The sequence below is a fragment of the Haloferax gibbonsii genome (assembly GCF_001190965.1).
GTDB classification, from domain to species: Archaea; Halobacteriota; Halobacteria; order Halobacteriales; family Haloferacaceae; genus Haloferax; species Haloferax gibbonsii.
In genome coordinates, this window is sequence record NZ_CP011948.1 from 342,435 (window position 1) to 400,105 (window position 57,671).

Sequence of the window (57,671 nt, forward strand, 5' to 3'; positions counted from 1 at the left end):
CGGGGAGTCGTGTGGGTCGCTCACTACCGACTGCTATTCGGGGAGTACACATATGCTTGACGCGCTGTGAGACGCGATACCGGGGAAGGTCAAAGAGGGTACAAAGGCGAAGTCGAGACGGGGCGTCAGTAGTTAGCGGCGTCGCCGCGGCCGGTCGACGCCCCCCGACCGGCCGGCGATTCGCGGTCCGAGTGCACGGCGGCGAAGTCGTCTCGGTCGTCCGCGTCGACGCCCGCTACCGGGTGCGACGCCGAGGGAGACGACTCGGTGTCACTGAGCCCCTCGGCGACTCGGTCGGCGGGGGAGGTCGCGGCGTGTCCGGCGAGCTTGAGCCTGACGGCGACGGTGACACCGCCATCGGGGTCGTTTTCGACCGCGACGGTTCCGTCGAACTGCTCGACGAGCGCGGCGACGAGCGAGAGACCGGACCGAGACTCGGGAGAGCCCGCGACGGTCTCGCCCGCGTCCGGGAAGGTGCCTTCCGGGAACGGCGGGCCGTCGTCGGAGATGCGGACGGTCACGGTCTCCGCGCCGCGCTCGGCGCGCAAGCGGATTCGCGGAGGTTCGACGTCCGCCCGCTCGACGGCCGTGACGAGGAGGTTTCGGAAGACCGCGGAGAGCATGCTGTGGGCGAGGACGTCCACCTCGGGAAGGTCTCCGGAGACGACCACGTCGGCGTCGTGCGCGGCGCGGACCTTCCGAAGCTCCGTCTCGATGGTCTCGGCCAGCGGCTTCGGTTCGAGGTCGGCGGTCCGCTCCGAGGTGAGCACGTCGGTGAACTGCGCCGTGCTCTCGGTGAGGTCGATGATGCCGTTGCTCGCGGCGACGATGTTCTCCAGTCGCTCGTCGGCCGCCGACCCCGCCTCCTTCCGCACGACCGACGCCCACCCGCGGATGACCAGCGCGTCGTTTCGGATGTCGTGGTGGAGGACGCGGTTGAGGACGGCGAGCTGCTCGCGCTGTTGGCGGAGTTCGGTCTCCCGTCGCTGTCGCGCGACGGTCCACCGGTAGAGGCCGAACACGAGGAGCGCCGCGCCGACCGCCTGCGCGCCGTCTTCGAACAGATAGCTGAACCAGACGGGCTGTTCGACGAACTCGTCGAGGAAGTCGGTCAGCGCGAACAGGTACGAGGCCGCGACGCCGCCCGCAAGCGGGTAGAAGACGGACGGGTCGCGTACTCGTCGGACCACGAACAGGCACGCGAAGAGGACGGCGACGACGACGCCCTCGCCGACGAGGTCGAGCGCCGTCGTCGTCGGGTCCGGCGGGAGCGCCACGACCTGCGCGCCGACCGGGATAACCGACCCGACGGCGACTACCCACGGGAGGAATCGCTGTGCTGCTCCGATGGGTTTCTCGCCCGTCGATTCCGGTTCGTCGGCGGATACGCTCTCCGCCCGAGCTTCGGAGTTCATCTCGGGACACCTCGCCCCGAGCGTCTCCCGCGGACGACCGCCGGCTTCTGTCTCGTTCGCATACTCTCGTTGACGGCGATGACCGACGAAGTGGTTGCTATGTGGATTGTCTGCCTCACTTTCCGTTCGGTAGCTGCACCCTGTGTCCGGTAGTCGTACGGAGCCGTACAGAGTCGAACATAGTCCGGGGTCGCCGGGCGTCGGTCAGGTAAACACCCAGACCGCGGCGACGAACAGCAGCGACCCGAAGACGAAGGTGACGTCTCGCGTCCGAACCATCATGCCCTCGGTCCGGAGGGCCTGACTCCGTTCGTCGCCCAGCGAGCGCGAGAACCCCTTCGTCTCCATCGCCTCCACGGTGACCCGCGCGCGCTTCGCCACGTTGAAAATCAGCGGGTAGAACGCCCTGACGGAGAGCGTCAGCAGGTAGTAGAAGTAGCGCCACCTGAACAGCCCCTGTTTTTCGGGTACCTTACTCCGGAGGCGGAAGGAGTTGATGAGCGCGTGATACTCCTCGACGAGAAGCGGCATCATCCGGTAGCCGTACGCGATTGCGAACGTGAGCTGTCGGGGGACGCCCAAGCGCAACATCCCCTTGCTGAGTTTCTGCGGGCTCATCGCCGAGAAGACGGCGAGGCTGATGACCGAGATAATCGTGAGCTTGAGGAAGAACGGGACGAGCGCCCCGACGGCGTCGATGCCGACTTCCTGGCTGGTCGTGGCGGTATGGATACCCCGGCCGACCGCGGCCGCGACGATGCTTCCGGTTTCGGCGAACACGCTCGCGTCGCCCGCCATGACGCCCGCGACGACCCGACCGGCGTTCTCGCCCAAGTGACCGACCGCCCGAATCGTCCCGCCGATGAGCGGGACCAACACCACGAAAAAGCCGACGTTGGTGACTTGGCCGAACAGGAGCAACGCGAGCAGGTACTTGCTGACCTGCGAGAGCGCGGCGAGCGCGAAGGCCGCCGCGAGCAGGATGGCCAGCGGAAGCGTGTCGTAGAACAGCCACGGGATAATCATGAACAGCACGGTCCACAGCAGGACGACTCGCGGGTCGAAGCTGTTCAACAGCGCGTCCTCGTTGTCGTAGGCCGTCCGCATCAAATCGACCTTGATGTCGGCGACCGAGATGTCGGTGAGCGCGTCGACGTACTTCATCGCGACCCTCCGTTCGACTCAACGTCGCCCCCGACGTCTCCGACATCGGCGACACCGCCGTCGGCGAACGCGTCATCCTCGAACGAACGAGCCAGCGTCTCGCACATCGCGTCGGTGCTGAGCGCGAGGGATTCCAGCCCGAGTCGCCGGCTCAGTTCGACCACCTGCGGCTGTCGCAAATCGGTCTCCGCGAGGAGGTCCGGGTCGGAGAACACGGCCGCCGGCGGCGCGTCCGCGAGCACCTCGCCCTCGCCCATGACGAGGACGCGGTTGGCCCACGCCGCGACCAGTTGCAGGTCGTGCGAGGCGACGACGACGGTCTCGACGCGGCTCTCGGCCTTTCGGAGCATTCCGGTCACTTCGCGACGGCTCTGGAGGTCGAGACTGCCCGTGGGCTCGTCCAAGAGGACGACCGTCGGGTCGGTCGCGAGTCCGATGCCCAGCGACGCGCGGCGCTGCTGGCCGAGGCTCATCAGTCGACCGTCGCGGTCGGCGAGGTGTTCGAGGTCCAGATACGCGAGAATCGCGTCGACGCGTTCGTCCGCGTTCGGGGCGTCGCGGTTCTCGAGGTAGTAGGCGACGTCCTTGCGGACGGTGTCCTCGACGAACATCTCCTCGGGGTTCTGGTGGATGTAGACGGTGTCGTCGGCCAACTGCTCGGGAAGCGTCTCGCTCGTGTCGCGGCCGAGGACCGTCACCGCCCCCTGGTCCGGGGACTCTAACCCCGTAATCAACCGCAACAGCGTCGACTTCCCGGACCCGTTGGCACCGACCAGTGCGACCCGGTCGCCCTCGTACAGTTCGAGGTCCAGCCCGTCGAGCACGCGATTGTACCCCTCGCGAAGCGTCGGGTAGCCGTGACCGACGTCCCGCATCGTCACTACCGCGTCCCCGTCCCGCTCGCCCCCGGTCAGCCCGGTGGCGGCGTCTGTACCTGTTGCCACCGCGCCGCCGTCGACGGCGGCCCGAGAGCCGCGCGTCGCCGCGGGCTGAAACGCCGTTGCCGCCTCGTCGACGGTCACGGGATACCGACCGCTGGGCAGGGTTCCCACCTCGGTCGGGAGCCCGTCGGCAATCTGCGTGACCTGCGGCGGGTGGATGTCGTGGGCGAGCAGGTCGTCGAGCCTGTTGAGCCCGACTTCGACCGGCTCTTTCCAGGCGACTCCGCCGTCGGAGACGAGCACCATCTCGTCGCAGTAGTCGGCGATGAACTCGGAGTGGTGTTCGATGACGATTATCGTCTTGTCCCGCTCCTCGTTGAGTCGTCGGAGCTGTTCGTACGTCTCGCGGGCGTTTCGCGGGTCGAGCTGCGCGGCGGGCTCGTCGACGAAGATGAACTCGGGGTCCATCGCGAGCACCCCCGCGAGCGCGACGAGGTGTTGTTGGCCGCCGCTCAACTCCCAGATGAATCGGTCCGCGAGGTGGTCGAGACCGAGGGTTTCGAGGGCGCGAGTCGCCCGTTCGGCGTAGTCGTCGAGGCCGTAGTTGAGCGGTGCGAACTCCACGTCGTCCCGGACGGTCTCCTGAACGAGCTGGTTCTCGAAGTCCTGGAAGACGTAGCCGACGGTCTTCGAGAGCTCGGCGACGTCCGACTCGCGGGTGTCGGTGCCGGCGACGGTGACGCGCCCGTCGAACGTCCCCTCGAAGAAGTGCGGGATGAGGCCGTTGAACGTCTTACACAGGGTCGTCTTGCCGCTGCCGTTGCCACCGACGACGGCCGTGAACTCGCCCGGCTCGATGGTCACGCTCGCGTCGCGCAATACCGCCTCGTCGCCGCCGGGGTACCGAAACGTCAGGTTCTCCACGACGATGTTGTTGCTGCTCATAAAAAACAAAGAATGGGTTCAGTCCTGCAGGCCGTCGACCTTGCGCTGGCGGTAGGCGACGAGCCCGAACGAGATGACCGCCGCGATGGCGATCGGCACGAACAGGAACGCTTGGCCGTACGTTTCGACGAACTCCGGCGTGAACGTGATGAGCCCGCCGCTGGTCTCGCTCAGCGTCTCGAACGCGAACGCGACGGGTATCAGCGCCACCCACGCTATCAGTCGCTTCAGGGACGTGCGCGTGAACATCGGGCCGTCGCGCCCCTCGACGGGACTCATGCCGAGTAACGGTTCGATCTTCCCGCGGAGCCGCGGGTAGAGGAACAGGGTCGGAATCGCCCCGAAGACGACGCCGGCGATGATAATCTGAAGCAGGGCACCGATTCCTTCGGTGGCCCACACGGTCTCGGGGAGCCACGAAATCGCTTCGAGCTCTTCGACGCCGATGTAGAACTTCCCGACGTCGATGAACCACGCCGCGGTCTCTTCCATCGCCTTCGCGAGGAAGCCCAGCGCCGCGATCTGCTTGACGTCTTTCGGGTCCGTGATGAGCGACATCACGAAGAACCACGACAGCGTGACGACGATTAGCCCCTCGACCGCTCCGAGCGCGCTGAAGTCACCGATGAGAATCTCTCCGAAGACGATGCCGCCGACCGGAATCGCGAGACAGGCCCAAAACGAGCGGAACAGAAGGACGACCGACATCGCAACGAACCAGAACGGTCCGATAGAGAGGCCTAACCCGCCTATCGAGAACTCCGGGAGAAGTTCCGTAATCATGCTCTGCAGACCGTGTAGCGACATGACGAGGATGAACGCCATCATGTCCCTATGGTCGAAACTGAACGCACTACTCGAGTTGTTGGACGTTGTCACCATCCGGGTGGTGGTGGTTAAGCAACCTGTTTAACGCTTGGTATGAGTACGACGTACGACTGTATATCCGACTGTACTCTGTAGAGTTATCGGTGGCAGTACATAGCAACCTCGTCAGTCTGTCGTTCGGCCGGACTCCCTTCGGTCCCTGCGCTCGCAGGCCGGTTCGGATGCTATCGAAGTGGCTGTGTCTGTTCGCGTCGAAAAAGAACCGAGTGGCGGCGACGCCGACCGTCAGGCGTCGGTCGCGCCCACGCAGCGCTCGACGTCCGCGCGGGACTTCATCTCCAAGACGTTGTACGGGGCGTCGATGTCCGCGGCCACCGACCGGAAGGACGGAAGCGGCTCGTGTGCGTCCTCGGTGCCGTCGTTGTCGTGGAGGTGCGCGACGTGGATGCGGTCGCCGAACCGGTCGACGAACCGCCGGTAATCGACGCCCGTCGCCTTCGCGTGCCCCACGTCGAGGGTCAGTTTCAGGAACTCGTCGTCGACGCCGACGTCATCGAGAAACGAGGCGAGGCGGTCCGGCGTCGCCGTGTGCCGACGCGTTCCCGGTTTGTCGCGCTGGTTTTCGAGACAGACCGGAACCCCCGCCTCGGCGGCGAATTCGGCACACTCGCGGAGCGTCTGGACCGCCTGCGCGCGGGTGTGCTCGCGGACGTGTTCGGGGTACCGAGTCCGAACCGAGCCCCCGTGGACGATGACGCCGCCGGCGTCGATTGCCGCGGCGAGTTCGATTGCCTCTTCGGTCGCCGCGACCGCGGCCTCTCGAAGGTGCTCGTTGACGTTACCGGGCGCGACGTCGAGGTGCGGGCCGTGGACCGTGTAGCTCACGTCGAGTTCGTCTGCGACCGCGCGCAGGCGCTCGGCGTCTCGCTCGTCCGCCCGAACGTCCAGATAGCCCGCGCGGAGTTCGACGTGGTTCAGGTCGAACCCGCGGAGGAACTCGGCGAACGACGCGACGTCGGCCGCGTAGCGGATGTCCATCGACGCGCCGAACCGCGGTCGCTGGACGGGCGTCGCCTCAGACATCGACTTGGCTCGCGGGGACGAGGCGGTCGCCGCGGAGGACGGGTACGACCGAGCGAGAGTCGATGGCCGTCTCGAACTCGTGGAGGTCGCGCCGCCGAATCTCGTGTTTCTGTTCGTATCGCGGCCCTTTCGCCGTCACGAGGAGGCGCGCGTACCGCTCGCGGTCGCGGTCGGTGAGGCCGTCGCCGTGGAGGTAGTCGTCGATGAGCGCCGCGCCGAGCGTGTCGTCGGGCGTCGGCTGACCGCTCGACCCGCTGGCGACGATCGTTATCGGTCGCCCGCGGTCTTCCAAGAGGTCCGCGACCGCCGCGGCGTTCGTGTAGCCGCCGACGAACACCTCGACACCGGGACCCCCGCGCTCGCGGAGCGTCGAGACCGCCCGCCCGCCGTTCGTGGAAGTCATCGCGGTCGGCCGCCCGGCGAGGTCCAGTCGCTGGACGTAGCTCGGCGAGTTGAAGAAGTCGTAGCCGGGGTTCGGCTCGTAGTCGTCGGTCTTGCCGCCGCCGATGAGACACTCGGGGTGGTCCTCCCGATACGCCGGTTCGTCGCCGCGCTCGTCGGTCACGTGGACGTACTCCGCACCGAGCGCGAGCAGTTCCGCCACGGTCGCCGAGAAGTGGGTCACGTCGACCACGACGTAGTCGCCCGGAGCCGGTTCTGCCGGGATGTTCTCACAGCCCTCTATCAATGTCTCTGCGAACACCGCTGTCTGTCGTCCATCTGCGGACATAGCCCACGTTCTCTACAACACCTACAAGTCAATTGCTAGTAGCGATATATATCGAACCGTACTGTCCGTAGTTATCTTCGCCCGCCGGCAGGTCCCCGGCGGTACGACTCGTCACTCGCGCGTACCGCGTCGTCCGGTCGTGTGAACCACCTCGGGATCAAGCCCCGAGACACTCGTCTCGATTCATCTGTAGAAACGTGTTCGGCTCAATGGCTATCGGGTGCTCGACTATCGCCTTCGACGAGAGAATAGTCAGGAAGTTATACTAAAACAAGTATGAAATATTATATATCTATCACCGAGTTCTCTCTCGAAATCAGGCACCGACCGCGCCGTCGCTCGTGGGATACCCGAGCCGCTTCGACTGCGTTCTCGCACCACGACTGCGAGTTCGGCTCGCTCGACAGTATCCGCGGAAAACGGCTTAACTACGGCTCAAGAATCCGTTTTCAAGTGCAAGCGTCGTCGGTAGGTTACTCGCACCCGGTAGCGCGGTTTTTCGGGGCGAGCGTCACACACATTCTCTCGGTTAAACGTGTGAAACTGCTGAAAAGATTGGATACGACGAATGGGACGAGTTCGATTGCGAACGTCTCGCGTCCGTCACGGCGGGTCGGAAAGAACGTTCGAGTGGGGTCGCAATCTCACAACGGCAGTCTTCAAGTTTAGTGGAAATATTTCATATTTCATATATTATTACTATACGACTATTGATTTTCGAAAGCTGCGGTCTCGGTCTCCGGTTCGGTATCGACGCCGGGTCGCCGACGCCGACAGCGTCTTTGACCGCCGGTCCAACGTCGATTCGAAATGGCTCTCGCCGCCGAACGACTCCGCCGATTCAAGACGCCGCTCCGCTACGTGATGGGCGCGCTCTACGTCCTCGCGGGAGTGATGCACTTCGTCGTGCCGAACGCGTACGCGCAGGTCGTCCCGCCGGTCTTCCCGGCGGCGCTCGCGCTCGTGTACGTCTCGGGCGTCGCCGAAATCGCCCTCGGCGTCGGCGTCGTCTTCCGCCGCACCCAACGCATCGCCGCGTGGGGACTCATCGCGCTACTGGTCGCGGTCTTCCCCGCGAACGTCTACATGGCGACGAGCGACATCGTCCTCGAAGGTGTTCCGGCGGCACTTCGGGAGCCCTCCGACGCCGCGCTGTGGCTCCGACTGCCGCTTCAGGGCGTGCTCGTCGCGTGGGCGTGGTGGTACACTCGCCCGGAGTCCGACGGCGGCGTCGACTCGTCGTCGAACCGGTGACCGTCGCCGAGCGGATTGGTGTCCACCCCCACGCAGTCCGGCTGTTTTCGGAACCGAACGGAACTGATTCAAGCGCGCCGGTGCGACCCGTAGCCGATGACCGAAGACGACACTCACGACCACGTCGTCCCCGGAAGCGACGAGGCCATCGATTCGGCCGACGTTCGGGGCTACGACTTCGACGGCGCGTTCGACTTCGACGAGTTCCTCGACGCGTACGCGACGACCGGCTTTCAGGCGACGCAGCTCGCCGAAGCCATCGACATCGCCGAGGAGATGCAGGAGGCGGACGCGACCGTCTACCTGACGTTCACCTCGAACATCATCTCGTCGGGGCTGCGCGAGGCCGTCGCCTACCTCGTCCGCGAGGGCTTCGTGGACGTGCTCATCACCACCTCCGGCTCGCTGACCGAGGACGTCATCAAGACCGCGAAACCGTTCAAGATGGGCTCGTGGGACGCCGACGAGGGCGAACTCCGCGAGCGCGGCATCAACCGCCTCGGCAACATCTACGTCCCCTCCGACCGGTACGTCTGGCTCGAACAGTACCTCTATGACTTCTTCGAGGACTTCTTCGCCGAAGAGAAGGTGCGGACGCCGACGGCGTTCGCCCGCGAGCTGGGCGAGACGCTCGACGACGAGTACTCGGTGTTGAAGCAGGCGGCCGACAACGACGTGCCGGTCTACTGCCCGGCGCTCACCGACGCCGAGGTGGGCAACTTCCTGTACTACTACCGACAGGGCTACGACAAGGACGTCGGCATCGAGATTCTCGACGACTACGACTCGCTCATCCAGAACGGGCTACTCGCCGACGAAACCGGTCTCATCGCCGTCGGCGGGGGCGTCCCCAAGCACCACGCCATCATGACGAACCTCTTCCGCGGCGGCGCGGACTACGTCGTCTACATCTCGACGGGGATGGAGGGCGACGGCTCGCTGTCGGGCGCGCCCCCGAACGAGGCCGTGTCGTGGGGGAAAATCAAGGACCACGACACGAACTACACGCAAATCGAAGCCGAGGCGACGCTCGTCTTCCCGCTTCTCATTGCGGGCGCGTTCAAGAACTAGCGGGACTCCGTATCCTATTGTTCCCTTTGTAGCGCTATGTTGGAGTCTCAGCCGTCGAAACGGCTACGTTAGACTCATAGCAATTTCCTTTAGCGGCCGGTCGTGTTGCCCGAGTGATGGTATCAACCAGGAGAAATTTCATCGGGGGTTCTGCCGCGGCGTTGGCGGGTCTCGCCGGCTGTCTGACGACGAGTAATTCCGAACGTGACGCCGCTTCGACTGGCTCCGGCGGCGGCGACGCGGAGACGTACGAGGTCGGGTATCAGGACTTCCAGACGAACATCGAGGCCACCGCGTTCCCCGATACGCTGTACTTCTACTGCGTGCAGTCCGGGTGGATGAACTGGCCGTCGCTGATGCAGTCGTTCGAGGATTCCTACGGCGTGGCGGTCCACGACGACGACCGCTCGTCGGGCGAGGCGCTCCAGCACATGCGCTCGCACTCGAACAACATGACTCACTCCGGGTACAACGGCGGCTACACCTACGGCATCGTCGCCCGGAACGAGGGCTTCACGCAGGCGTACAAGCCGCAGGGATGGGACAAAGTGCCGGACACGCTCAAGACCGACGACGGGCACGTCACGGCGACCCGCCGGGTGACGACGGCCGTGACCTACCGGAAGGACATCTACGAGGAACGCGGCCTCGACGAGCCGACCACGTGGGAGGACCTGCTCCAGCCCGAAATCATGCAGGACCTGGCGCTCCAGACCCCGCAGGCGGCGGTCGGGCTCGCGGCGGCGCTCTCCATCAACAACGCCCGCGGCGGCAGCATGGACGACCTTCAGCCCGTCATCGACTACTACGAGCGGATTCAGGAGGGCGGCGCGGAGTTCACCGACAACTTCCTCGCGCAGTTCTCCCGCGGGGAGTACGCGACGTTCGTCCGGTACGACTACTCCGGCCTCGACCTCAAGTACAACAACGACGAGGTCGCAGAGGAGAACGTCGGCGTCGCGCTCTTGGGCGGCGAAAACGGCAATAAGGGAGCGCTCAACATGCCGTACGGCTACGCGCTCTTGCAGGGCGCGCCGAATCCGGCGGCGGGCAAGCTGTTCATGGACTACGTCCTCTCGCTGGAGGGCCAACAGCAGTTCCTCGACGCCTACGTCAGGCCGATTCGCTCCTCGGAGCTGGAGCTTCCCGACGAGTTCATCGACCCTGCCGAGTACGACCGGACGGAGTTCCAAGTCGACTACGGTCAGTTGGTCGACCGGCAGGAGGACATCATCCGAGAGATAACGCGCGGCGCGAACATCTGAGGATGTCCGACCGACACGCCGAGAACAGTCCGCTCTCGACGCTCCGGGCGCTCACGGCGCGGGTGGTCGGCGCGTTCGAGACCGTCGCGAACCCCGTCACCGAGCGAGAGCGCGAGTACCGCCGCATCGTCGCGCTGTGCGCGCCGTTTTCGGTGCTGTTGCTCGTCGTGGGCCTGTATCCCCTCTCCGAGGTCGTTCGCATCAGCGTCTCGACGGCCCAGTACGAGTCGGTCGGGTTCTCGCTCGACGCCTACGCGACGCTGTTCGGGGACCCCTACTACCGCCGGGTAGCGTTCGACTCCCTGTGGCTGACCACCGGGACGACGCTCGTCTCGGTCGGGCTCGCCGTCCCCATCGCGCACGCCCTCGAGAAGTACGACCTCCCCAGCGAGGACCTCCTCGTCACGCTCGTCTCGTTCCCCATCAGCCTCCCCGGCATCGTCGCCGCGTTCATGATTCTGGTGCTGTTCGGGAACAACGGCGTCGTCACCGCGGTCGCGGCCGCCCTCACCGGGAGCCGCCCCACCGACCTCGCCTTTGCGGTCAGCGTCCCGGGGCTGTTCGTCGCCTTCGTGTACTCGATGGTGCCGCGCGCGACGCTCATCCTCCGCGGGACGTACGCCGAGGTCGACTCGGCCGCCGAGGAGGCCGCACAGGCGCTCGGCGCGACGCCGTTCGAGACGTTCCGGCACGTCACGCTCCCGCAGATTCGACCGGGCATCACCGGCGCGCTGATTCTCACGTTCCGGACGGGACTGGCGATTTTCGGGACGCTCGTCGTCATCCAGACGCTCGTCGTCTGGACGCTCCAGCTCTCGCGGGAACTCGGCGTCGGCTACGACGTGCAGGTCGCCGGCGCGATGGCGACCGTCTACTTCGCGTTCACCTTCCTGTTCACCGTTCTCGGACTTCGGTACACCAGCGCGGAGGTCGGCATATGACGCCGTCCCTCTCGCGTCGATTCGGGCGGTCTGTCGTGACGCTGACCTTGTTCGCGACGGTCGCGTTCCTCATCGCACCCATCGTCCTCACGGTCGTCGCCTCGTTCGCTACGAGTTGGACCGGCGTCCTCCCATCGGGGTTCGTCACCTTCGAGAACTGGCGGGCGGTGCTGGGGCTCGCGGACACGATCGGCTCACAGCGCAGCATGGGATGGAGCCCCCTGTTCAGCCTCCCGCTCGGTGGCGAGACGCTTTCGGTGTTGGTCCCGGCGGAGTTGGCGTTCAGCATCGGGCTGGCGCTCGGCGGCGTCCTCATCAACCTCGTCGTCGGCGTTCCCATCGCGTACGCGGTCTCCCGCTACGAGTTCCCGGGCAAAGAGTGGGTCAACGCCGTCTCCGTGCTCCCGCTCGTTCCGGGCGTCATCTTGGGCGTCGCGTTCCTTCGAGCGTACCCGGACCTCTCGGCGACGAGCTTCGGGCTCATCGTCGGCTACTCGCTGTTGAAAGCGCCGTTCATGGTGATGGCAGTCCAAAGCGAGTTCGAGTCGATGCCGCTGCGGCAACTGGAGGAATCGGCTCGCTCGCTGGGCGCGTCGTGGCCGCGGACGTTCCTGACGGTCATCGTGCCGAACGCCCGCTCGGGCATCGTCTCGGGGGCCATCATCTGTTGGGCGCTCGCGGCCGCGGAGTTCAACTTCTCGTACATCGTCTGGGCGAAAGGCACCCAGCCGTTGGCGCTCTTCTTGCAGCGACACATCTCGAACAGCTCGTTCACCAAGGCGGCGGCCGCCGTGTCGATGTTCTTTTTCATCATCGTCGCGGTCACCCTCCTCCTACAGCGGGTCGGTCGCCGCGGATTCGACACCAGAGGTAGCTAATGGCAGACGTGACACTAGACGCGGTTCGGAAAGACTACGACGACACGACGGCGCTGGACGGCGTTTCGCTCACCGTCTCGGACGGCGAGATTCTGGGCGTGCTCGGCCCCTCGGGGTGCGGGAAGACGACGACGCTCCGGACCGTCGCCGGCTTCGAGACGCCGACCGACGGGACGGTCAGGTTCGACGACGAGGACGTGACGAACGTTCCCCCGGAGAACCGCAACGTCGGGTTGGTCTTCCAGGAGTACGCCCTGTTCGACAACATGACCGTCGCCGAGAACGTCGCGTTCGGGCTGAAGATGCGGGGCGTCGGAAAGCGCGAGCGACGGACGCGGGCCCGAGAGTTGCTCGAAATGCTCGATATCGGCGAGATGGGCGACCGCGACCCGACGACCCTCTCGGGCGGCCAACAACAGCGCGTCGGGCTGGCGCGCGCGCTCGCCATCGAGCCGAACGTCCTCCTGTTGGACGAGCCGATGACGGGGCTCGACGCCCAACTGAAGGCGCGCCTGCGGACGGAAATCGGCGCGCTACTGGCGGAGTTGGACGTCACCGGCCTCTACGTCACCCACGACCAGGAGGAGGCGATGGTGATGTGCGACCGCGTCGCCGTGCTGAACGAGGGCCGCGTCGAGCAGGTCGGCACGCCCCGAGAGATATACGAGTCGCCGGCGAACGAGTTCGTCTCGGAGTTCGTCGCGCTCGACGCGCCCGACCTCCCGTTCGTTAGGTGGTGATTCGCGGGAGCAAGAGACGCGGTTGCGGACGGCGAAACGCCGAGGGCGCGGTCACCCCGGTCCGACCGCGGCACCGACCCGCTAGCTTCGAATCGCTTCCACCGGGCGCTTGTTGGCGGCTTTCCACGCCGGATAGATGCCGCTGAGAACGCTCGCGAACGCGCCGAACCCGAAGCCGATGAGCAGGTATCTCGCGCTCGCCCACCGGAACACGAGCATCGGCGAGCTGTAGAGCGCGTTGTACAGGACCGCGCCGACGAGCGCCGACAGCGCGGCACCGACCGCGCCGCCGATGAGTCCCAACAGCGTCGCCTCCGTGAGAATCATCCGGAGCACGTCCTGTCGGCGGACGCCGACCGCGCGGAGCACGCCGATTTCGCTCCGGCGTTCGATAGTGCTCATCAGCATGATGTTCAGGATGCTCACGCCGGCGACGACGAGCGATATCGAGCCGATGCCGAGAAGCACGAGGTTCAGGGTGCTGAACAGCGAGCCGACGCGCTGATTGAGGCCGCCGAACGACGACGTTCGGACGACTTCCTCGCCGGTGTTGAACCGAGCCTCCGTCGCGTTGGCGAGGTGCTGGGCCGCGTCGCCGTCCTCGGCGATAATCGTCACCGAGGAGTAGCCCTGTTTGTCGAGCGCCGGCGGCGAGACCACGACGCCGCTGGAGCGGAAGCCGATGCCGCCCTCCGCGAGAATCGCGCGGACCTTGTGCGACTGGTCTCCGACGATGACGAGGTCGCCGACCGTGACGTTCAGCTGCGCCGCCGTCTCGTTGTTCAACAGAACGCCCGTGCGGAACGGCTGCGGAATCGTCCCTCGGTGAGCGCTATACAGGTCGCTGGGATGGGTCACCTGCTCGACTCTCGTGTAGGTCTCGGCGGTGTGCGACGAGGCTTGGAGGCTCCCTTCCTTGATGGGAATCACCGTCGCGTTCGAGGCGACCTCCCTGATGGCGCTGACCTGCGCTTCCGTCAGGTGTCGCTGGTCGGCGTCCTCTCCCGGCATGACCGTCGCCTGATTCGTGATGTCGCTGAACTGCTGGGCCGTCCCGTATCTGAGCGCTGAGCCGGTGATACCGAGTCCGGCGATGGCGACCACACCGATGACGATTCCGAGCGCCGCTAAGACGGTCCGAAGCCTGTTGCGCCACAGGTTCCGCCAGGCCATGACGACGCTCGGGAATCTCTGTCTGGGGTCCATTCAGCTCACCGCCTGACTCCGTCGACCAGCTCGACCGTCCGGTCGGCGTAGTTCGTCAACTGTTCGTCGTGCGTGACCGCCGCGATGGCGACGTTCTCCTCGTTTTTCATTCGGGTCAGTTCGTCGAGGATGGTCGCGCCGGTGTCCTGGTCGAGGTTCCCCGTCGGCTCGTCCGCGAGGATGATGTGCGGTTCGTTCACGAGGGCGCGAGCGATGGCGACGCGCTGCTGTTGGCCGCCCGAGAGCTGATTCGGCTTGTGCGAGAGGCGCTCACCGAGCCCGACGCGGTCGAGCAGTTCTCTCGCTCGGTCCGTCCGGTCGACCGTCGAGTCCCACATCGAGGGGACAGTAACGTTCTCGACCGCGGTGAAAATCGGGAGCAGGTGGTACGCCTGAAACACGAAGCCGATGCTCTCCCGGCGGCGGTCGGTGAGTCCGTCGGTCCCGAGGTCCGTCACGTCTTGACCGTCGAGGGTGACTGTGCCCTCGGTCGGCGTGTCGAGCAGGCCGATGACGTTCAACAGCGTGCTCTTCCCGGACCCGGAGGGGCCGATAATCGCGACCATCTCACCGCGGTCGACCGCGAGGTCGACGCCTTTCAGCGCCGCTATCTCCTCGTCCCCGTTATTGTATCGTTTCACGACGTCGGCGAGTTCGATGACGCTCATCGTCGCTTCCAGAGGACGTACGCGCCGCCGCCGAGCGCGACAACGGCGACGAGAGGCAGGACGAGCCCGCCGAGACCGCCGAGCGCACCACCCGACCGGGGCTGTGGCCGTCCCTCAGAGGGCGCGGGACCGCCTTGATTCGGGCCGCCCATGTTCGGGGCCGGCCCGGCTGCGGCCTGCGCGCCGGCGCTCGTCGAGCTGAGGTTGACCGTCACGGTGTCGGTCCGGCGCTCGCCGTCGACGAGATACCGAACGCGAATCGGGACCTCCGTCGCGTCGCTCTTCGTTCGCGTTATCAGTTCGAACGTATCGAACTTACTGTCGTTGACCGCGCCGACGAAGTACTCGCCGGACGCGCCCATCGGGCTCACCGAGGCCGTGTCCTCGACGCGTAACAGGACGGACTTGACGTTCGTCCCGCCGACGTTGGCGGCGTCGCCCTGAATCGTGACGATGCCGTCACCCGACGTCTCGACGCCGACGAGTTGGATTCTCCCTTCGAGTTGGTCCTCGTCGGACTCGTTGACCACGCTGAACACGGTCTCGTCGGAGACCGTCTTCGGAGACCCGTCGTTCGTAATGTAGGTCGCCGTCGCGTTGAGCGTCTTCGGTCCGGCCTCTTCGAACGTCACGTTGTATCGGAACGTCCGGTCGACGCCGGGGTCGATAGAACCGGTCACGCGCTCGGGGTCCACGACGGACCCGTTGCCGGAGAGCTGCAGCCGAACGGTCGAAATCGCGTTGGAATCGCCGTTGGCAACCGTCACGTTGACCGGCGTGTCGGTGTTGGCCGTCGGCTCGGACGCCTGCACCGAGACCATGACCGAACTCCGCTTCGTGACGGTGACCAAAAGCGGGTACTTCAGATGCTGGGTGTCACCGCTGTCGGACCTGACGACGGCGTGAACCCGGAGATTGTGGGTACCGACGTCCGAAAGCGACAGCGAGAGGGGCACGGAGAGCGTGTTCCCGGGTGATATCGACCCAACATCCTCGACCCGAGCGTGTTCCTCCGTGCCGCTGACGGAGCGCACGTACATGTCGGTCAGCGTGATGCTATCGGAGCTCGTCGCGACGTTCGTGACGTTCGTCGTCACGGTGAACTGCTGTCCCGGCGAAGGGTTCTCCGTCGAGACGTAAGCGCCGGATATCGACGCCTTCGCCTGCTCGGCCGAGGTGAGGCCGACGGAGGCGACGCCGGCGTTCACGACGACGGCGAGCAGCAGCGCGAGCGAAACGACTCGCGTTCGTCTCATGCAATCCCTCTCGGTGGGAGATAGTCCGGGGACTCAGCGGTCGATGCGACTAACGCGGCACCCTGTTTCGTACGGTGCCATTTGGAGTTCTGGTGGAGGGCTACGTTCCGCATTCGTGTGACTAAAAAATGTCTACTATTAATTATTTTCTGGTTGACTAATCTATTTCACCCCCGTCCCTCGTTCCCCGCGTGCGGTTTCGAGGGCTCCGACACCAAGCGGAACCCCCGGGCGATACTCGGCCGCTGCCCGCTAATTCCCGCGGCGTCCAGCGGGAGGTGGGGTAGTCGGTATACCCTGCCATCGCATTCCACCCGGAGCGTCTCGGTTCCGAACAGTCGGTCGGTGACGGTCCGAGCGCGCTCCATCTCGGCGCGCGACTCGCGGGAGAGTCGCCATTGCGGCCCGAGCAGTCGGTCGTAGCCGACGAGTTTCCCATCCCCGGTTTCTTCGCTGGCGATGCGGTACTCCATCGCCAGATACCGGAACGACCGGTCGAAGACGCCCAGCGCGGTGAACACCCCGGCGACTACCATGGCTCCCCCGAACAGTTCGACCGCGACGCCGTCTGTCGTCGCGGTGCTGAGCAGGCCGACCAGCGTCAATCCGGCCACCAGCAGGACCGAAAGCGGGGAGCGAAGCCCGCGGACGACCCCACCAACGACGACCGCCGACGGCTTCGGTCGGACGATGTCTGAGCCGTCCCGCGAGCTCTCGATTCGCTCCCACTCGGGGACGTCGGGAGCGAGTCCGAGTTCGACCGACGTGCGCTCGTCGTACGCTTCCAGTCGGTCGCGGTAGACGTCGACGATATCGGCGAGCAGTTTCACCGCGAGGACGAACGCCAGCACGAACGGCGGCGGGGCACCCGCGATGACGAATCCCCCGCCGATGAGGAGCGCCGAGCCGGTTCCCGCCATCGACACGAGCGCCGACTGAAGCGGTTGCTGTGGCGGGACCGACGCGTGGGTCCCGCCGAGGAGGTAGCGGCCCACGTCCACGGCCCGGCCGACGACGACGGCGAGCACGCCCAACCCGACGGAGACCGACTCGGCGTTGGTGAGCGTCGCGCCCGTTGTCTCGCCGACGCCGCCGACCCCGATTGCACCGAAGAGGGCCCAACCCACGCTTCCGATGGCGAGGGCCATCAGGATGGCCGGGAGGTTCGCGACCTGAATCGACAGCGGCAGGACGGGCAGTCCGACGCGCCCGCGCTTTTCCGACAGGGCACCGAACACGAGCCACGAAAAGCCGTTCGCGTCGTAGGTCGGTTTGCCCTCCGCGAACAGCGCCTTCACCGCGGCACCGACGAGACACGCGCCGAGTTCGACCCAGTAGACCGCCAACAGCGCCACGAGCGACCAGTCGAGCGCGAGCACGCCGACGAGCGGGACGGCGTTGACCGCCATCAAGACCGCCACCTTCGCCCGCCGCTTCTCCCTGGGGGTGAACTGCATTGCAGACGGCGAGGCGTTCCGACTCGAGATAGTTAGGTGGTCTGGCTCACGTCGGGCGGTTGGAGCCGACTTCCCGCGACCGGTAAACAAGGTTGATGATGTCAACAAATTATATAGAACGTATACGTCCCACCATTCGATACCTCGCCTCCCTCGTCGTCGGTCTCGTCGTCGCCGGTGTGGCCGTCTCGGCCGCCGACGCGCCGGGATTGCTTCCCGTGGCAATCGCTCCGCTGTACGCGGCGACGACCGCGCTCGTCCTCCGCCACCGCGACGGGTGGGTGCGACTCTTCCGCTTCGGAGACAACCGCTGGAGCGACCGAAAGCGGGGTGCGCTCGGGGGCGGCATCGGCGCGCTCAGTTTCTCGCTGCTGCTCTCTCTCTCGGTCCCCGCCGGCATCACCGGAATCGGACTGATGTTCTTCGGACAGGCGCTCGCGGTCGCCGACTACGAGTCGCTCCCCGAGTAGTCGCGTGCCGCCGAGACGCTTCGAGAGCAGGCTTCATCAGATATATGACCGGATGAGCGAAACGACCACTCCGATGGCCCCTCCACGGTACGGCGACGTCCCGACTTCGTCTCTCCCCGCCGGCATCGGGTTCCTCCCGGTGCTCTCGGCGAACCTCCTCCCGCTCGCCGGCGTGCTGTGGTTCGGCTGGAACCCGGGGACGCTCCTCGCGGTCTACGTCCTCGAACTGCTGTTTTTGTTCCCGCTTTCGGGCGTGAAGGCGCTGTTCGCCGGCCGGCCGCCGACCTCGTCCCGCGAGGACGGCGTCTTCAGCCTGTCCGACAACGACCTCGTCGACAAGCGCGGAAGCGTCACCGTTCACGACCGACTCCCACCGGTGTACCCGCGAAACGTCCCGTTTGCGACCGCCGTCGTCGGCGGCGGCGCGTGGGTCGGCGTCTTCCTCCTCGCGCCGCTCTCGGAGGTCGTCTCGGTTCTCGACGTGCTCGCCCGGCCGGAGGCGGTCGTCAGCGTCGCCGCGCTCGTCGTCGGGCAGGTCGGCGAGACCGCCGCCGAGTTCCTCCGGCGCGACCGATACGCCGAGCGCTCGCCGTACGCCCTCGTCGAGATTCCCGCCCGGCAAGCGATGTTTCTCGCGTGTTTCCTGTTCGTCGTCATCCTCGGCGGCGCGACGGTCGCGCTCGCGGGGTTCGTGTTCGTGAAACTGCTCTTCGAGTGGTCCGGCTTCCGCGCAGAGCAGGGCGGCGGCGGCCGGCTTACGAGTTGGCTCTCCGGCCCCGACAGCGACGCGACCCGCGGCGAAATCGACGTTCCCGACGGCCGACCCTCGGTCGCAATCGACGCGGACCGTCGCGCGGTGGTCGCGGCCGCGGTCTGGCGCGCGGCCACCACGACGGGACCGTTCTACGTCACCATGGCCGCGATGGTCTGGATCGGCGGGACCGCGTTCGTCGTCGAGGGGACCCCCTCGCTCGCGGTCTGGGTCGGGTTCGGTCTCTTCGGGCTCTGCCTCCTCGCGTTCATGCTCGCCGGCGATATCGTCGAGAGCGTGCTCGCGAGCGGGTGGCTGACCTACCGGCGTTTCGGCGACCGCCTCGTCGTTCACGACCGCCTGACGAACGAGTCGCAGTGGGCGGCGGCGGTCGGCGACCTGCGCGACGCCGAAGTCGTGGCGACTCGGCCCACCGACCGCTACCTCGGAACGCGGACCATCGCGGCGACGGTCGGCTGGGGCGACGACGAGACAGAGCGAACGCTCGGGCCTGTCGCGGACGCCGAGGCGTTCGTCGACTCGTTCGACCTCCCGGTCGGCTCAACCGACCTCCCGCCGCTCGACCGCCGGTTCGTCGGGGCCGCCATCGTTTCGGTCGTCCTCACCGCGGTCGGCGTCGTCACCGTGGTTTTCACTCCGCTCGGGCCCTCCACGAGTTGGCTGCTCGCGCTGTTCCTGTTCCCGGTTTTCGCCATCGTCCCCAAGGGGTTCTGGAAGCTCGCGCACTCGTGAGGCGGGACGACCAGAGCGGTTTGTGAGCGAACGAAAAGTGAGGAAAAACAGGCGCGTGAGTGAACGAGTAGAGCCCCGACGAGGCCACCCGAGACGACCCGGGGACGGACTACCCTCGCGAATGTAACGAGTAGGCGATGAGCACGACGCCACAGAACTGAAACAGCCGCGTGACGAGCGTGAGCGGCTGTTGGTACTGGAGGCCGATGTAGCCCTCGCGCAGGAGCACCGACCCGACGAAGGCGACGCCGAACGCGACGGCCGTGAGCAGGAACAGACCCGCGGAGAGCGACCGCATCGTCCGGCTGTCGTGGCGGCGGTAGCCGCGATAGGCCTGATAGCCGACGTAGCTCCCGACGAGCGTCGACCCGAGAGCGAGCGAGACGATGAGCCAGTCGAGGACCGCGGATAGCGACGTCATCTCAGAGGTCCTCCCACATCCGTTTGAACCGGTCTGCGGTGTCGGCCTCCCCCTCGCCGGGGAACGACTCGTCGCCGGTGCGCGTCAGCGACGCCTCGAACGAGCCGTCGTCTAATTCGACGGAGAACTCGGAGAGCGTGGCGGCGTAGACGCTGTAGTGGTTGTTACTGGTTCGAATCTCGGTCTGCTCGTCGAGGAGTCCGTACGCTTGTAATCGTTCCACCCGACGGTAGACCGTCGGTTTGGACATCTCACACTCGTCGGCAAGCTCTTGTGCGGACATTGGTTTGATACTCGTCGCTGCGAGGATGTCCCGGGCGTACTCGTCGCTGAGGAGGTCGAGAATATCACCCAGCGCCGGTTCCTCACTCACGGTGGTCGAATGACTGCTCGTCGGACTAATAGGCCCACGGGTTTCCACCCCTGTTGGTCGCGGCGACCGATTCGGGACGGGTGTACGATGGGGCTGTCGGGATAGCACGGTGGGGCTGCGGGTTAGCGCGGGGATACTGCGGGGCAGTACGGCGATGCTGTGGAGGGGCTGTCGCGTCAGCGATGACCGCGATGGGTGCCGGGGTGCTGTCAGAGGGCACAGAACGGTACTGCTCGGGAGGGCAGTACGGTGTTGGTTCGGCGGGGCCCATCGCAGTTCAACCGATGCGCCGGGAGATAATATAAAAAGGGGGCCAGTTTCTGACCCAGAAACTCGCGCGGTTTCAGGCGGGACAGCCGACCGAGCGACCGACTTCGACGAGGCGGTCCGTCTCGACGCCGGTCCCGCGAACGGTGTAGCCGTAGCCGTCGCAGTTCCACGACACCGAGGTGGTCGGTCCGTAGTCGATAGTCGCCGGCCGGCCGCCCACCGTCGCGTCGCGCTCGTCGGCGTCGATATCCAGCGTGTAGTTGAACTTCGCGACTGTGAGTTCGCGGCCGCCGGCGGCGTAACGGAGTCCGACCCCGTCGATGCGGCCGGTGGTCCGCGTGGCGTAGACCAGTTCGAACGCGGGCGGGACCGTCGGCTCGGGGACCGAAACCGAACTCCGCGCTTCCAGGTCGGCCCTGCTCCGGAACCACTCCGTGTTCGGCGTGTTCGGTCGCTCGACGGTCGTGTTCGCACCGATTTCCGGCCGGAACGCGTCCGCCGACACGGCCGCATCGAACGTGACGTTCGTGTACGTGGTCGTCACAGAGCGTCGGGACCCGTCTGCCGTCCACGCCGTCTGTTTGCGAAGCGGGTAGAACCGCTCGGCGTCGAGCCACAGCCGCTGGTGGTAGCCCGCCTCGCTTCGATTCGTGTCGGGCGCGATATCGATGACGTACGCTTCGCGCCCGTCGACGGTGTCGGTCTCGACGAATTCGACGACGTAGCTGTGATTCGCGTCGGCCCGCGGGGCGGCACCGGCATGTCGCGGCACGACGGGCAGCGGCGACACGCCGATAGACTGCGGGCGACCGGCGTCGTCGGTCAGCCCCGCGGCCGCGACGAGGAGTTGGAGTCGCTCGGCCGTCCGCGACTCGGTCGGCGGGCCCGTCAGCTCGATGGCGGTCACGGTGTCCCGGTCAGTGTCGTGAAGCCAGAGCGTCGAGCCGTTCGAGACCTGCCGGTCGTACTGTCGGTTCGCCGCGTTCCGAAAGTGAACGCGCTTCCGCTCCGTCTCCGGGACGAGCGTCACGTCGGCGACGGTTCGAGACGTGACCGTTCCATCGGTTCGAATCTCGACCGTCTGCGTTCCGGCGAGCGCGTCGACTGCGCGGTAGCGCTCGGTTACGTTCGCGTCGACCGAGGGGCTCGCGTCGCCTATCGCGCCGCCCGTCGTCCAGAGGACCGCGGGGAGCGCGACGGCGACGAGCACGAACACGGCGAGTGTACGTCGGTTGGGTCGGAGTGGAGGGCGAGTCATACTGGGAGCACTCTGACAGGGAGTTCGACTGCGTGTCGGGGGGCCGACGGCTAAATACTTCTGGACGACGGGGGCGGTCGAAACCCGACCGGACCCATAGCTACTCCCTTCGCGGCTGAGATGGCCGGGCCATGTCGCCCTCCACTATAGTAGCGTTTGCAAGTCAATCCACACTCAATCGCACGCTGTCGTGCGATTGGATGTGTAACCAGTTGCAAACGCTACTATAGCTCCGCAACCCGAAGGCGGGCGTGGCTCTGCGCCCCTCCAGAGAGGACTCGTCCAAGCGTTCGTCCTCGACACGCTCGGCCTCCTCGTCGGCGGCTATCGCTGGGTGACGAGCGGACGCGCGACCGCGTCGGCGTCGGCACACCGCAAGCGGGTCGTTTTCGTCGGGGCGCTGTTCGTCGGCTGGGCGCTGGCTATCGTCCCGACCGCTGTGTTTCAGTTGGTCCTCGACGAGCGCCTGTCTACGGTCCCGTACTTCGTCCTCCCGACACTCACGGCGCTTTCGGTCTTCGCGGGCGCCTCGCTCCTCGCCTACCGCGCCGACGCTGGGTGGTACCGAAAGCGACGAAACAGACTCGTCGGCGGGGCCGCGGGCGGCTGTACCGGCGTGCTGGCCGGGGTGTTCGGCTTCGTCGTCTACTCGTGGTATCTTCTGGCGACGCAGACGAACTACAGTCTCAATGGCGGAGCCGGAATCGTCGCGGCCGCGTGCGTCGGTGCCGCCGCCGGCTACGCCCGAACTGAAAGCGACCGCGCGAGCGACCGAACGCGCGAGTACCTCGTCTTGCTACTGGTGTCGGCGCTCTCGCTGTCGCTCGCGGTTGGACTTGTGACGCTCGCTCTCGCTGGCTATCTGGCGTTCGTCGCCGAGACGACGCTCGTCGGTCGGTTCGTTGATAGATGATTCACCGCCCAAGCAGCGACGCGCTCTAGTCCGTTCGCCGCCCGAATCGCCGAGCAGTTTATGAGCATGTGGATGGTACTCAACCAGTAATGTCAAGCGAGCGGAGCGAATTGTTCGAACACATCGAGTCCGACCTCATTCTTCGAGAGTTCTTTCAGGAGGTGACCGAATACGCGATATTTCTCCTCGATGCGGACGGGTTCGTGGCGACGTGGAACGAGGGTGCGAGACGGATAAAGGGCTACGAGCGAGACGAGATTATCGGTCGTCACCTGTCTGTCTTTTATCCCACTGACGGGGACGGCGCGTCCCCCGAGACGGTGCTCTCAATCGCCGAGTCCGAGGGAAGCTACGAGGAGCAGGGGTGGCGGGTCCGGAAGGACGGGTCGCGCATCCTCGCGCACGTAATCGTCCGCGCGCTGAGCGACGACGACGGGGAGCTCAGAGGCTTCACGAAAATCGTCCGAGACGTCACCGAGACCTACGAGTACCGACAGGAGTTAGAGCGGAACCGCGACCGCCTCGAACGCACCGAACAACTGGCCGACATCGGCGGATGGGAGGTCGACTACGAGACCGGCGAGCTGCGACTGACCGACGGGACCAAGCGGCTGGTCGACATCCCGCCCGACGCGGAGGTGACGCTCGACGGACTCGGAGACTTCTTTCACGAGGACGACCGCGCTGTCATCGACGAGGCCATCGAGAACGCGCGGGTCGACGGCGAGCCCTTCGACGTCGAAATGCGGGTGGTAACGGCCACCGGGCGAACGCGATGGGTGCAAGTTCGCGGTGAGCCGACGGACAGCGGCGCCAACGTCCGCGGCGCGGTGCGCGACATCTCGGACAGGAAAGAGCGCGAAGAGCGGCTCATGGTGTTGAACCGAGTGCTTCGCCACAACCTTCGGAACAACCTCAACGTCGTCAGCGGGTACGCGAGCGAGCTGAAACGGGACCTCGAGGCGCTCGACAGCCCGTCGATAGACGAAGACGACTACGAGCGGTTGCACGAGACGCTGGCGAAACTCAGCGAGACGAGCAGGGGCATCGATTCGGAACTGCGGACGCTCGACACGCTGGTCGCCGCGGCGAGTCGATTCTCGACGGAGGCGATGGTCTCGAAGACGGACCGAATCATCGAGAACGCCGACAGCCTCGTGTCGACCGGCGAGAAAGCCCGGCAGTTCGAGAACGCCGTGGAGGGGAGCACGGACAGACACCCGGTCGGCGTCGGCGACGTCTTCGCCGACCTCAAACGGACGTACGAACGGAAGCACCCCGAGGCGGAGGTTCGAATCGGACCGAGCGAACAGACCGTGCTCGCGAGCACGCACTCGCTGTACCTCGCGCTCGACGAACTCGTACAGAACGCTATCGTCCACAACGACAGGGACCGCCCCGTCGTCGCGGTCTGGTCGCGACGCCTCTCGGGAGAGCGGGTCGCAATCGCGGTCGAGGACAACGGTCCCGGTATCCCGCAGACCGAGCGGGAGATTCTGAAACGCGGGAAAGAGACGCCCCTGACGCACGGAAGCGGAATGGGGCTGTGGACCGTCCACTGGTTCGTCACGCAGTTCGACGGCGAGGTGTCCATCTCTGACCGCGCCGAGGGCGGGTCGACGGTCGAAGTCAGACTCCCCGCGCCGGAGAACTGACTCGGCGTATTAGATATTAATTGAACTATCCAGATAGTTCAGATAGACCAGATAGTCCAGATAATTCAGATTATCCGAATTCTTCTGATAGTGGAAATTCGTCAGGATACCCACAGTATTCTAACAATGCCGGTACTGCGAAGATGGCCGTCGAGAACGACGGCCCAGAACGGCATCATACTTCGAGAAATTTAGGTTAGGTGGATTATTCACCGTGTCCGGTTCGAGCCCCGGAGCGGTCGAAGACGGACAGTCTCACTCGCATCCGACGGAGAGGCGCGGTCAGAAGAGCACCGTCACCGCAGTACTGAGAACTCCAGTTAGTCGAAGAATCGTCGTTATCGAGGCTACCCGCGTAGTTCCAGTTATCCACATATGCGCCGAACCCGAGTCGTGCGGGTCGCTTAGATTTTCGTGGTTATTTGAATAATCCGCATCTCGCGTAGAATCTCCGTGAGGCCGGTAACGTGCGGTGGTGACGACGTGTGAGCAGTCTAAATTATCTGGATTAGTTGGGTAGTCGGAGAAACGCACATTGTTTGAGCTACCCGGCTACTCCGCGTGGTGCACAGGAGAGCGCGACCGCGAACAACCCGCGTAGTTGGGAGAACCCACATTTCCTGGTGAATCCGAAATATTCAACACACCCACATAATCAGACAAACTTAGAAAATCTGAATTACCCAAATTATTCGAAGTTGCGATGGTAAGATAGCGAACGCCTTTGTCAACGGGGGTTCGGTCTCTAGCCATGGCCGGTGTCCCCGATTCTGGCAGCGTGCTGGTCGTCGGCGAGAGCGACTGGGTGACGCGGTTCGCCGAGGGACTCGATTCGCGACCCGGCGTCGCCGTGCTGAAAGCCGAGACGAAGGCGGCGGCACTCCGCGCAGTCGAAGCGGACGAGGTCGACTGCGTCGTTGTCGACGCCGACCTCGCGGACGCGACCGCCGTCGACCTCCTCACAGACGTTCGCTCGGCGGTCGCGACCCTTCCCGTGGTCGTCGCCACGGACGGCGGGAGCGACGTCCTCGCTAGCGAGGTCCTCGGTGCGGGCGCGACTGACTACGTCGCGCTTGACGCCGACTCGCCGGACGTCGAAACACTCCTCGCGCGGACCGGACGGGCGCTCCGGTCGGCGCGACAGACGGCCGGCGAGCGCGAACGCGCCAGGCAGTTCGACGCGACGTTCGACGACGAACGGACGGCGACGTGGGTGCTCGACGGGGAGGGGTCGTTGACTCGGGCGAACCGGACGGCGCGGGAACTCCTCGACGCGCCGGTCGACCCGCTCGTCGGCGGGGCCTTCTGGTCACTCCCGTGGTGGTCGAAAGGAGACGACCCGACGAGCGACGACGTGCGACGGCTCATCGAGGACGCGCTCGAAGGGACGGCCGGGAACGCGGTGGTCCCACAGCCGTCGGAGGCCGGAAGGCGACGCATCGTCGAGCTATCGGTCCGCCCCGTGACCGACGAGCGCGGGGAGGTCGCATCGGTCGTGGTCGAGGGTATCGACATCACAGCGCGGGTGTCCCTCGAACGAGACCTCCGCCGCTCCGAGGAACTCCACCGCGTCACGCTCAACAACATGACCGATACGGTCCTCATCACCGACGAGTCGGGGGCCTACACCTACGTCTGCCCGAACGTCCACTTCATCTTCGGCTACACCGCAGACGAGTTGCGCGAACGGGTCCCCATCGACGAACTGCTGGGGGAGGACCTCTTCGACCGCGACGAACTCGCGGAGCGCGGCGTCCTGAAAAACATCGAGAGCACGGTGACCGACAAAGCCGGCCGCGAACACACGCTCCTCGTCAACGTCCGCGAGGTCTCGATTCGGGACGGGACGCTGCTTTTCAGTTGCCGCGATATCACGAAGCGCAAGCAGCGCGAGGACGCGCTGACGACGCTCCACGAGACGGCTCGCGAGTTCCTCTACACGGGGACTCACCGACAAATCGCCCAGCGCGTCGTCGACGATACGCCCGGCGTGCTCGCGCTCGATGCCAGCGCCGTCTACCTCTTCGACGCCGACGCCAACGCGCTCAGGCCGGCGGCATACTCGCCGGCGATGCGGGAGGCCCACGGCCCGCTCCCGACAGTTCCCGCGGACGGGGAGACGCTCCCGAGCCACAGTTTCGTCGAGGACAGTCCGCTGTACTTCGACGACGTGCACGAGGCCGACCGGTTGGAGAACTCCGTGACCGGCCTCCGGAGCGTCGCGTACGTCCCACTCGGAGACCACGGCGTGTTCGTCGCCGGCTCGACCGAGGTCGGAGCCTTCGACGCGGTGGCGCGGGAGCTGACCGACCTGCTCGCGGTGACCGCCGAGGCGGCGCTCGACCGCGTCACGCGCGAATCCCGGCTCCGCGAACAAGACCGGACGCTCCAGCGACAGAACGACCGGCTCACCGAGCTAAACCGAATCAACGAGACCATCCGCGAAATCGACCAAGCGCTCGTCGGAGCCCAGACGCGAGAGGAGATAGACTACACCGTCTGCGAGCTGCTGACCGCCGCCGACCGATTCGCGTTCGCGTGGGTCGGCTCCGTCGACCCCATCGGCGAGACCGTCGAGCCCCGCGCGTGGGCCGGCGACGAGCGGGGCTATCTCGACAGCACTACGTTCGAAGTCGCGGCGTCGTCGGTCGAGCCGGCGGGACGCACGGCGGCGACCGGAGAGGTGACCACCGTTCCCAACGTCGCGTCCGGTTTCCGGGACGAACCATGGCGGAAGGGCGCGCTCACCCGAGACTACCTGTCGGTGCTCAGCATCCCGCTCGTCTATAACGACCTCTCGCACGGCGTGTTGACCGTGTACGCGACGACGCACGACGCCTTCGACGAGACGGCGACCGCCGTCTTGGCCGAGCTCGGCGAGACCATCGCGTCGGCGCTGAGCGCCCTCGAACGAAAGAACGCACTGCTCACCACGGCCGTCACCCGCGTCGGGTTCGCCGTCGACGACCCCACGTTCGTCCTCTCGCGACTCGCCCGCGACACGGGGTGCACGCTCACCTACCGCGGAGGGGTCCAACAGTCCGCCGAAGGAAACTACGTGTTCGTCACCGTCGAAGACGGGGCGGTCGAATCCGTCGCGGCCGCGGCCGACGAACTGGTCGCCGTCGCCGACGTGCGACGGATAAGCACCGACGGGGACGCCGGCGTCCTGCGCCTGCGCTTGACGCAGCCGTTTCTTGCACCGGAGCTCGCGGACCACGGTGCCGTCCTCGGAGAGGTGCGAGCGACCCCCGAGGAGACGACGCTCGTCGTCGACGTCCCCGAGAGCATCGACGTTCGGAACGTCACGCACCTCGTTGACGAAGCGTTCGCCGGCGTCGAACTCCGCACCAAACAGACGCTCGACCGCTCGACCGAGCGCGACCTCTTCTCGCGGTTCCTCGACAAGCTGACAGAGCGACAGCTCGAGGTGCTTCAGACGGCCTACTACAGCGGCTACTTCGAATCGCCGAGGGAGAATACGGGCGAAGACGTCGCCGCGACGCTCGGCATCTCACCGCCGGCGTTCTACAAACACGTCCGGACCGTCCAGCGGAAACTGTTCGCGACGCTGTTCGACGAGCACTCCGGGTCCGTCTCCGGAAGGTCCGGGTAGGTTCGTTATCTAGCCGGTGTTCCTTCGACTGGTTTGGTATGTAACTGCTTCATATTCCCTTGTACGCCGATTACGCATGGGCAGAGCGTCCGGGACACGACCGGCGCTCGCGAACCATGAGAGATGTCGAATCCACCCCCGGCGAGGAAGGAACGTACGAATGCTTCGAGTGCGGCGGTATCGTCCTCACCGAACACAACCCCCTTCGCTGTCCGGACTGTGGCGGGGCGATGCGCAACCGGCGGACGGCGATCGAGTAACCGCGCGAGGGCGCGGCCGTCGTTCGATTTAAGCCGCTCGGCGTGGAGACCGTAGGCGACGTGACGACTCACCTCGACGACTTCGACCACGAGGCGCACATGCGCGAGAGTTTCGAACTCGCCCGCGAGGCCGCCGCCCGCGGCGACGAACCGTTCGGCTCCGTCCTCGTCCGCGACGACGAGGTCGTCATGCGCGACTCGAACCGCATCGTGACGGAGTCCGACATTCGTCGGCACCCCGAGTTACAGCTCGCCTATCGGGCGTGCCGAGAGTACGACCCCGACGAGCGGGCGGAGACGGTGATGTACACCAGCACGGAGCCCTGCCCGATGTGCGCCGGCGGGATGGCGACCGCCGGCTTCGCGCGCGTCGTGTACGGCGTCGGCGGCGACGAAATCGGAGCGTTCACGGGGTCGAATCCCGGCGTCCGGTCGGCGGCGATTCTCGACGGCGTCACCGAGGTAGTCGGCCCGGTACTGAACGAGGAGGCCCGCCGAGTTCACCGAGAGTACGAGTGGTAGCCGACGGTTCGGAGGCCCCGACCGGCCGCGGCCGAACGTCGGTACAGCCACGCGCGGACGCCGCGACTGCAGTGACTCAGAATTGTCAAGTGTTAATAAGTACTATCGAATGTTTTCGATACTAACTTATTTTTGTCGGTCGATGAGCGGAACGTGCTAATACAGATTCTATCAAGACCAGCCCTAAGCCGCGTATAAGTCGGGAATGTGGCTCTCAGGAACACCGCCGGTAGAATCCATACATTTCCACTAATCTTGGAATTTCTAAACAGGATAGACAAGAGAATACAAATTTTCGCGGATAAAAGTTATATTCAACCACAGAACAGGAGATAACAAGTGAAAAGAGAGCCACCAACTAAATACCAATTTCTATATTATCATTTCTTTCTGATATAATTGACCACGGTATCCATCCGAACTCATCGAACCGAGTCGAACACCGAAGGACTTCGGGGCGCTGCCGGACGACGGTCGACGCTCGTGAGTTTCCGATATCGAGGGGGCCGTGAGAACCGAGAGGCGGCGAACTCATTTACATAATGCGAACGGCACGCGTTGTTGCGGGTGACACCCGACTAGAATTACAGAGCTATACCTGTAACACAACTCGATTTAATTCCACATATCTGTATAATGTGAACACATGACATTGCAGTCGTTTACATAATGTAAGTTAGTGACATCCGGAGCGTCTCTCCATCGGTGGGGACGTTCGCCGACCGCGGTCGGCGAGACGGCTTCCGATATCTAAACCGCCGGCGACCGTCGAATCGCAAGCCTCCGATTGGGCGAGTCTAAATATTTAATATGTTTCGGAAGAGACGTTTCCACTGTCGATATGAGTAGCGACAGAAACTACGAACGAGAGTTCGTACGTACGTTCTTCACCTCGCCGACCGCGGTCGGCGGCGAGAACTCGGCGAAGATGTTGCAGAGCGCGGCACAACTGCGGGGGATGCAGGCCCCCGACACCTGGATTCCGGACAACGAAGACGCCACCGCGCCGTCGATGCGGGCCGAGGGCGTCCAGAACCTCGTCGAGGTCGTCTCCGAGCACGGAGCCGACTTCCCCGGCGAGATTCACCCCCGCGTCGTGTGGCACCGCGACGACCCCTCGACTCGTTACGAGGGCTTCAAGCAGATGCTCGAAATCACCGACCCCGAAAACGGTGCGGTCGAGCACATCGACGGCTTCGTCATCCCCGAGGTCGGCGACCTCGACGACTGGAAGAAGGCCGACGAGTTCTTCACCATCATCGAGAACGAACACGGCCTCGAAGAGGGAAGCCTGTCGATGTCGGTCATCATCGAGAGCGGTGAAGCCGAACTCGCGATGAGCGACCTCCGCGCGGAGAAGGGCAAGCCGTCCAACAACCTCGAACGGCTGTTCCTCCTCGTCGACGGGCAGGTCGACTACACGAAGGACATGCGCGCCATGACGCCGACCGGCGAGCTTCCGGCGTGGGCCGAACTGCGACACAACACCTCCCGCGGCGCGAGCGCCGCCAACTGCATCGCTGTCGACGGCCCCTACGACGACATCCGCGACGTCGAAGGCTACCGCGAGCGCATGACCGAGAACCGCGCCATGGGGATGACGGGCATCTGGTCGCTCACGCCCGGACAGGTCGTCACCGCCAACGAGGCTCCCCTGCCGCCGAAGAGCGGCAGTTGGCTCCTCGAACTCGACGACGACGAAATCGAACTCGACGACGAGGACGGTCGCCAGGTGTACGACGGCGACGAACTCTCGCTCGAACAGGTCGGCGACGACAGCTACGTGCTCCGCGTCGACGGCGAAGAACAGGAACTCGACGGCGAGGAACTCCACGAGGAGCTCCTCGACCTGACCACCTACGTCCCGAGCATGGACGACATCGTCGACTCCATGGAGGAGTTCGAGGCGGCCAAGGAAGCCGGCAAGGGCGCGATTGCGATGACGCAAGCGACGACGCTCGTCATCGACGGCGTCGAAGTCGACATCGCCAAGGACCGCATGTGGGACGAGGCGACCTATCAGGCCGCGATGACGCCCGTCGCCCTGTTCCAGGACGTGTACGAGCACCGCCCGGACCAACACGACGCACTCGAAGAGATGTACGGCACCGACATCGTCGAGCGCGCGATGGCAGTCGGGACAGACGACTAACGCACCCGGTCAGTCAGCCACCCAGACAAGTCCAACCAACCGCGTCTGTCCTTTTCGCGCGAGTCCGACCCGACCGCGAGCGAAGCTACGGTAATCGCGAGGCCTGCGAGACCCGCGAGACCCGCGAGACGGTCTCGGTCACGCGAGCGCCGATTCCAGCGACTCGACGGCGTTCAGTAGCTCGTCGGCGAACTCGCGTTCGAGTCGCGTCATGTCCACCTGATACTTCGGTCCGCCGACGCTGAGCCCGCCGACGATGCGCCCGTCACCGTCGTGGACCGGCGCACCGATGGCGATGAGGTTCGGCGCGAACTCCTCGTCGACGACGGCGTACTTCTTGGTCGCGATTTCGTCCAGCGCGTCGAACAGTTGGTCGGGGTTCGTAATCGTGCCCTCCGACTCCCGCGGCAGGCCCCAGTAGTCGATTATCGACTCGACCTCGTCGCGGTCCAGTTCCGCGAGGATGGCTTTCCCCGCGGCCGTGTTGTGCAGGTGATACTCCGACCGATACCGGGTGCCGTTCGCGTCTCTCCCCTCCTCGGTCGACGACCCGTAACACATGAGCAGCCGACCGTGTTCGAAAATCGTGAAGTTCGCCTCTTGGTCGGTCGCGCGAGCCAGTTCGTCGACGACCCGCTCGACGACCTCGTCGTTCGGATAGCGGTGTCGTGCGCGTTCGCCCAACAGCGCCACCCTGAAGCTGACGTGGTACACGCCGTCGTGCTTGACCAAGTATCGGCTCTCCAAGAGCGTGTTGAGGTGACTGCAGATGGAGCTCTTCGAACTGTCGACCATGGAGTCCAGTTCGGCGAGCGTGAGACCGTCGTGCTCGAGAATAAGGCTGAGAATCTCCAACGAGGCTTGGGTCGTCTTGAGCCGTCGCCCGGTCACGTTCTCAATCATACCTCAACTATTATGTTGATGGTTGATAACTGTTGCCATAATGTAAATCACCTGAACTGGCGAGCCAGCCCTGTCAATTCGGACATGTTTCTATCCGACTGCTCCGGGAACAAACAGAGCGTCGCGAACTCACGGTTCGCCTCTGGCAGCGTCGAGCGTCGTGACGAGGAGAGCGTTCAGTGTGCGTCAAATCGCCCGCGACCGTTTCACCCAACCGATGCGCGTGATGGCCTCCGCGCCGAGCTGGCCGAGGAGACTCGCGGCTTCGAGGTCGTGTTCTTCGAACGCGTTGACGACGACGTCGCCGGCGCTGAGCACGCCGTGGCTTCCGATGGGGACGTACAGCCCGGACTGGAGAGCCCCTCGACTGTGGTCGTCTTCGGTGTGTTCGTGGTTCGCGTGGATGACCGGTTCGCCCGTTCGGTACGTCCGTGCCGCCGGCGTGTCCTCGCTGACCGAGTAGTTCGGTCGGTCGCCGGCGCGTTCCAGACACTCTTCGGTCGCCTCGATAGTCTGGAGCATACTCCGGTTCTCGTCGACCAGCCGAACGGTCGTGTTGACGAGGCCGAGGACGTTCTTCGCCGCGTCGGCGAGTATCTCGGCGACTTCCGCCTTCGAACTCGCGTTCCGAAGTTCCTGGCTCGTCCGTCGGAGAATCTCGATGCGCTGTTCCTGACGCTTGGTGTCGGTGACGTCCTGTACGACGCCGTGGAGGTCGACCGTCCGCCCGTCTTCGACCAGCGGTTCGCAGGCCAGCCGTATCGACCGCTCGGTCGTCCGCTCGCTCGCGTACCGCACGTCGACGGAGAAGGACTCGCCGTGTTCGATTGCGTCGGCGAGGCGGACGAGCACCTCGTCTTGGTCGCCTTCGGCGTACTGTTCGACGACGTCCGAGACGGTCGGCATCGCCGACGCGTCGAAGCCGTGTATCCGCTTTGCCTCGTCGCTCCACCACAGTTCCTCGCGCGAGACGTCGTACGACCACACGCCGATACCGGTCAGCCGCTGGAGGCTCGCGAGTAGTTGGTCGACCTCCGTTTCCGATGCTGTCGGGACAGCGCGTGCCACGTCAGTTTGATTCCAGTTCGGTGACCTGACCATGAATGTCGTTACGTACCGAGGACGTGAATATAAATCCCCACGTCGGTCGTGACGGGCTATTCGGGGGCGGAGACGTGTCGCAACACCAGAGCATTTAATCCGTGCGTATGTGTATCAATGATGATGGCAGTCGAAGACACGCTCGATTCCCCTCGGGGAAGAGAGACATCGGCAACGACGTTAGACCTCGACCGGCCGGACGCCGCGGAGTATTCGGCGTTGGCGACAGAGTTACGCTCCCGCGTCGACGGAGAGGTGAAGTTCGACGAGTACGCGCAGGTGCTGTACGCGACCGACGGCAGTATCTACCAGGCGCGACCCGCGGGGGTCGTCTTGCCGAGGGACGTAGACGACGTCCGCGCCGCCGTCGAGACCGCGACGAGCCACGGCGTCCCCGTTCTGCCACGCGGAACGGGTTCCTCGTTGGGCGGCCAGACCGTCGGACGGGGCTGCGTCGTCATCGACTTCACGAAGTACATGGACGATATCGTCGATATCGACCCGTCAGCGAAGCGCGCGACCGTCCAACCGGGGTGCGTCCAGGACCACCTCGACGCCGCGCTCGCGGAGCACGGACTGAAGTTCGCGCCGGACCCCGCGTCGTCGAATCGCTCGACCGTCGGCGGCGGCATCGGCAACAATTCGACCGGTGCGCACTCGGTCCGCTACGGCATCACCGACGCCTACACCGAGGAATTGCAGGTGATTCTGGCCGACGGGTCGCTGATACACACCCGCGAGGTCGTCCTCGACAGCGACGAGTACGAATCCATCCTCGCCCAAGACGACCTGGAGGCGAACATCTACCGGACGGTTCGGGGACTCGTCGAGAACCACGAGTCAGAAATAGAGAACAAGTATCCGTCGCTCAAGCGCTCGGTGTCCGGGTATAACCTCCAGAAAGTCATCTACGAGAACGACGACGGCGAGGAGGTCATCAACCTCTCGAAGCTGTTCGTCGGTGCGGAGGGCACCCTCGGCGTCATCGTCGAGGCGACCGTCTCGCTCGTCACCAAGCCGGACGAGACGGCGCTCGCGCTGTACTGCTTCGACGACCTCGTGGACGCGATGGAGGCCGTTCCGGAGGCGCTCGAATTCCCCGTCAGCGCCGTCGAACTCATGGACGACGAGGTGTTCCGACTCGCCCGCGAGTCGGAGGGCTACGCCGAGTACGCCGAACCCATCCCCGAGGGGGCGAAGGCGGCGCTGATGCTGGAGTGGGACGACGAACTCGTCGACGACTTCGAAGCCGCGGTCGCCGACACGAACGCCCACTTCGTCGACTCGGGCGCGGCGTTCGACGTGCTCGAAGCCTACTCCGAAGAGAGCCAGGGTCGACTGTGGAAGCTCCGCAAGGCGGCGATTCCGCTGTTGATGAGCCTCGAAGGCGACCCGAAACCGTACCCGTTCATCGAGGACGCGACCGTCCCACCCGAGGAACTGGCGGAGTACGTCCAGAAGTTCGAAGAAGTCCTTGAGGACCACGGCACGTCGGCCGCGTACTTCGCCCACGCTGGGTCGGGAACGCTCCACATCCGCCCGATTCTGAACCTCAAAGAGAACGAGGGCATCGAGAAGATGCACTCCATCACCGACGACGTGACCGACCTCGTCGTCGAACACCACGGTGCCTTCTCGGGCGAGCACGGCGACGGGATGGCCCGGACCGAGTTCAACCCGAAGATGTACGGCCCCGAACTCTGGGGCGCGTTCAAGGAGCTGAAAACGGCGTTCGACCCCGACTGGATGTTCAACCCCGGGAACGTCGTCTACCGAGACGGTCCCTCGGACCCGGGGCCGGACAGCGACCGCGGCGTCGGCGCGGACATGCGCGAGAACCTCCGGTACGGCCCGGACTACCAGTCTGTCGAGCCCCAGACCGCCATCGACTTCGACGACGAGGGCGGCTTCTCGCACCTCGTCGAGCTCTGTAACGGCTGTGGCACCTGCCGGCAGACCGACTCGAACACCATGTGCCCGACTTACCGCGCGTCGAAGGAGGAAGTCCAGACGACTCGCGGACGCGCGAACATGCTTCGGGCCGCCATCTCGGGCGAACTCCCCGAGGACGAACTGTACTCCGAGCGCTTCCAGACCGAGGTGCTGGACCTCTGTGTCGGCTGTAAGGGCTGTAAGAGTGACTGCCCGACCGGCGTCGACATGGCGAAGCTGAAGTCCGAGGTGAAACACCAGTACCACCAGAAGGAGGGCACCAGCCTCCGCTCGCGGGTGTTCGGCAACATCGACACCCTATCGAAAATCGGGAGCAAACTCGCCCCGCTTTCGAACGCCGCCGCGGAGCTTCCGGGAAGCCGCCTCGTGATGGAGAAGGTCCTCGGTATCTCCAGCGAGCGCGAGCTTCCGAGCTTCAGCAGCGAGTCGCTCGAGGAGTGGTTCGAGGCTCGGGGTGGGTCGTCCGTGTCGCCCGCCGACGCCCGAGGGAAGGTGCTTCTGTTCCCCGACACCTACACCAACTACAACTACCCCGAACCCGGCAAGGCCGCCGTGGAGGTCCTCGAAGCCGCGAACGTCCACGTACGGATTCCGAGCGACCTCGAAGCGAGCGGCCGCGCCGCGTTCTCGATGGGGATGCTCGACACGGCCCGCGACCGAGCGCAGCACAACGTCGGGCGGCTTCGCCCCTACGTGGACGACGGTTGGAGCGTCGTCTTCGTCGAGCCCTCGGACGCGGTGATGTTCCAAGACGAGTACCTCGACCTCCTCGACGGGACGGGCGTCGAACTCGTCTCGGGGTCGGCCTACGGCATCATGGAGTACCTCGACGTCGTGCGCGCCGACGACCACCTCGACTTCGACGCTCCCGCCGAGACGTTGACGTACCACGGCCACTGCAACCAGAAGGCGACGAACAAGGACCACCACGCGGTGGGCGTCCTGCGTCGCTCCGGTTACGCCGTCGACCCGCTCGACTCCAGTTGTTGCGGGATGGCCGGGTCGTTCGGCTACGAAGAAGAGCACTACGAACTCTCGAAGGGTATCGGCGAAATCCTGTTCGGTCAGGTCGACGAGAGCCCCGGCGACGTCGTCACGGCACCCGGCGCGTCGTGTCGCTCCCAACTCGGCGACAGACCCGGCGAGTCCCGCCCGCCGCACCCTATCGAGAAGATGGCCGAAGCCCTCGACTGACCCGGTAGCCGACAGCCGATAGCCGATAGCCTGACGCGACTCGCGAACCAGCCGACCTGACGCGACCCGCGAGCCACCACCGAACCCGCCGCTTTGCACCCGCGGCGACTCTTCGTTTCGCAGCCTCCCGCTCGCGGAGTCGGTGTTCACGAACAGCGATAATTATTACTGACAGTAGCGGCTGCGTAGAGACGACGATGCTAGACGTACTGGAGACTGTCGAACTATCGACCGCGTTTTTCGCCTCGCTCGGCGCGCCGGGGCTGCTGCTCGTGGCGTTCCTGGAATTTTTCTTGCTACCCGTCCCGCCGGACTTGGTGCTCGTCCCGCTGTCGGCGGCGAACCCCGAGTTCGCGCTCCTGTACGCGGCCGTCGCGACCGTCGGGTCGGTGTCGGCGGGGCTGGTCGGCTTCCTCATGGGCAAGAAGGGGGGCCGGCGCGCGCTGGACTCGCGGTTCGCCGGCGAGCGGGTTCACAAGGTCGAGCGATACTTCGAGCGCTCCGGGTTCGTGACGGTCGCGTTCGGGGCGTTCGCGCCGATTCCCGAGGGGTACGAACTGCTCTCTATCGGGTCCGGCGTGTTCGACCTCGACCTCCGGACGTATCTGGCGGCGTCGGTGCTCGGCCGCGGCGGTCGGTACACCATCGAAGCGCTGCTCGCGGTCTATCTCGGCGAGGCCGCCCGGTCGCTCACCGAGGTCGACGTGTACTCGATCATCGGCGTTGCCACCGCGGTCGTCCTCGTGGCGTACGTCGTTCGGAGTCGGTGGTTCTCGGACCGCTCGGCCGAACCGGTGCAGTAACTCGGCGACAGTCGGTCAGGCGACCTCGTCGCCGCTTCGCCACTGGTCGATGACCTCGAGGAGGACCTCGGTTTCGAGGTCGTCGTTCCGCCAGTCGCCGACCGCGTCGGTCAGCCCCGTCGCGTCCACGATGTCGCTTTCGTTCGCGTAGTCCGCGATGGGGTTCTCGACGACGAACGGAATCATCATCTTGTTGTCCTCGTGTTCGAGCATGTGGCAGTGCCACGGGAACTGTCCGGTGTACCCCTCGAACTTGGCGATTATCCGCACGCGCTCGTCGGGGTCGACGCGGACGGTGTCTTTCGGCCCCAACTCGTTGGGGTCCGGTGGCTGCGTCCCGTCGGGGCCGCGACCGATGACCCTGAAGGTGACCAGGTGCAGGTGAATCGGGTGTCTCCCGCCCGACTCGTTCTGGAGTTCCCATATCTCGGTCGACCCGAGTTGCGGGTAGACGGGCGCGTCCTCGTCGCCGAAGACGTACCCGTTCAGCGTGTGCGTGATGAGGTTGTTTTCCACGTCGACCTTGGTACCCAGCGTCATCTCGCGGGTCACCCGCGCGTCGCTCTCGTCGTACGAAGTCGGCTCGGGAAGCGACAGGTCCGCCGGGGCGGTGCTCGTATCTTCGGGCGACGTCTCGGGGTCCGAGACGCGGAACTGGACGAGGTCGGTCAGCTCGGGACCCATGTCGGCCCCGTTGGTGAGCGTGAGCGTCTCGCCCGCGTGGTCGGAGAAGTCGACGATGAGTTCGCCGCGCTCGAAGGGCGTGAGCAAGAGCGAGTCGAGGTCGCCGCCCGGACCGATGGGAACGACTGATTCGAGGAAGCCGTGACCGGGGGCGAACTGATACATCGTCGGGGCGCCCGACCCGCTTTCGCTCTCCAGTTGGAGGTCGAACGAGCGGTGGTTGGCGCCGTTCAGGATGCGGAACCGGTACCGACGCGGTTCGACCTCGACGTACGGCCACACGGCCCCGTTGACGACGGCGGTGTCGCCGAGGAACGCCGAGACGAACTCGTCGGGGTAGTGCAGCGAGCCGTCGTCGTTGAACTCCTTGTCCTGCAGCAACAGCGGGATGTCGTAGTCGCCGGACGGGAGGCCGAGTTCTCGCTCGGCGTCGGTCGTAATCGAGTAGAGGCCGAGCAGCCCGGCGTAGGCGTTGAGCCGGGTGATGCCCAGCGTGTGGTCGTGGTACGTCGAGGTCGTCCGACCCTGCTCCATCGGTAGCTCCTGCCACTCCGAGTCGAACCGCGGCCCCTCGACCCCGCTCGGCGAGGTCCACATGTCGGACTGCCCGTCGTTCGCGGGGTCGATTTCCAGGCCGTGGAAGTGGGTGACGGTCCGAACCTCCGGGACCGGGCCGTCGTAGCCGGCGTGGTTCTCCGTGGTCGTGCCGCCGATTCGCTCGTCGACGGTGAACAGGTGGTCGCTCGGGAGTTCGCTGTTGTCGAAGCGAACGTGGACCGGACTCCCGGCGTCCGCCTCGATGGTCGGGCCGGGATACGACCCGTCGAACCCCCAGACCGTCGTCTCCGGGAGGTCCGGATGGAGCTGTTGGGTGAATTCGGTGACCGATATCTCGTAGGCGTCCGCGCCGTCTCGCTGCCCGTCCGGTTCCCGGACCGACGGAACCGGAAGCGGTTGCACGAACTTATCCAACGCCGGTGACGCCGCGGACACGTTCGTCGTCGTCTGCGGGAGCGTTCCGGCGATGCCGAGGGCTGCGCCTGTCTGTAGAAACCGCCGCCTAGACCAGTCTGTCATGATGGACCCTGAACTACGACTTGGGAGTTGTTATATTAAATCTTCTGAATGACCGAGTTAGAGCCGAAAGCGGGAGCGGAGGGGATTCGAGGACGTTCGAGGGCGCGGGAAGACGAGTCGCCTCGTTAGGTCGTTCGCCGGCGCGCGAGGAGGACCGAGCCCATCACAAGCGCGGCGAGCGCGACCGAGACACCGAACCCGGGAACGGGCGTGTCAGTCGTGGTCGTCGCGGGCGTGTTGGGGTCGGCGGTCGTCGTCTCGGTCGTTCCGTCGTCCGAGTCGTCGCCGTCGCCGTCTCCGTTGCTATCGTCGTTGTCTCCGTCGTTGTCGTCACCATCGTCGCCGTTGTCGCCGTCGTTGTCGTCACCACCGTCGCCGTCGTCGCCGTCATTGTCGTCACCATCGTCACCGTCGTCGCCGTCGTTGTCATCACCATCGCCACCGTCGTTACTGTCGTCTCCGTCATCTCCGTCGTCGGAGGACCCGTCGTCGCCGCTGTCACCGTCAGCGCCGACAGAGAGCGATTCGAGGCCGTCGACGCTCATCTCCTTGTCGTCGGCGTCGAACTGCGCGAACCCGCTGAGTTCGTACGAGGCGTCCTCGTCCATGTCCTCACCGGCGGTCACGCGGTACTGGAGGGTGACGTTCTCGCGGTCACCGTAGGTCGCGAACAGTTCGTCGTTGGCGTTCCGCACGCCCGAGAAGTCCGCGCCGTCGTCATCGACGATTTCGACCGATGCGAATCCGGGGTTGAACTCCTCGATGACGGTGAAGTTCGTCGCCTCGCTGCCGGTGATTTCCACCGAGACGACGGTCGATTCACCGGGTTCGAGCGTCGTGTCGTCGGCCGACCGGGTGAGGTCCCAGTTGTCGTCGTCGGACTCGCTCTGAACGTCGAGTTCGTCGGTGCCGCCGGTCGTCACCTCCGAGCCGTCCACGTCGGTGAAGCCGTCGAACTGATAGGCCGTTCCGGCGTCCACGTCGTCACCGGCGGTCACGCGGTACTGGAGGGTGACGTTCTCGCGGTCACCGTAGGTCGCGAACAGTTCGTCGTTGGCGTTCCGCACGCCCGAGAAGTCAGCGCCGTCGTCGTCGACGATTTCGACCGACGCGAACGCGGGGTTGAACTCCTCGATGAGCGTGAAGTTCGCCGCCTCGTCTCGGTCGACCTCGACCGTGACGGTGGTGGATTCGCCCGGGGCGAGCGTCTCGTCGTCGACCGAGCGAACCGCGCCGGAGTCATCGTCGTCCGACGCCTGAACGCTGATTTCGCCGGAACCACCGGTCGCCGACTGCGAGCCGTTCACGTCCGAGAAGCCGTCGAACTCGTAGACCGTGCTGGTCGTCGCGTCGTTGTCGGCGGTCACCTCGTAGACGAGCGTGGCCAACTCGCGGTCGCCGTAGGTCGCGAACAGCTCGTCGTTGGCGTCGCGTACGGCCGAGAAGTCCGCGCCGTCAGCGTCCACGATTTCGACCGAGCCGAAGGCGGGGCTGAACTCCTCGACGAGCGTGAAGTTCGTCGCCCGGTCGCGGTCGAAGGCGACCCGGACCGTGGTCGATTCACCCGGCGCGAGGGTCGCGTCGTCGACCGACCGGACGGCCGCGAGGTCGTCGTCGCTCGACTCCTGCACGCTGAGTTCGCTGGTCCCGTCAGTCGCCGACTGCGAGCCGTTCACGTCCGAGAAGCCGTCGAGCTCGTAGACCGTGCCGGTCGTCGCGTCGTCGGCTGCGGTCACCTCGTAGACGAGTGTGGCGAGCTTCCGGTCGCCGTAGGTCGCGAACAGCTCGTCGTTGGCGTTCCGCACGCCCGAGAAGTCCGCACCGTCGGCGTCCACGATTTCGACCGAGCTGAAGGCGGGGCTGAACTCCTCGACGAGCGTGAAGTTCGCCGCCTCGTCTCGTTCGACGGCGACCCAGACCGTCGCCGACTCGCCGGGCGCGAGGGTCGCGTCGTCGACCGACCGGACCACGCTCGCCCCGTCGTCGGTCGAGACGTTGATTTCACCGTCACCGGTCGTCGAGGCCCGAATGTCTTCGAGGCCGAAGTCGCCGTATCCGGTGAGTTCGTGGGTCGTCGCGTTCGCGTCGTCGGCCGCGGTCACCTCGTAGACGAGCGTGACGCTCTCGCGGTCGCCGTAGGTCGCGAACAGCTCGTCGTCTGCGTTCCGCACGCCAGAGAAGTCCGCGCCGTCGGCGTCCACGATTTCGACCGACTCGAAGCCCGGACTCAGCTCTTCGACCACGGTGAAGTTCCCCCGCTCGGAGGCGTTTACCTCGACCGTGACCGTGGTTGACTCGCCGGGTGCGAGCGTCGTGTCATCGACCGTCCGGGTGAGCGTCCCGCCGTGGGCGTCCGCGGCGACCGGCGCGATAGCCGCGCCCAGACCGAGCGAGCCGAGCACCAAGAGGACCGCCATCGCGACGACCGGGAGCGCGTTCCGGAGTTCCGTCGACCGCCCCGGACGTGGTATGCTCGGTCTCATGACGCGGTGGTCAGGTCGATGTTCGATGGAGCAGTCGTTCCGCGAGCGGAATGCGAAGCGGCGGTCGGCCGCTTCGCCTCGCCTCGGCGGGACGCGACCGCCGGCGGTGTCTGTTCGACTCGTCGGACAGGAGACTGACGTCTCGTGCGCGCGCTACCTCTGGATGGGGATAGCTCGCTCTCGCTGGAAAGCATGCAATCAGCGTGTGAATCGAAAGCTCCATGCAAATAGTTAACGATTATCTGAGAACCGTTTCCGAGCGCGCGGACCGCGACGCCACTCACGCGACGTGGCTCGCGGGAATCGATGCCGTCAGCGGCGGTGTTCGGTGCGTCTCTCGCCGCGAATTGCTGCCGAACCGCGGCGCTTCAGCGGGCGTATTCGGCCAGTTCTTCTCGCGCGCGCCGGGCCGCGTCGTCGGGTTCGTCGGGGTACGTGTACAGTTCGAACGTCGCGAAGCCGTCGTAGCCGATGTCGTCGAGCGCGCCGAAGACGGGCTCGAAGTCGATGTCGCCCTCGCCGGGGATGAGGTGATAGTGTTTCCCGCGGCGGCCGCCCTCGATGTCTTCGAGGTGGATGCCGGTGATGTGGCCGGCGCACTGCCGGATGCTCTCGGCGGGGTCCTCGCCGTAGACGGCCGAGTGGCCGACGTCGAAGTTGACGCCGAGCGCGTCGCTCCCCACGTCGTCGATGAGCGTCAACACCTCCTCGGTGCACTCGACGAGGAGTTCCGGTTCGAACTCGATGCCGAGGTCGACCCCGACGTCCTCGGCGTACGCCGTGAGTTCGTCGAGCGATTCGAGCAGGTACTCGTAAGCCTCGCTCGGCGGCGTCCCGGGAAGCGACGACCCGCTGGCGACGCACGCCGCGGGCGCGTCGACCAGCGCGGCGAAGTCGATGGCGGCCTTCGTGTACTCGATGCGCCACCGGCGGTCTTCCTCGTCGGCCGAGATGAGCGTCGGGTCGAAGAACGCCGACGGCGGCGCGTCGTCGTAGTAGCCGCAGGTCGTGTTCGCGTTGATGTTCGACACGGAGAGTCCCGTCTCGTCCAGCGCCGTCAGGACGCGCTCGCGGTCGGTCTCGTCGAAGTCGGCGAGAAACGCGTGCGGCACGTCCGCCAGTAGCTCGACCCCGTCGTAGCCGTGGTCGGCGATTCGCCTGATCGCCTCTGGCAGGTCGAAACGCGTGTACGCGTTCGTAGAGAAGGCTAACTGTACCATACGTCGTGGTACAGTCACACATGAATAATTGTTTTGGTACTGCCAATCGTTCGGGACGGAACCCGACGCGCCGACGGACCGACGCGCCGCGTCGGTTCACGACACGTCGAACGCGGACGAGAGGCCGACCGCGGGGGCGACGAACGCCGCCGCGACGACGCCCCACGCGGGACTCAGAAGCCCGGCGACCGCCGCGTTCAACACGACGAGCGCGAGGACGCACGTGCCGACCGCGGGGCCGATGGTGCCCGGACGGGGGTCGGCGTAGGCGGTCAGGAGGTCGCGGCCGGTCCACGCCGCGAACCAGACGAGGAGTCCGCCGGCCACGGCGACCGTCGCGGAGTCGGTCGAGTCGACGCCGACGGCCGCGCCGGCCGCGACGACCGACCCGACGGCGAGTCCGACGCCGGCCATCCCGACCAGCACCGACCCCGAGTCGCCCGGACCGGTCTCCCGCTCGGCCATGTACGTGACGCCGGCGATGTAGAGCGCGACGACGACCGGCACGACGTAGACCCACGTCGGAGCCGACAGCGACGGGGGAGCCCCCGCCACGGCCGCCATGCCGAGGGCGACGTTCGCTCCCCGGCAACCGCCCATCGCCGCGAAGCCGAGCGGCGTCCCCTTGAGCGCGCCGTCGTAGAGCGCGATGAACGAACCGAGGACGACGGCGACGACGCCGGCGGTCGGTCCCCCGGCGGCCGCGGCGACGACCACGCCGGCACAGAGGAGCGCGACCCCGAGGTTTCGAGCTCGCGTGCGCGACACGTCTCCCGACGGAATCGGGCGCTCCGGACGGAACTGCGCGTCCTCGTCGGCGTCGACGTAGTCGTTGAGCGTCGTGCCGGCCGCGTACAGCAGCACCGAGGCGAGTGCGACGCCGGCGAGCGACGACAGCGGAACCGACGGGCGGCCGCCGCTGACCAACACCGCCCCGAGGATGACGTCGGGCGGCGCGGTGAACAGGTTCGGGACGCGGACGAGTCTGGCGAGACTCGCGAGCGAGCGTCGAAGGCCGCCGGTCGAGGGTGTCGCGTTCGTTCGGTTCATCGTCGGTTCGTCGGTCGGTCCGGCTCTCGTTTCCGACCCGCGCGGTCAGGCCCACCCATGGGCTTCGAGGTACTCCATCGCGGTTCGGGCCGTCTCCGCCGCGGTCTCCTGGTAGGGGTACAGTTCGACCGTGACGTAGCCGTCGTAGCCGGTCGCTTCGACCGCCTCGAGGAAGCCGTCGATGTCCATCGCACCCTCGCCGAGTTGGGTGTGTTCGTGGGTGCGGTCGCCCGGGATGTCTTCGAGGTGGTAGTGCGGCGTGTGGGGCGCGAGCGGCTCCACCAGTTCGACCGGGTCCTCGCCGACCGAGTAGAAGTGTCCCGCGTCGAAGTTACAGCCGATTCGGGGCGAGTCCACGCGGTCGAGGAGGTCGAGGAAGTCCTCGGAGGTCTCGATGAGCAGGTGCGGTTCGGGTTCGACCAGCACGTCGACGCCGAGTTTCTCCGCGGCGTCGGCGACGTCGCGGAGCCCCCGGACGAACGCGTCGAGCGCGTCCGCCCGCGACATGCGCTCGGGAACCGGGCCGCCCGGCGGAATCGAGATGCTCTCCGAACCGAGCGCGGCCGCGGTGGCGAGCGCGTTCTTCGTGTGGTCGACCCGCGCCTGTCGGTCCTCGGCCGCGAGTTCGACGAACGAGGGGTGGTGGAACGCCTCGGTGTCGCGGTTGAACGTCGCCGCCCGACTCTCCGCGGAGGGCTCGATGGCGCTGAGCATGAAGGCGTTACAGTTGCTGACGTCGATGCCGCAGTCGTCGAGGAGCGAGCGAGCGCGTTCGAGGTCGTCGCCGTCGGCCGTCCCCGGGAACAGGTGCGGGTCGTCGAGCAGGATTTCGACGCCGTCGTAGCCGGCGTCGGCTATCGCCTCGACGCCTTCGGTGAGAGTTCGCTGCCGGAACGCGTTCATCGAGAAGCCAAACTCCATCGGTCACACCTCGTAGTGGAAGTTCGGCGACTGGCCGAAGAACTCCCGGGGGTTGTCGTAGACGACCTTGCGGACCTCGTCTCGGTCCCAGCCGCGGTCGAGCATCTTGTCTCGGGCCTTCGGGACCGCGAGCGGGTCAGACGGGTCCCAGTCGGCGGCGCTGTTGAGCAGCATCTTGTCGGTGCCGTACTCCTCGAGGATGTCGATGGTCGTCTCGGCGTCTATCTTTCCGGGGTAGAGGGTGAAGCCGAGCCAACAGTCGGTCTGCAGCGAGATATCGACCGTGTTCTCGGTGTTGTGGTCGATGACGATTCGCTCTTCGGTCACGTCTTCGTCCTGAATCATCTCGACGAGTCGCTCGGTCCCCTCGGGCTTCTGGGTGTGCGGGGTGTGGATGATGACCGGCAGTTCGCGTTCTTCCGCCATTCTGAGCTGGCGTCTGAACGCGTACTCCTCGGCTTCGGTCCCCTGGTCGAGTCCGATTTCGCCGAGTCCGACGACGTGCTCGCGGTCGAGGTACTCGGGGAGCCCGTCCATCACGGCCTCCGCCATCTCGGGGTAGTTCGCTTCCTTCGGTTCGAGGCCGACGGTGACGTAGTGGTCGATGCCCGCCGCCCGCTCGGCCCGGTCGGTCTCGAACTCGATTATCTGCTCGAAGTAGTCGAAGAACGACGCCGCGTGCTGCTTGTCCGTCCCGCTCCAGAACGCGGGTTCGACGCAACATTCCACGCCCGCAAGCCGGGCGCGCTCGTAGTCGCTCGTCGAGCGAGACACCATGTGCATGTGCGGGTCGATAATTGGTATCGACATGTGACCTACCTCTCTGATGGTAGTTAATCATTGTTTCGGTGGATTCGGTGACGGCCGCGGGACGAGGGCGCAACGACCGGGCGAAGCGACCGACTGAAGCGACCGCAAGCGACGGCGGAGACAGCTATTTACTCGTCCGCGCCGACCCCGTAGTCGCATGCCGGAACACTGTCCGTTCTGCGGCGAGCCGATAGAATCGAACCGCGTCACGCCCGAGGACGGTCGCCCCTACGAGGAGTGGCGCTGCGTCGACTGCGACGAGACGTGGCGACACCCCGAGGAGACGGTCCTCGACCGGAGCCTCGACTTCAGCAAACACGGCGACCAACTCGACAGGCGGGACGCCGACACCTCCCTCGACTGGTGAGCGGTCGCCCGCCGGCACCGACGCGGAAACAATCATGATTGACGGACAAGGTTATGTATCGGCCACCGCAATCGTGAGTCGATGACAGTCGGAGTTTGGATAATCGGAGCCAGAGGTAACGTCGCGAGCGTCTCGATGACCGGCGCGCGCGCAATCGCACGCGGCGTCGCGGACACGACCGGGATGGTGACGGCCCGCGAACCGGTGGCCGCGCTCGACCTTCCCGCCCTCGACGACCTTGTGTTCGGGGGCCACGACATCCGGTCCCAGCGAATCGAGGAGACCGCCGAGGAGATGGCGGGCCACGGCGGCGTCGTGGCACCCGACACCCTCGACGCGGTCCGCGAGGACCTCCGCGAAATCGACGAGCGCGTCGAACTCGGAACCGCGCGTCGGTGCGGCGAGGCGGTCGAGGGGATGTCCTCGGGGACGGGGAGCGACGACGTGGCCGTCGCCGACATCGTCGAGGAGATACGGGCCGACTACGCCGCCTTCGCCGACTCGCAGGACGTCGACCGGCTGGTCGTCGTGAACGCCGCGTCGACCGAGCCGCCGATTCCGACGCCCGGCGACTACGACACGCTGGCGGCGTTCGAGACGGCGGTCGAGCGCGACGACCCGAACCTCCCCGCGAGCGCCCTGTACGCGTACGCGGCGCTCCTCGACGGCCACCCGTACATCAACTTCACTCCCAGTACCGGCTCCTCGCTCGGCGGGCTGTGCGAACTCGCGGAGCGAAACGAGGTGCCGCACATGGGCCGCGACGGGAAGACCGGCGAGACGCTGATGAAGTCCGCGCTCGGACCGATGTTCGCGGGGCGGAACCTGCGCGTTCTCTCGTGGGAAGGCCACAACATCCTCGGCAACAGCGACGGACTCGTCCTCGAAGACGACGCGAACAAGGCGGGGAAGATAGAGAGCAAGGGCAGCCTGCTGGACGACATCCTCGGGTACGAGACCCACAACGCGGTCCGCATCGACTACACGCCGTCGCTCGGCGACTGGAAGACCGCGTGGGACCACGTCCACTTCGAGGGCTTCCTCGGGACGAAGATGAAGATGCAGTTCACGTGGGAGGGCGCCGACTCGGCGCTCGCCGCCCCGCTCGTCCTCGACATGGTCCGGCTGGCCGCCTTCGCCGACGAGCGCGGCGAGGGCGGGACGATGCCGCACCTCGCGTCCTTCTTCAAGTCCCCCGAGGGCGTCGACAGACACGAACTGTCCGAGCAGTTCCGACTCCTCTACGACTACGCGGAGCGCCACGCGGAGGGAACGTGACGGCTCGAAGGACCTCGGACGCGACCGCGTCCGGTGCCGGGCGCGTCGTCGTCCTCGACGTCGTCGGACTCCAACAAGAACATCTCGACGAGGGATTGGCACCGAATATCGCCGACCTGCTCGCCGGAAAGCCGTCCGGGGCGCTCGAACCGCCGTTTCCGAGCGTCACGGTGCCCGCACAGACGACCCTCTCGACCGGGCAGTCGCCCGCCGCCCACGGCGACGTGTCCAGCGGCGAGTTCGACCGCGACCGGCAGGTCGCCGAGTTCTGGGAGCGCGACCGGGGAACGCGAACGCGCCTGTGGGAGGCCGCGAGCGACGAGGCGGGCCTCACGACGGGCGCGCTGTTCTTCCAACACCTCATCGGCACGAGCGCCGACGTGGCCGTCACGCCGTCGCCCATCGAAGACGAGGACAACAACCTCATGGAGATGGACTGCTGGACGAACCCCGACGAGTTCTACGACGCTCTCCGCGAGGAGTACGGCCACTTCCCCTTACACAACTACTGGGGGCCGGTCGCCGACGAGCGCAGCAGCGAGTGGATTCTCGCGGCCGCGCGGGAGTCGATAGCGCGGTACGACCCGGACCTGCTGTGGGTGTACGTGCCGCACCTCGACTACGACGCCCAGCGGCACGGCCCCGACTCCCCGGAACTTCGGGAGGCCGTGGGCGTCGTCGACGACCTCGTCGGCGAGTTCCTCGACTGGCTCGAAGCGACGTCCCGCTGGTCCGAGACGGCGGTCGGCGTCGTCAACGAGTACGGCTTCAACGCGGTCGACACGCCGGTGTTCCCGAACCGGGCGCTCCGCGACGCGGGGCTGCTCTCGGTTCGCGACGACGGCGAGGGCGGCGAGGAAGTCGACGTCGCCGCGTCGTCGGCGTTCGCGATGGTCGACCACCAAATCGCGCACGTGTACACCGACCGGCCGGCGGCCGCCCGAGAGGTTCTCGAATCGCTCCCCGGCGTCGACGCCGTGGTCGAAGGCGAAGCGCGGGGCGACGCGAACCACCCGAACGCCGGCGACCTCGTCGCCGTCGCCGACGCGGACGCGTGGTTCCAGTACTACTGGTGGACGGACGACGCCGACGCGCCGTCGTACGCGACGGAGATGGACATCCACGCCAAGCCCGGCTTCGACCCGTGCGAACTGTTCCTCGGCGACGAAGGGCTCGTGACGCTCGACCCGACGAAGGTGTCCGGGTCGCACGGTCGCGTCGACCCCGAGACGCGCGGCTTCTACGGCTTCGGCGGGCCGGCGGCCCCCGACGGCTCGTCCGACCGAATCGTCGACGCCCGGCGGTTCGCACCGACGGTCGCGGACCTGCTCGGCATCGCGGACGACGTGTCGCTCGCGTTCGAGCGCCCGTCGCTGTTCGCCGGCCCGCAGGTGTAGTCCGGGCACCGCCGCGACGCGCCCGAAGTACTGATTTTCCGCGTCGCTCGCCGACACCGAGAGTGCGATACGAAAGAAAAGACGCCACGGACCGCGGTCGGAACGCGTCTCGCCCGCTCAGTTACCTCCCGAGCTCGCGATTTCGATGGTGCCGCGCATCCGGAAGCTGTGGGCGCGACAGACGTACTCCGCCATCGAGTCGGTGACGGTGAACGTGACGCTCTGTGACTCGCCCTGCGTCGCGAGGTACGACGTGGAGATGTCGTTCACGACGGCGTCGTCGCCGTTGACGACCTCGAAGTTGTGGGGCGCGCCGTTGCGGTTCGTCCACGTGACGGTGTACTCGCCGCCGGCTTCGAGGGTGAGCGTCGGGTTCGTCGTGTCCGCGATTCCGGACGGCGAGACGCCGGTCCAGCCCTCGTTGCTCCCGGCTTCGAGTTCGATGGTCGACCCCGACGGAATGACGTCGCTGCCGCCGTCGTCGCTGCCGCCGTCGTCGCTCCCGTCACCACTGGTCGCCTCGACGTGTTCGGTGACGCGGTCGTAGACGAGTTCCAGCCCGTTGCCGGAGCCGCCGATGCGCTTGAGTTCGGTGTCGTCGAACCACGCGGTACCGGTGGCGTTGCCCCAGCCGCCGAACAGCAGGTTGAGCTGGAACTCACCGGGCGACGCGCCAGTCGAGAACGTCGTTTCGAGCAGTTGCCAGTCCTCGACGGGGTCCGTGTAGTAGTCCGTGACGGAGCCCTGTCCGAGTGAGTGGACGTTGATGGTGACGCCGTAGGAGCTTCCGATTTCACCGAAGCCGTCCTCGGAGTTGCTGAAGTCGTCCGAGGTCTTGACCCACGCGCGGAAGCGATACTCGGAGTTCGGTTCGAGGTCGTCGCGGAACTGCGTCCACGACGCGTCCGCGCCCTCGGTGGAGTCGACGCGGACGCTGTAGTCGCCCGTCCGGGCCACGTCCAAGGTGTAGGTGAACTCGGCCGTGCCGCCGTAAGTGGTTCCCTCCCAGTTCGCCGGGCCCTCGGGCTCGGACGACGAGTCGGTACCCGAACTCTCCTCGAACGACGCGTTCGGCAGGAGATTATTCCCGTCGGGGTCGGTCAGCGAGACGTTGTCGAACCACGCCGTGCCGGTCGCGTTGCCGTAGCCGCCGAACAGGCAGTTGATCTGGACCGTCGTGGTGTCGGCACCCGTCGTGAACGTGGTGCTCACTTCCGTCCAGTCGTTGGTTCCGGTCAGCGGGCCCGTCTCGAAGTCCGTCGTGTGGACGTTGAACAGCGCACCGCGAGCCGAGTCGCTCACCTGGACGTTCTCGGTCTTTATCCAGCCGCTGAGCGTGTACTCCGTCTCGGGCTGGACCGAGATGCCGTCGGTGAGCCAGACCGCGTCCGCGCCCTCCGCGGACGAGATTTGGACGCTCTGGCTGCCGTCTTGACCCGCGTCCGCGTAGGTGTACTCGGCGGTGCCCGCGAACGTGTTCGTCGTCCAGTCGGCGGGCATCGCGGGTTCGTTGCTGCCGGTGCTCTCTTCGAAGGAACCGTTCGAGAGCACGTCGGTGCCGTCCGGGTCGGTCAGCGAGACGCTGTCGAACCACGCCGTGCCGGTCGCCTCGCCGTAGCCGCCGAACAGGCAGTTGATCTGGAGTTCTTCGAGGTCGCCGCTGTTGATGGTGATGCTCACCTCCGTCCAGTCGTTGGTGCCGGTCAGTCCGGACGGAATCGTGTCCCACTGCGTTCCCGAGTCCGTGTTCGCTAGCTGCTCGACGCTGACCGTCGCCCCGAGCGGGCCCTCGCCGATCGAGGTACCGTCGACGAGTTGGACGCTGTCGGTCTTGACGTACGCGGAGAGGGTGTACTCGGTGTTCGGGTCGACGGCGACCGTCGTGTTCCACGAGGCGTCCGCGCCCTCGGTGGACGACACCTGGACGCTCCGGTCGCCCTCGTAGCCCGTCTCGGCGTACGTGAATTCGGGCGAGCCGGTGTACGGGGTGGTCGACCAGCCGGCCGGCATCGGGTCGGAGTCGCCGCCGGTGTCGCCGCCGACGGGCGTCTCGAACGAGGGGTTTTCGAGGAGGTTCGGCAGCTCGTCGGTGTCGTCCCCGCCGTCGCTCGTGTCCTCGTTGGCCTCGTACGCCGGGATGAAGCCGTCGGCGTGGGTCGCGCCGGCGAGCGACGCCGCGTCCACGAGGACCGTGTCCTGATAGTTCGATTCGGCGCTGATCATCTGGTAGACCGCCTCGCCGGACGCGTCGTCGGACGGCGTCTGCGCGAGCGCGACGAGCGCCCACATGGCGACCCGACCGTCCTCGTCGTTGAGGAGGTCGTTGTCGAGAATCGCCTGTCGCGTGTCCGTCGTCGACGGCAGGACGCGGAGCGCGGTGAGCCTGACGCCCGGCGAAGAGTGCGTCAGCGCGCCGAGCGCGGCCTGAATCGCGGTGCTGTTTCCGGTGTCGGCGTCGAGCGCGCCGAGGCCGTGCATCGTCCACAGCGCGTGAATCGCCGCCGGGTCGAGGTTGATCTCGTCGAGCGTCTCCGTCGTGACGAGGTCGACGAGCGACGAGAGCGCGCCCGTCTCGTTCCGTTCGACCAACAGCCGCTGGGCCGTCCGCCGCCAGAACATGTTCGAACTCGACAGCGTGTCGACGAGTTCCGAGACGCTCGCGTCCGCGAGGTCGGTCGGCTCGTAGCCGTCGTCGTCGCCGTAGACGACGCGGAAGAGCCGGGCGGTCGCGTGGTCGCGTACCTCGGTCATGTACGCGTTGCCGGGGCCGTTCTCGAAGCCGCCGGGCGTCGGGTTGTGCTGGTAGATGTAGTTGTACCAGTCGATGAACCACAGCATGCCGTCCGGGCCGACGGAGGAGTACGACGGCGCGAACCACGCGTCGGTGCCGCCGGCGATGTTGTGGGCGTAGTGGGTGTTGTAGCCCGCACCGTCCTGCGAGAGGAAGAACGACCCGAGGATGTGACCCGTGCCGTCGCCGACGAAGCCGGTGTTGTTCCAGTACTTCTCGGGATATTCACGCGCCGTGTAGATGGTGTGACCGGTCGCCGCGGTGTACCCGCCGTGGAGGTCGACCTGCCGGACGCGGTCGGTGACCGGGAGGAACCGGTTCGAATCAGACGCCGCGCCGAAGTCGTTCGGCCCGGTTCCCTCGATGAGGTCGTAGTACTGATGCGGGATTGCGAAGTAGTTGCTCGGTCGCCCGGAGGTCGCGGCCGAACCGAAGGCGAGACCCTCCTCGGTGAAACCGAGGCCCGCCTGGTTCCCCGGCAGCGCGCCGACGATTTCGAAGTCGGTGACCGAGCCGTCTTCTAACTTGAATCGGTAGACCGAGGAACTGAAGTTTCGCTCCTCGCCGGCGATGGTGCCGCTGAAGCCGCCGTACCCGACCTGTCCCCAAATCCAGTTGTCGATGCCGTGGGCCAGTTCGTTGGGGCCGGCGTGGGTGTCGCCGTTACCGAATCCGGAGAACAGGACGTTTCGCTCGTCGGCCTGTCCGTCGCCGTCCGTGTCGGCGAGGTGGACCATCTTCCCGCTCTCGCTGGGGTCGTCGAGGTCGGCGACGATGACGCCGTCTTCGACGACAACCATGCTGACCGGCACCGAGAGGCCGTCCGCGAAGACGGTGAACTCGTCGGCCTGTCCGTCGCCGTCCGTGTCTTCGCAGACGACGATTTTGTCGCGGCCCTGGCCTAGCTCGTTCGGATAGTCGCGGGTGACCGACAGCCAGACGCGACCCTGCGCGTCGAACTTCGCGTCGAGGATGTTCCCCTTCGCGTCGTCCGGCAGGTCGGACTCGGTGACGAACGGCTTGAGGTCGAAGCCTTCCGGCGTAATCGTCCGTCTGACCGTCTCGCTGGGGTTCAACGCCCGCTGCATCTTGTTCCAGCTCGTTCCGCTGCCGACTTCCTCGGGGACCTCAGTCGGCAGGAGGCTACCCTCCGGCGGTGGATAGTACGGGATGTCGGCGTCGATGAACTCCAGGTCGTTGAGGACCTTGGTGTCCTCAGCGATGGTGTCTTCGTTCTTCGTGACCCAGCGAATCGCGTTCTCGATGAGCGCTTTGAACCCGTCGGTCGCCCACGGAGCCCTACCGTGGCCCCACGCGGTGTAGAAGACGCGCCCGTCGCCCTGCGTACGAGTCCACGACCACGGTTCGCCCTGGTCGCGTCCCTCGTCGTACTCGGGGATGCTGTCGCCGTCGGGGAACTGCCCGTAGGCGAGCACGTTGATATCGTCGTTGAGGTTCATGTGGCGGTACGTCTCGTCTTCGACCGTGATGGGGTCGAGGGTCGACAGAATCGGATGGCTCGGCTGGGCGAAGCTCGTCGTCATCTCGCCGAAGTTGTGAGCGGCGAACTGACCGCCGACGAGGTTCATGTAGGCGTCCGACCCGGTGAAACACGCCGAGGCGCTGTGTATCGGGATGAAGCCGCCGCCGTTCTCGACGAACTCGACGATGGACTCCTCCTGTTCCGGAGTCAGCTCTTGGCCGTAGTTCGCGCCGCGGTTGTCCATCATGATCCACGCGTCGTAGCGGTGGAGCACGTCGGGTTCGAGGTCGGCGAGTCGGTCGGTGTACTGGACCTCGATGCCGCGGTCCAGCATGTACTCGGTGAGCTGGACCTGCCGGGCCGGCGCGTTGTGACTGCCGCCCTGCGGGCCGCCCATCATGAGGACGCTGATGTTGTCTTCGGCCGGAGGCGGCGTTATCTCGACGCTCCCCCGCATCTCCTCGGGGTGCTCTTCGGCGTAGTACATCGCCATCGACGACTCGGCGGTGAAGCTGACCGTCTGTGAGTCGCCAGACCCCTGCATCGTCGAGAACGACTCCATCACCTCGCCGGTCGGGTCCGCGAGCATGAACGTGATGTCCTCGTCCATGGCGTTCGAGAGCTCGATTTCGTACTCCTCGCCCTCGTGCATGACGAGCGTCGGGTTGGCCGTGTCCTCCATCTCGTCGGGCGCCGTCGCGACCCACGAGAACGAGTCCGCCGAGGTCTCTATCTCCGTCCCGTTGCGCCAACTGTTGATCCCCTTCAGCAGGGAGTTCGTCGTCAGGTCGCCCTGACGCCAGTCGGATATCGCGTCGGCGAGGCCCGAACCCTCGATAACCGACTCCTCGTTCGTGTACGCCGCGAGAATGTCTCCCTCCGTCGCGACGAGGCGAATCGTGTCGTCGGTGGTGAGCTGTTTCGCCTGTGCGACGCCGCTGGCCCCGAGGAAGTTCGCCGCCCCGACGCCGCTCACTTTCATGAAGTTGCGTCGGTTGATGTTCAGTCCCTCGCTGTCGCCGTCGTCGGGATTCGATTCCCGTGTCGTGTCGTCGTCGTGTGTCATAGTGTGTTGCGTCGGTCGCTGTCGTCGTTGGTTACCGTGCGATTACAGGACTGCGCTGCTCTCGCGAACCGCAACCCAGCCGTGTACCCGGCCAATTCGCCGAACGGGTGGCTCTCGCTCCCGCGTTCCCACCCAACTGACAGGCGAGGTGTAACGGAAGTATAGCCATTATTTCCGTCGGCTCATTGATTTGGGCTACCAAATCTCATGAACTAACATTACTTGAATGTACTGTCCAGCGGCAAGTCGTGTCCGGATGTCTCGATGCGTCACTAGCCGGTGAACGTTGGACTGACCCCAATATTGATTACAGTCTGTAGTGTTCCCACGATTGCAAGTATGAACCGCGCATGCACACAATCAGTCGCACCGGCGGCGACGCCGCGCGGCGTCGAGGTTTCGAACGACGGGGGCGGACCGACCCGACGCGAGCGGTCCACCACGGGTGACCGATGAGCGTCGTCATCGTCGGCACGCTCGATACCAAGGGCGAGGAGATAGGGTTCGCCCGCGACGTGCTCGAAGGGCAGGGACTCGAGGTTCATCTCGTCGACGTCGGCGTGATGGGAGCGCCCGAAATCGAACCGGACACCGACGCCGCGGCCGTGGCCGAGGCGGGCGGCAGCACGCTCGAAGCGCTTCGGGAGGCCGGCGACCGCGGCAAGGCCATCGAAACCATGGGCGACGGTGCGGCCGTCGTCGCGTCGCGACTCCACGCGGAGGGCCGACTCGACGGCGTCCTCGGTCTGGGCGGCGGCGGCAACACGTCGGTGGCGACGGCCGCGATGCGCGCGCTTCCGATGGGGGTCCCCAAACTGATGCTCTCGACGATGGCCTCGGGGGACACGGAGCCGTACATCGGCTACCACGACATCGCGATGATGTACTCGGTCGCCGACATCGAGGGGCTCAACCAACTCTCGCGGACCGTCATCTCCAACGCGGCGCTCGCGATGGTCGGCATGGTGTCGAACGAACCGGACGTCGAGACCGAGGACAAACCGACCATCGGAATCACGATGTTCGGCGTCACCACGCCGTGCGTCCAGACGGCGCGCGACTGGCTCGAAGCAGAGGGTTACGAGACCATCGTCTTCCACGCGACCGGGACCGGCGGCCGGGCGATGGAGTCGCTCATCGAGGAGGGCGTCATCGACGGCGTGCTCGACGTCACGACGACCGAGTGGGCCGACGAACTGGTCGGCGGCGTCCTGGCGGCGGGTCCGAACCGGCTCGACGCCGCGGCCGAGCGCGGCATCCCGCAGGTCGTCTCGACCGGCGCGCTCGACATGGTCAACTTCGGGCCGAAAGACTCCATCCCCGACGAGTTCGACGGCCGGCAGTTCCACGTCCACAACCCGCAGGTGACGCTGATGCGGACGACCACGGAGGAGAACGCCGAACTCGGCCGAATCATCGCGGAGAAGCTCAACGCCGCGACCGGGCCGACCACGCTCGCGCTCCCGCTCGGCGGCGTCTCGATGCTCGACGCCGAAGGCGAGGAGTTCTACGACCCCGAGGCCGACGAGGCGCTGTTCGACGCGCTGCGCGAGCACCTCGACGACCACGTGGAAGTCATCGAGTCGTCGGCCAACATCAACGACGAGGAGTTCGCGCTCACGCTCGCGAAGGCAATCGACCGCCGCATGCGGGCGGCGGCCTAACCCGGGCGTTTCCGAATCGAGAACGGGACTCGGGGGGCGCCCCCGCTGCCGACGACGTGCTGAGCGCCGACGAGGATGATTTCGCGCTCGCGGACCGGCCGGGTGACCTGTTTTCTACCCGGATAATCACAAAGTTTAACTATACCATGACACCATGTCACTACCAGCGTTCCGAAGAAACATGACTGATCAACCAGCGCTAACTGACGAATCCAGGCGACGCTATCTGAAAGCAATCGGGACGGCCGGACTCACGGCCGGCCTCGCGGGCTGTACCGGTGGGGGCGGTTCCGAGACCGAGAACACCGACGGCGGCGGTGGCGACGACTCCTCTGGCGGGGACACGTCCGGCGGCGACGACAGCGGCGAGGACTACGAGGCTATCGGGAACTTCCCACCCGAGGGGAACTCCGTGAGCATCGGATTCAACGGGCCGACCTCCGGCGCGTTGGGTCCCGACGGCCAAGACCAAGAGAAGGGCTTCGACCTCGCGGTCAAACACCTGAACGAGGGCGGCGGCCTCGTCGACTACTGGGATCAACTGAGCGGCGACGGCATCATGGGCTACCAGGTCGAGCCGACGAAGGCCGACACCGCCGGCAGCGCCGACACGGCACAGGACAACATCGAGCGGATGATTCAGCGGGACAACATCCAGTTCTGGACGGGCGGCATGTCCAGTACGGTGACGATGGCGATGCAGAACGTCGCCCAGCGAGAGAAGGTTCCGTTCATGGGCGGTAACTCCACGTCCGCCGGCATCTCCGGCGAGAACTGCTCGCGATACTACTTCCACCCGACGTTCCACGCGGAGATTATCGGGATGGCGATGGGCGAGGCCGCGCCCTCGGTCCTCGGCGAGGACCGCTCGCTGTTCCACATCTACATGGACTACTCCTACGGGCAGTCGAACCGCGACGCCGCCCGCAAGTACCTCACCGAACAGGGTCCGTGGGAGGACGCCGGCGGTGCCGCCATCGCGGAGGGCGAGACCGACCACAGCTCCCAGATTCAGGCGCTCGAAGACTCCGGTGCCGACACGCTGTACTTCTCCAGCTTCGGCAACTTCGCCGCCAGCGGCCTCGCGCAACTGCGAGACGCCGGCCTGACCGACGACATCGACGTCATCATCCCGCACGTCAGCGCGTTCACCCTCGACCCGCTCGGCGCGGACGCGGAGGGTGTCCTCGGTATGGAGCCGTGGAACCCGAACGCCGACAACGAACCGAGCCAGGTGTTCGTCGAGTCCTACAGAGAGGAGTACGACGAGACGCCCAACCAGAGTTCGCTGCACACCTACGAGTCGATGATGGTGTACGCGGCCGCCGTCGAGGAGGCCGGCACGTTCCACCCGCCGACGGTGGTTCGAACGCTCGAAGAGTTCGAGTGGAGCCTCGCGTGGGGCGACTCCGCGTACCGGACCTGCGACCATCAGGTCGAGCGCCCGTGGTACATGGTCCGCGGCGTCGGCGACGACCGCGCCGAGGAACTCGGTATCCGGACGGAAATCGTCGAGACGACCGACCCGCTCGTCTACGAGTGCAGCGAGTTCCCGGCGTCGAACTGCGCCATGGGCGACAACGAGTACGGAGACGAGTAACGGCCGGACCAAGCCTCGATACGACGTACCTTACTCCCATTTTCTGCAGTCGATAATCCGCGAGCGGCCATCGGCGTTCTCGGCCGCGCGCACGCCATTCTCCCGCTCGACTGCATTCGCGCCGCGCCGACATCCGGGACCGCCCCCGACGAACCCGGAGAGCGGCCCGCTGGCATGCCAGAAGTCAGCGAAACACAAGATTAACATACTGAAGAATTCATGAATAATCGTGCACACCATGAAGTGCTTACTCACATCTGTACCGAGGTGGAAACGATGAATATCGACAGCATCGTCGGGTTCCTCTTCATCGCGCTGAGCGTCGCATCGCTGTACCTGCTCGTCGCGGTCGGCCTGTCCATCGTGTTCGGGTCGCTCAAATACGTGAATATGGCTCACGGCGTCCTCTACTTGAGCGGCGCGTACATCGGGCTCCTCATCGCGTCGAGCGAGCAGTACGGCGGACTGTTGAGCGACTTCGGACAGGTCGGACTCGATTGGGGGTTCATACCCGCGCTCGTGTTGACGCCGGTCGTCATCTTCGTCCTCGGCGTCGCGATGGAGCGTTGGATCGCAAAACCGTTCTACGAGCGAGAACTTCTCGACCAGCTGTTGGTGACATTCGGAATC

At 65.8% G+C, this 57,671-nt stretch carries 45 protein-coding genes (2 of these 45 cut by a window edge); 22 read left to right on the forward strand and 23 right to left on the reverse strand.

The genetic code is table 11. The features are described from left to right. From rdfA to ABY42_RS16445, 7 genes are all read right to left on the reverse strand, one after another. A protein-coding gene (rdfA, locus tag ABY42_RS16415) for a rod-determining factor RdfA (protein ID WP_050460153.1) crosses the window boundary here: on the reverse strand, positions 1-24 show its 5' end (the start). Its footprint begins 618 nt before the window's first position; 24 of the gene's 642 nt are visible here — the first part of the coding sequence; the start codon lies at positions 22-24; its stop codon lies off the left edge, out of view. A gap of 101 nt (positions 25-125) precedes the next feature. Further along, the gene (locus ABY42_RS16420; protein ID WP_050460154.1) at positions 126-1,415 is read right to left on the reverse strand and encodes a sensor histidine kinase; all 1,290 of its coding nucleotides are present in this window, start codon (positions 1,413-1,415) and stop codon (positions 126-128) included. Positions 1,416-1,619: 204 nt separating this feature from the next. Then, a complete protein-coding gene (locus tag ABY42_RS16425; RefSeq protein ID WP_050460155.1) occupies positions 1,620-2,579 on the reverse strand; it encodes an energy-coupling factor transporter transmembrane component T family protein in 960 nt (319 codons plus the stop codon). Next, the gene (locus tag ABY42_RS16430) at positions 2,576-4,405 is read right to left on the reverse strand and encodes an ABC transporter ATP-binding protein (protein WP_050460156.1); all 1,830 of its coding nucleotides are present in this window, start codon (positions 4,403-4,405) and stop codon (positions 2,576-2,578) included. Before ABY42_RS16430 ends, ABY42_RS16425 begins: the two co-directional genes overlap by 4 nt. A gap of 18 nt (positions 4,406-4,423) precedes the next feature. After that, on the reverse strand, positions 4,424-5,233 hold the full coding sequence (locus tag ABY42_RS16435) for a hypothetical protein (protein ID WP_239639867.1): 810 nt from the start codon (positions 5,231-5,233) through the stop codon (positions 4,424-4,426). A 285-nt stretch (positions 5,234-5,518) separates the two neighbouring features. Continuing rightward, the gene (locus ABY42_RS16440; protein WP_004971846.1) at positions 5,519-6,316 is read right to left on the reverse strand and encodes a sugar phosphate isomerase/epimerase family protein; all 798 of its coding nucleotides are present in this window, start codon (positions 6,314-6,316) and stop codon (positions 5,519-5,521) included. Continuing rightward, a complete protein-coding gene (locus ABY42_RS16445; protein ID WP_049904895.1) occupies positions 6,309-7,046 on the reverse strand; it encodes a 2-phosphosulfolactate phosphatase in 738 nt (245 codons plus the stop codon). Before ABY42_RS16445 ends, ABY42_RS16440 begins: the two co-directional genes overlap by 8 nt. An 810-nt stretch (positions 7,047-7,856) precedes the next feature. Between ABY42_RS16445 and ABY42_RS16450 the strand changes: the two genes are divergently transcribed. The 6 genes from ABY42_RS16450 to ABY42_RS16475 all read left to right on the forward strand — a co-directional run bounded on the left by ABY42_RS16450 (position 7,857) and on the right by ABY42_RS16475 (position 13,195). Continuing rightward, positions 7,857-8,300 carry a DoxX family protein gene (locus ABY42_RS16450; protein ID WP_050460157.1) on the forward strand — a complete coding sequence of 148 codons (444 nt, stop codon included), beginning with the start codon at positions 7,857-7,859 and terminating at the stop codon, positions 8,298-8,300. A gap of 96 nt (positions 8,301-8,396) precedes the next feature. Continuing rightward, positions 8,397-9,371 carry a deoxyhypusine synthase gene (locus ABY42_RS16455; protein ID WP_050460158.1) on the forward strand — a complete coding sequence of 325 codons (975 nt, stop codon included), beginning with the start codon at positions 8,397-8,399 and terminating at the stop codon, positions 9,369-9,371. A 161-nt stretch (positions 9,372-9,532) separates the two neighbouring features. Next, complete coding sequence (locus ABY42_RS16460; RefSeq protein WP_082220708.1) at positions 9,533-10,636, forward strand: extracellular solute-binding protein; 1,104 nt, start codon at positions 9,533-9,535, stop codon at positions 10,634-10,636. A gap of 2 nt (positions 10,637-10,638) precedes the next feature. Then, positions 10,639-11,577 carry an ABC transporter permease gene (locus ABY42_RS16465; RefSeq protein ID WP_050460160.1) on the forward strand — a complete coding sequence of 313 codons (939 nt, stop codon included), beginning with the start codon at positions 10,639-10,641 and terminating at the stop codon, positions 11,575-11,577. Next, on the forward strand, positions 11,574-12,455 hold the full coding sequence (locus ABY42_RS16470; protein ID WP_050460161.1) for an ABC transporter permease: 882 nt from the start codon (positions 11,574-11,576) through the stop codon (positions 12,453-12,455). The genes ABY42_RS16465 and ABY42_RS16470 overlap by 4 nt, the downstream gene beginning before the upstream one ends. After that, a complete protein-coding gene (locus tag ABY42_RS16475; protein WP_004971833.1) occupies positions 12,455-13,195 on the forward strand; it encodes an ABC transporter ATP-binding protein in 741 nt (246 codons plus the stop codon). Before ABY42_RS16470 ends, ABY42_RS16475 begins: the two co-directional genes overlap by 1 nt. Before the next feature lie 81 nt (positions 13,196-13,276). On the opposite strand, the gene ABY42_RS16480 is transcribed toward ABY42_RS16475, so the two are convergent. From ABY42_RS16480 to ABY42_RS16495, 4 genes are all read right to left on the reverse strand, one after another. After that, the gene (locus ABY42_RS16480) at positions 13,277-14,401 is read right to left on the reverse strand and encodes an ABC transporter permease (protein ID WP_050460162.1); all 1,125 of its coding nucleotides are present in this window, start codon (positions 14,399-14,401) and stop codon (positions 13,277-13,279) included. Positions 14,402-14,406: 5 nt separating this feature from the next. Next, positions 14,407-15,069 carry an ABC transporter ATP-binding protein gene (locus ABY42_RS16485; RefSeq protein WP_050460163.1) on the reverse strand — a complete coding sequence of 221 codons (663 nt, stop codon included), beginning with the start codon at positions 15,067-15,069 and terminating at the stop codon, positions 14,407-14,409. Then, positions 15,066-16,325, reverse strand: a complete 1,260-nt coding sequence (locus tag ABY42_RS16490; RefSeq protein ID WP_050460164.1) for a COG1361 family protein — start codon at positions 16,323-16,325, stop codon at positions 15,066-15,068. The genes ABY42_RS16485 and ABY42_RS16490 overlap by 4 nt, the downstream gene beginning before the upstream one ends. A gap of 167 nt (positions 16,326-16,492) precedes the next feature. After that, the gene (locus ABY42_RS16495; protein ID WP_050460165.1) at positions 16,493-17,734 is read right to left on the reverse strand and encodes a DUF6498-containing protein; all 1,242 of its coding nucleotides are present in this window, start codon (positions 17,732-17,734) and stop codon (positions 16,493-16,495) included. A 227-nt stretch (positions 17,735-17,961) separates the two neighbouring features. On the opposite strand from ABY42_RS16495, the gene ABY42_RS16500 reads away from it, so the two are divergent. Together ABY42_RS16500 and ABY42_RS16505 are read left to right on the forward strand one after the other, a co-directional pair. Next, positions 17,962-18,252, forward strand: a complete 291-nt coding sequence (locus tag ABY42_RS16500) for a hypothetical protein (protein ID WP_231608343.1) — start codon at positions 17,962-17,964, stop codon at positions 18,250-18,252. A 73-nt stretch (positions 18,253-18,325) separates the two neighbouring features. Then, positions 18,326-19,756 carry a DUF6498-containing protein gene (locus ABY42_RS16505; protein ID WP_050460166.1) on the forward strand — a complete coding sequence of 477 codons (1,431 nt, stop codon included), beginning with the start codon at positions 18,326-18,328 and terminating at the stop codon, positions 19,754-19,756. A 109-nt stretch (positions 19,757-19,865) separates the two neighbouring features. On the opposite strand, the gene ABY42_RS16510 is transcribed toward ABY42_RS16505, so the two are convergent. From ABY42_RS16510 to ABY42_RS16520, 3 genes are all read right to left on the reverse strand, one after another. Next, positions 19,866-20,177 (reverse strand): DUF7521 family protein, encoded by a 312-nt coding sequence (locus ABY42_RS16510; protein ID WP_050460167.1) that lies wholly within the window; start codon positions 20,175-20,177, stop codon positions 19,866-19,868. Position 20,178: 1 nt separating this feature from the next. Further along, a complete protein-coding gene (locus ABY42_RS16515) occupies positions 20,179-20,550 on the reverse strand; it encodes an ArsR/SmtB family transcription factor (protein ID WP_004971823.1) in 372 nt (123 codons plus the stop codon). Positions 20,551-20,893: 343 nt separating this feature from the next. Next, positions 20,894-22,078 carry a LolA family protein gene (locus ABY42_RS16520; protein WP_050460168.1) on the reverse strand — a complete coding sequence of 395 codons (1,185 nt, stop codon included), beginning with the start codon at positions 22,076-22,078 and terminating at the stop codon, positions 20,894-20,896. 334 nt (positions 22,079-22,412) lie between these two features. On the opposite strand from ABY42_RS16520, the gene ABY42_RS16525 reads away from it, so the two are divergent. From ABY42_RS16525 to aceB, 6 genes are all read left to right on the forward strand, one after another. After that, positions 22,413-22,991: a hypothetical protein gene (locus tag ABY42_RS16525; protein ID WP_050460169.1), complete on the forward strand. Its 579-nt coding sequence runs from the start codon at positions 22,413-22,415 to the stop codon at positions 22,989-22,991. 89 nt (positions 22,992-23,080) lie between these two features. Then, the gene (locus ABY42_RS16530) at positions 23,081-24,646 is read left to right on the forward strand and encodes a PAS domain S-box protein (protein ID WP_004971817.1); all 1,566 of its coding nucleotides are present in this window, start codon (positions 23,081-23,083) and stop codon (positions 24,644-24,646) included. A gap of 751 nt (positions 24,647-25,397) precedes the next feature. After that, positions 25,398-28,262 carry a bacterio-opsin activator domain-containing protein gene (locus ABY42_RS16535; RefSeq protein ID WP_050460170.1) on the forward strand — a complete coding sequence of 955 codons (2,865 nt, stop codon included), beginning with the start codon at positions 25,398-25,400 and terminating at the stop codon, positions 28,260-28,262. Positions 28,263-28,378: 116 nt separating this feature from the next. Next, on the forward strand, positions 28,379-28,522 hold the full coding sequence (locus ABY42_RS19530) for a rubrerythrin-like domain-containing protein (RefSeq protein ID WP_004971811.1): 144 nt from the start codon (positions 28,379-28,381) through the stop codon (positions 28,520-28,522). Between the two features lie 99 nt (positions 28,523-28,621). Beyond that, positions 28,622-29,044: a nucleoside deaminase gene (locus tag ABY42_RS16540; protein WP_050460225.1), complete on the forward strand. Its 423-nt coding sequence runs from the start codon at positions 28,622-28,624 to the stop codon at positions 29,042-29,044. 841 nt (positions 29,045-29,885) lie between these two features. Further along, positions 29,886-31,196, forward strand: a complete 1,311-nt coding sequence (gene aceB, locus ABY42_RS16545) for a malate synthase AceB (RefSeq protein WP_004971793.1) — start codon at positions 29,886-29,888, stop codon at positions 31,194-31,196. Between the two features lie 138 nt (positions 31,197-31,334). Here the strand turns inward: aceB and ABY42_RS16550 are convergent, their stop codons facing one another. Together ABY42_RS16550 and ABY42_RS16555 are read right to left on the reverse strand one after the other, a co-directional pair. Continuing rightward, on the reverse strand, positions 31,335-32,099 hold the full coding sequence (locus tag ABY42_RS16550; RefSeq protein ID WP_050460171.1) for an IclR family transcriptional regulator: 765 nt from the start codon (positions 32,097-32,099) through the stop codon (positions 31,335-31,337). 186 nt (positions 32,100-32,285) lie between these two features. Then, positions 32,286-33,167, reverse strand: coding sequence for a GAF domain-containing protein (locus ABY42_RS16555; protein ID WP_004971788.1), 882 nt, complete (start codon positions 33,165-33,167; stop codon positions 32,286-32,288). 156 nt (positions 33,168-33,323) lie between these two features. Here ABY42_RS16555 and ABY42_RS16560 point away from each other — a divergent pair, with 156 nt between their 5' ends. Then, positions 33,324-36,347, forward strand: coding sequence for an FAD-binding and (Fe-S)-binding domain-containing protein (locus ABY42_RS16560; protein WP_050460172.1), 3,024 nt, complete (start codon positions 33,324-33,326; stop codon positions 36,345-36,347). Positions 36,348-36,544: 197 nt separating this feature from the next. After that, entirely contained in the window at positions 36,545-37,150 is a 606-nt protein-coding gene (locus ABY42_RS16565) for a YqaA family protein (protein WP_004971785.1), read from the forward strand. Between the two features lie 15 nt (positions 37,151-37,165). On the opposite strand, the gene ABY42_RS16570 is transcribed toward ABY42_RS16565, so the two are convergent. The 6 genes from ABY42_RS16570 to ABY42_RS16595 all read right to left on the reverse strand — a co-directional run bounded on the left by ABY42_RS16570 (position 37,166) and on the right by ABY42_RS16595 (position 45,368). Further along, positions 37,166-38,827 (reverse strand): multicopper oxidase family protein, encoded by a 1,662-nt coding sequence (locus ABY42_RS16570; protein ID WP_050460226.1) that lies wholly within the window; start codon positions 38,825-38,827, stop codon positions 37,166-37,168. A 209-nt stretch (positions 38,828-39,036) separates the two neighbouring features. After that, entirely contained in the window at positions 39,037-41,394 is a 2,358-nt protein-coding gene (locus tag ABY42_RS16575; RefSeq protein WP_197092940.1) for a PGF-CTERM sorting domain-containing protein, read from the reverse strand. Between the two features lie 368 nt (positions 41,395-41,762). Then, positions 41,763-42,614 carry a sugar phosphate isomerase/epimerase family protein gene (locus ABY42_RS16580; RefSeq protein ID WP_008096749.1) on the reverse strand — a complete coding sequence of 284 codons (852 nt, stop codon included), beginning with the start codon at positions 42,612-42,614 and terminating at the stop codon, positions 41,763-41,765. 96 nt (positions 42,615-42,710) lie between these two features. Continuing rightward, a complete protein-coding gene (locus ABY42_RS16585) occupies positions 42,711-43,664 on the reverse strand; it encodes a UbiA family prenyltransferase (protein WP_050460173.1) in 954 nt (317 codons plus the stop codon). 45 nt (positions 43,665-43,709) lie between these two features. Further along, positions 43,710-44,585: a sugar phosphate isomerase/epimerase family protein gene (locus ABY42_RS16590; protein WP_004971773.1), complete on the reverse strand. Its 876-nt coding sequence runs from the start codon at positions 44,583-44,585 to the stop codon at positions 43,710-43,712. 3 nt (positions 44,586-44,588) lie between these two features. Next, positions 44,589-45,368: a TatD family hydrolase gene (locus ABY42_RS16595; protein WP_004971771.1), complete on the reverse strand. Its 780-nt coding sequence runs from the start codon at positions 45,366-45,368 to the stop codon at positions 44,589-44,591. 184 nt (positions 45,369-45,552) lie between these two features. Here ABY42_RS16595 and ABY42_RS16600 point away from each other — a divergent pair, with 184 nt between their 5' ends. The 3 genes from ABY42_RS16600 (at position 45,553) to ABY42_RS16610 (ending at position 48,437) form a co-directional block, all read left to right on the forward strand. Beyond that, positions 45,553-45,762 (forward strand): hypothetical protein, encoded by a 210-nt coding sequence (locus ABY42_RS16600; protein WP_004971767.1) that lies wholly within the window; start codon positions 45,553-45,555, stop codon positions 45,760-45,762. Between the two features lie 81 nt (positions 45,763-45,843). Beyond that, positions 45,844-47,040: an inositol-3-phosphate synthase gene (locus tag ABY42_RS16605; RefSeq protein WP_050460174.1), complete on the forward strand. Its 1,197-nt coding sequence runs from the start codon at positions 45,844-45,846 to the stop codon at positions 47,038-47,040. After that, the gene (locus ABY42_RS16610) at positions 47,037-48,437 is read left to right on the forward strand and encodes an alkaline phosphatase family protein (protein ID WP_050460175.1); all 1,401 of its coding nucleotides are present in this window, start codon (positions 47,037-47,039) and stop codon (positions 48,435-48,437) included. Before ABY42_RS16605 ends, ABY42_RS16610 begins: the two co-directional genes overlap by 4 nt. Positions 48,438-48,554: 117 nt before the next feature. Here ABY42_RS16610 and ABY42_RS16615 read toward each other — a convergent pair whose 3' ends face one another. After that, positions 48,555-53,777 carry a PVC-type heme-binding CxxCH protein gene (locus tag ABY42_RS16615; RefSeq protein WP_050460176.1) on the reverse strand — a complete coding sequence of 1,741 codons (5,223 nt, stop codon included), beginning with the start codon at positions 53,775-53,777 and terminating at the stop codon, positions 48,555-48,557. A gap of 452 nt (positions 53,778-54,229) precedes the next feature. Here ABY42_RS16615 and ABY42_RS16620 point away from each other — a divergent pair, with 452 nt between their 5' ends. From ABY42_RS16620 to ABY42_RS16635, 3 genes are all read left to right on the forward strand, one after another. After that, positions 54,230-55,441 carry a Tm-1-like ATP-binding domain-containing protein gene (locus ABY42_RS16620; RefSeq protein ID WP_050460177.1) on the forward strand — a complete coding sequence of 404 codons (1,212 nt, stop codon included), beginning with the start codon at positions 54,230-54,232 and terminating at the stop codon, positions 55,439-55,441. Between the two features lie 181 nt (positions 55,442-55,622). Continuing rightward, positions 55,623-57,041 carry a substrate-binding protein gene (locus ABY42_RS16625; RefSeq protein ID WP_004971752.1) on the forward strand — a complete coding sequence of 473 codons (1,419 nt, stop codon included), beginning with the start codon at positions 55,623-55,625 and terminating at the stop codon, positions 57,039-57,041. Positions 57,042-57,317: 276 nt separating this feature from the next. Then, on the forward strand, positions 57,318-57,671 hold the start of the coding sequence (locus ABY42_RS16635) for a branched-chain amino acid ABC transporter permease (RefSeq protein WP_004971749.1). The gene runs 588 nt beyond the window's last position; the window shows 354 of its 942 coding nt (coding positions 1-354); it begins with the start codon at positions 57,318-57,320; the stop codon falls past the right edge of the window.

Coding starts and splice junctions, on each gene's coding strand:
- ABY42_RS16420 (WP_050460154.1), bottom strand. CDS start 1,415: ATGAACTCCGAAGCTCGGGCGGAGAGCGTATCCGCCGACGAACCGGAA.
- ABY42_RS16425 (WP_050460155.1), bottom strand. CDS start 2,579: ATGAAGTACGTCGACGCGCTCACCGACATCTCGGTCGCCGACATCAAG.
- ABY42_RS16430 (WP_050460156.1), bottom strand. CDS start 4,405: ATGAGCAGCAACAACATCGTCGTGGAGAACCTGACGTTTCGGTACCCC.
- ABY42_RS16435 (WP_239639867.1), bottom strand. CDS start 5,233: ATGATGGCGTTCATCCTCGTCATGTCGCTACACGGTCTGCAGAGCATG.
- ABY42_RS16440 (WP_004971846.1), bottom strand. CDS start 6,316: ATGTCTGAGGCGACGCCCGTCCAGCGACCGCGGTTCGGCGCGTCGATG.
- ABY42_RS16445 (WP_049904895.1), bottom strand. CDS start 7,046: ATGTCCGCAGATGGACGACAGACAGCGGTGTTCGCAGAGACATTGATA.
- ABY42_RS16450 (WP_050460157.1), top strand. CDS start 7,857: ATGGCTCTCGCCGCCGAACGACTCCGCCGATTCAAGACGCCGCTCCGC.
- ABY42_RS16455 (WP_050460158.1), top strand. CDS start 8,397: ATGACCGAAGACGACACTCACGACCACGTCGTCCCCGGAAGCGACGAG.
- ABY42_RS16465 (WP_050460160.1), top strand. CDS start 10,639: ATGTCCGACCGACACGCCGAGAACAGTCCGCTCTCGACGCTCCGGGCG.
- ABY42_RS16470 (WP_050460161.1), top strand. CDS start 11,574: ATGACGCCGTCCCTCTCGCGTCGATTCGGGCGGTCTGTCGTGACGCTG.
- ABY42_RS16475 (WP_004971833.1), top strand. CDS start 12,455: ATGGCAGACGTGACACTAGACGCGGTTCGGAAAGACTACGACGACACG.
- ABY42_RS16480 (WP_050460162.1), bottom strand. CDS start 14,401: ATGGACCCCAGACAGAGATTCCCGAGCGTCGTCATGGCCTGGCGGAAC.
- ABY42_RS16485 (WP_050460163.1), bottom strand. CDS start 15,069: ATGAGCGTCATCGAACTCGCCGACGTCGTGAAACGATACAATAACGGG.
- ABY42_RS16490 (WP_050460164.1), bottom strand. CDS start 16,325: ATGAGACGAACGCGAGTCGTTTCGCTCGCGCTGCTGCTCGCCGTCGTC.
- ABY42_RS16495 (WP_050460165.1), bottom strand. CDS start 17,734: ATGGCGGTCAACGCCGTCCCGCTCGTCGGCGTGCTCGCGCTCGACTGG.
- ABY42_RS16505 (WP_050460166.1), top strand. CDS start 18,326: ATGGCCCCTCCACGGTACGGCGACGTCCCGACTTCGTCTCTCCCCGCC.
- ABY42_RS16510 (WP_050460167.1), bottom strand. CDS start 20,177: ATGACGTCGCTATCCGCGGTCCTCGACTGGCTCATCGTCTCGCTCGCT.
- ABY42_RS16520 (WP_050460168.1), bottom strand. CDS start 22,078: ATGACTCGCCCTCCACTCCGACCCAACCGACGTACACTCGCCGTGTTC.
- ABY42_RS16530 (WP_004971817.1), top strand. CDS start 23,081: ATGTCAAGCGAGCGGAGCGAATTGTTCGAACACATCGAGTCCGACCTC.
- ABY42_RS16535 (WP_050460170.1), top strand. CDS start 25,398: ATGGCCGGTGTCCCCGATTCTGGCAGCGTGCTGGTCGTCGGCGAGAGC.
- ABY42_RS19530 (WP_004971811.1), top strand. CDS start 28,379: ATGAGAGATGTCGAATCCACCCCCGGCGAGGAAGGAACGTACGAATGC.
- ABY42_RS16540 (WP_050460225.1), top strand. CDS start 28,622: ATGCGCGAGAGTTTCGAACTCGCCCGCGAGGCCGCCGCCCGCGGCGAC.
- aceB (WP_004971793.1), top strand. CDS start 29,886: ATGAGTAGCGACAGAAACTACGAACGAGAGTTCGTACGTACGTTCTTC.
- ABY42_RS16550 (WP_050460171.1), bottom strand. CDS start 32,099: ATGATTGAGAACGTGACCGGGCGACGGCTCAAGACGACCCAAGCCTCG.
- ABY42_RS16560 (WP_050460172.1), top strand. CDS start 33,324: ATGGCAGTCGAAGACACGCTCGATTCCCCTCGGGGAAGAGAGACATCG.
- ABY42_RS16565 (WP_004971785.1), top strand. CDS start 36,545: ATGCTAGACGTACTGGAGACTGTCGAACTATCGACCGCGTTTTTCGCC.
- ABY42_RS16575 (WP_197092940.1), bottom strand. CDS start 41,394: ATGAGACCGAGCATACCACGTCCGGGGCGGTCGACGGAACTCCGGAAC.
- ABY42_RS16580 (WP_008096749.1), bottom strand. CDS start 42,614: ATGGTACAGTTAGCCTTCTCTACGAACGCGTACACGCGTTTCGACCTG.
- ABY42_RS16585 (WP_050460173.1), bottom strand. CDS start 43,664: ATGAACCGAACGAACGCGACACCCTCGACCGGCGGCCTTCGACGCTCG.
- ABY42_RS16590 (WP_004971773.1), bottom strand. CDS start 44,585: ATGGAGTTTGGCTTCTCGATGAACGCGTTCCGGCAGCGAACTCTCACC.
- ABY42_RS16595 (WP_004971771.1), bottom strand. CDS start 45,368: ATGCACATGGTGTCTCGCTCGACGAGCGACTACGAGCGCGCCCGGCTT.
- ABY42_RS16600 (WP_004971767.1), top strand. CDS start 45,553: ATGCCGGAACACTGTCCGTTCTGCGGCGAGCCGATAGAATCGAACCGC.
- ABY42_RS16605 (WP_050460174.1), top strand. CDS start 45,844: ATGACAGTCGGAGTTTGGATAATCGGAGCCAGAGGTAACGTCGCGAGC.
- ABY42_RS16615 (WP_050460176.1), bottom strand. CDS start 53,777: ATGACACACGACGACGACACGACACGGGAATCGAATCCCGACGACGGC.
- ABY42_RS16620 (WP_050460177.1), top strand. CDS start 54,230: ATGAGCGTCGTCATCGTCGGCACGCTCGATACCAAGGGCGAGGAGATA.
- ABY42_RS16625 (WP_004971752.1), top strand. CDS start 55,623: ATGACTGATCAACCAGCGCTAACTGACGAATCCAGGCGACGCTATCTG.